This is a genomic window from Chryseobacterium phosphatilyticum (assembly GCF_002899825.2).
GTDB lineage: Bacteria > Bacteroidota > Bacteroidia > Flavobacteriales > Weeksellaceae > Chryseobacterium > Chryseobacterium phosphatilyticum.
The window spans coordinates 230,686-272,996 of the sequence record NZ_PPED02000006.1; the positions used below are offsets into that span (position 1 = coordinate 230,686).

General features: G+C 36.0%; 36 protein-coding genes and 1 rRNA gene (1 of these 37 running past the window's edge). 23 read left to right on the forward strand and 14 right to left on the reverse strand.

Annotated elements, in window-relative coordinates:
• The 3 genes from C1631_RS21170 to C1631_RS21180 form a co-directional block, all read left to right on the forward strand.
• Positions 1–749 carry the 3' portion of a D-alanine--D-alanine ligase gene (locus tag C1631_RS21170; protein WP_109714101.1) on the forward strand. It extends 235 nt beyond the left edge of the window, so the window shows 749 of its 984 coding nt (coding positions 236–984); its start codon lies beyond the left edge, outside the window; the stop codon is at positions 747–749.
• A 73-nt stretch (positions 750–822) separates the two neighbouring features.
• The gene (gene coaD / locus C1631_RS21175) at positions 823–1,287 is read left to right on the forward strand and encodes a pantetheine-phosphate adenylyltransferase (protein WP_027373487.1); all 465 of its coding nucleotides are present in this window, start codon (positions 823–825) and stop codon (positions 1,285–1,287) included.
• Positions 1,288–1,398: 111 nt separating this feature from the next.
• Positions 1,399–2,031, forward strand: coding sequence for a trimeric intracellular cation channel family protein (locus C1631_RS21180; RefSeq protein WP_103248486.1), 633 nt, complete (start codon positions 1,399–1,401; stop codon positions 2,029–2,031).
• Between the two features lie 72 nt (positions 2,032–2,103).
• Here the strand turns inward: C1631_RS21180 and C1631_RS21185 are convergent, their stop codons facing one another.
• Positions 2,104–2,673, reverse strand: coding sequence for a hypothetical protein (locus C1631_RS21185; RefSeq protein ID WP_109714046.1), 570 nt, complete (start codon positions 2,671–2,673; stop codon positions 2,104–2,106).
• Positions 2,674–2,748: 75 nt separating this feature from the next.
• The gene (locus C1631_RS21190; RefSeq protein ID WP_103248484.1) at positions 2,749–3,243 is read right to left on the reverse strand and encodes a dihydrofolate reductase; all 495 of its coding nucleotides are present in this window, start codon (positions 3,241–3,243) and stop codon (positions 2,749–2,751) included.
• Between the two features lie 75 nt (positions 3,244–3,318).
• On the opposite strand from C1631_RS21190, the gene C1631_RS21195 reads away from it, so the two are divergent.
• The 5 genes from C1631_RS21195 to C1631_RS21215 all read left to right on the forward strand — a co-directional run bounded on the left by C1631_RS21195 (position 3,319) and on the right by C1631_RS21215 (position 7,747).
• Positions 3,319–3,924 (forward strand): LemA family protein, encoded by a 606-nt coding sequence (locus C1631_RS21195; RefSeq protein WP_050019459.1) that lies wholly within the window; start codon positions 3,319–3,321, stop codon positions 3,922–3,924.
• A gap of 2 nt (positions 3,925–3,926) precedes the next feature.
• Positions 3,927–4,355 (forward strand): TPM domain-containing protein, encoded by a 429-nt coding sequence (locus C1631_RS21200; RefSeq protein ID WP_185144689.1) that lies wholly within the window; start codon positions 3,927–3,929, stop codon positions 4,353–4,355.
• Positions 4,336–5,136 (forward strand): TPM domain-containing protein, encoded by an 801-nt coding sequence (locus C1631_RS21205; protein WP_109714050.1) that lies wholly within the window; start codon positions 4,336–4,338, stop codon positions 5,134–5,136. The genes C1631_RS21200 and C1631_RS21205 overlap by 20 nt, the downstream gene beginning before the upstream one ends.
• Positions 5,137–5,334: 198 nt before the next feature.
• Complete coding sequence (locus tag C1631_RS21210; protein WP_103248202.1) at positions 5,335–5,856, forward strand: NAD(P)H-dependent oxidoreductase; 522 nt, start codon at positions 5,335–5,337, stop codon at positions 5,854–5,856.
• Between the two features lie 4 nt (positions 5,857–5,860).
• Positions 5,861–7,747 carry a monovalent cation:proton antiporter-2 (CPA2) family protein gene (locus C1631_RS21215; protein ID WP_109714052.1) on the forward strand — a complete coding sequence of 629 codons (1,887 nt, stop codon included), beginning with the start codon at positions 5,861–5,863 and terminating at the stop codon, positions 7,745–7,747.
• Position 7,748: 1 nt separating this feature from the next.
• Here the strand turns inward: C1631_RS21215 and C1631_RS21220 are convergent, their stop codons facing one another.
• Positions 7,749–8,564, reverse strand: a complete 816-nt coding sequence (locus C1631_RS21220; RefSeq protein WP_103248200.1) for a GIN domain-containing protein — start codon at positions 8,562–8,564, stop codon at positions 7,749–7,751.
• Between the two features lie 427 nt (positions 8,565–8,991).
• Here C1631_RS21220 and C1631_RS21225 point away from each other — a divergent pair, with 427 nt between their 5' ends.
• Both C1631_RS21225 and C1631_RS21230 read left to right on the forward strand, forming a co-directional pair.
• Complete coding sequence (locus C1631_RS21225) at positions 8,992–11,133, forward strand: M3 family metallopeptidase (protein ID WP_109714054.1); 2,142 nt, start codon at positions 8,992–8,994, stop codon at positions 11,131–11,133.
• A 224-nt stretch (positions 11,134–11,357) separates the two neighbouring features.
• Positions 11,358–11,738: a YchJ family protein gene (locus tag C1631_RS21230; protein ID WP_103248199.1), complete on the forward strand. Its 381-nt coding sequence runs from the start codon at positions 11,358–11,360 to the stop codon at positions 11,736–11,738.
• Positions 11,739–11,980: 242 nt separating this feature from the next.
• On the opposite strand, the gene C1631_RS21235 is transcribed toward C1631_RS21230, so the two are convergent.
• A complete protein-coding gene (locus C1631_RS21235) occupies positions 11,981–12,481 on the reverse strand; it encodes an FKBP-type peptidyl-prolyl cis-trans isomerase (RefSeq protein ID WP_103248206.1) in 501 nt (166 codons plus the stop codon).
• Positions 12,482–12,660: 179 nt separating this feature from the next.
• Positions 12,661–12,921: a VF530 family protein gene (locus tag C1631_RS21240; protein WP_109714056.1), complete on the reverse strand. Its 261-nt coding sequence runs from the start codon at positions 12,919–12,921 to the stop codon at positions 12,661–12,663.
• Between the two features lie 118 nt (positions 12,922–13,039).
• On the opposite strand from C1631_RS21240, the gene C1631_RS24240 reads away from it, so the two are divergent.
• From C1631_RS24240 to C1631_RS21255, 3 genes are all read left to right on the forward strand, one after another.
• Positions 13,040–13,192 (forward strand): hypothetical protein, encoded by a 153-nt coding sequence (locus C1631_RS24240; RefSeq protein ID WP_165828354.1) that lies wholly within the window; start codon positions 13,040–13,042, stop codon positions 13,190–13,192.
• A 186-nt stretch (positions 13,193–13,378) separates the two neighbouring features.
• Positions 13,379–14,584: a metallophosphoesterase family protein gene (locus tag C1631_RS21250; protein WP_103247676.1), complete on the forward strand. Its 1,206-nt coding sequence runs from the start codon at positions 13,379–13,381 to the stop codon at positions 14,582–14,584.
• A 3-nt stretch (positions 14,585–14,587) separates the two neighbouring features.
• On the forward strand, positions 14,588–17,623 hold the full coding sequence (locus C1631_RS21255; RefSeq protein WP_109714060.1) for an AAA family ATPase: 3,036 nt from the start codon (positions 14,588–14,590) through the stop codon (positions 17,621–17,623).
• 85 nt (positions 17,624–17,708) lie between these two features.
• Here the strand turns inward: C1631_RS21255 and C1631_RS21260 are convergent, their stop codons facing one another.
• Positions 17,709–18,734 (reverse strand): LLM class flavin-dependent oxidoreductase, encoded by a 1,026-nt coding sequence (locus tag C1631_RS21260; RefSeq protein WP_103247678.1) that lies wholly within the window; start codon positions 18,732–18,734, stop codon positions 17,709–17,711.
• A gap of 161 nt (positions 18,735–18,895) precedes the next feature.
• On the opposite strand from C1631_RS21260, the gene C1631_RS21265 reads away from it, so the two are divergent.
• Positions 18,896–19,702 carry a hypothetical protein gene (locus C1631_RS21265; RefSeq protein WP_109714102.1) on the forward strand — a complete coding sequence of 269 codons (807 nt, stop codon included), beginning with the start codon at positions 18,896–18,898 and terminating at the stop codon, positions 19,700–19,702.
• Between the two features lie 92 nt (positions 19,703–19,794).
• On the opposite strand, the gene C1631_RS21270 is transcribed toward C1631_RS21265, so the two are convergent.
• Positions 19,795–21,930 (reverse strand): S9 family peptidase, encoded by a 2,136-nt coding sequence (locus tag C1631_RS21270; RefSeq protein ID WP_109714062.1) that lies wholly within the window; start codon positions 21,928–21,930, stop codon positions 19,795–19,797.
• 289 nt (positions 21,931–22,219) lie between these two features.
• On the opposite strand from C1631_RS21270, the gene C1631_RS21275 reads away from it, so the two are divergent.
• Positions 22,220–22,732 carry a YceI family protein gene (locus tag C1631_RS21275; protein WP_103247681.1) on the forward strand — a complete coding sequence of 171 codons (513 nt, stop codon included), beginning with the start codon at positions 22,220–22,222 and terminating at the stop codon, positions 22,730–22,732.
• 83 nt (positions 22,733–22,815) lie between these two features.
• Positions 22,816–23,643: a 4,5-DOPA-extradiol-dioxygenase gene (gene ygiD, locus C1631_RS21280; RefSeq protein WP_103247682.1), complete on the forward strand. Its 828-nt coding sequence runs from the start codon at positions 22,816–22,818 to the stop codon at positions 23,641–23,643.
• An 84-nt stretch (positions 23,644–23,727) separates the two neighbouring features.
• Here the strand turns inward: ygiD and C1631_RS21285 are convergent, their stop codons facing one another.
• The 3 genes from C1631_RS21285 to hutH form a co-directional block, all read right to left on the reverse strand.
• A complete protein-coding gene (locus C1631_RS21285) occupies positions 23,728–25,209 on the reverse strand; it encodes a S8 family peptidase (RefSeq protein ID WP_103247683.1) in 1,482 nt (493 codons plus the stop codon).
• 154 nt (positions 25,210–25,363) lie between these two features.
• Complete coding sequence (locus C1631_RS21290) at positions 25,364–25,810, reverse strand: GNAT family N-acetyltransferase (RefSeq protein WP_109714064.1); 447 nt, start codon at positions 25,808–25,810, stop codon at positions 25,364–25,366.
• 62 nt (positions 25,811–25,872) lie between these two features.
• Positions 25,873–27,360 carry a histidine ammonia-lyase gene (gene hutH, locus C1631_RS21295; protein ID WP_109714066.1) on the reverse strand — a complete coding sequence of 496 codons (1,488 nt, stop codon included), beginning with the start codon at positions 27,358–27,360 and terminating at the stop codon, positions 25,873–25,875.
• 128 nt (positions 27,361–27,488) lie between these two features.
• Between hutH and C1631_RS21300 the strand changes: the two genes are divergently transcribed.
• The 3 genes from C1631_RS21300 (at position 27,489) to C1631_RS21310 (ending at position 31,160) form a co-directional block, all read left to right on the forward strand.
• Positions 27,489–28,250, forward strand: a complete 762-nt coding sequence (locus C1631_RS21300) for a hypothetical protein (RefSeq protein ID WP_109714068.1) — start codon at positions 27,489–27,491, stop codon at positions 28,248–28,250.
• A gap of 87 nt (positions 28,251–28,337) precedes the next feature.
• Positions 28,338–30,131 (forward strand): excinuclease ABC subunit UvrC, encoded by a 1,794-nt coding sequence (gene uvrC, locus C1631_RS21305; RefSeq protein WP_109714070.1) that lies wholly within the window; start codon positions 28,338–28,340, stop codon positions 30,129–30,131.
• 249 nt (positions 30,132–30,380) lie between these two features.
• A complete protein-coding gene (locus C1631_RS21310) occupies positions 30,381–31,160 on the forward strand; it encodes a T9SS type A sorting domain-containing protein (protein ID WP_109714072.1) in 780 nt (259 codons plus the stop codon).
• 406 nt (positions 31,161–31,566) lie between these two features.
• Here the strand turns inward: C1631_RS21310 and C1631_RS21315 are convergent, their stop codons facing one another.
• Genes C1631_RS21315 through C1631_RS21325 form a run of 3 tightly spaced genes read right to left on the reverse strand, consistent with a single transcriptional unit; the run spans position 31,567 to position 34,301 of the window.
• Positions 31,567–32,316 carry a hypothetical protein gene (locus C1631_RS21315; RefSeq protein WP_228441417.1) on the reverse strand — a complete coding sequence of 250 codons (750 nt, stop codon included), beginning with the start codon at positions 32,314–32,316 and terminating at the stop codon, positions 31,567–31,569.
• A 10-nt stretch (positions 32,317–32,326) separates the two neighbouring features.
• Entirely contained in the window at positions 32,327–33,409 is a 1,083-nt protein-coding gene (locus C1631_RS21320) for a putative type IX sorting system protein PorV2 (RefSeq protein ID WP_103248403.1), read from the reverse strand.
• 13 nt (positions 33,410–33,422) lie between these two features.
• On the reverse strand, positions 33,423–34,301 hold the full coding sequence (locus C1631_RS21325) for a DMT family transporter (protein WP_103248402.1): 879 nt from the start codon (positions 34,299–34,301) through the stop codon (positions 33,423–33,425).
• Positions 34,302–34,469: 168 nt separating this feature from the next.
• Between C1631_RS21325 and C1631_RS21330 the strand changes: the two genes are divergently transcribed.
• From C1631_RS21330 to C1631_RS21345, 4 genes are all read left to right on the forward strand, one after another.
• Complete coding sequence (locus C1631_RS21330; RefSeq protein ID WP_109714074.1) at positions 34,470–34,991, forward strand: GNAT family N-acetyltransferase; 522 nt, start codon at positions 34,470–34,472, stop codon at positions 34,989–34,991.
• A gap of 282 nt (positions 34,992–35,273) precedes the next feature.
• Positions 35,274–36,902, forward strand: a complete 1,629-nt coding sequence (locus tag C1631_RS21335; RefSeq protein ID WP_103248400.1) for an acyl-CoA carboxylase subunit beta — start codon at positions 35,274–35,276, stop codon at positions 36,900–36,902.
• 389 nt (positions 36,903–37,291) lie between these two features.
• Positions 37,292–40,438, forward strand: coding sequence for a SusC/RagA family TonB-linked outer membrane protein (locus C1631_RS21340; RefSeq protein ID WP_109714076.1), 3,147 nt, complete (start codon positions 37,292–37,294; stop codon positions 40,436–40,438).
• A 24-nt stretch (positions 40,439–40,462) separates the two neighbouring features.
• Positions 40,463–42,121 carry a SusD/RagB family nutrient-binding outer membrane lipoprotein gene (locus C1631_RS21345; RefSeq protein ID WP_109714078.1) on the forward strand — a complete coding sequence of 553 codons (1,659 nt, stop codon included), beginning with the start codon at positions 40,463–40,465 and terminating at the stop codon, positions 42,119–42,121.
• 118 nt (positions 42,122–42,239) lie between these two features.
• Here C1631_RS21345 and rrf read toward each other — a convergent pair.
• A 5S ribosomal RNA gene (gene rrf / locus C1631_RS25125) occupies positions 42,240–42,311 on the reverse strand; the annotation flags it as partial.

Genomic DNA, 42,311 nt, shown 5'->3' on the forward strand with positions numbered 1-42,311 from the left:
CATGCTTTAATATTATCCATGGTACCCCTGGTGAAAATGGGATATTACAGGCATATTGGGATGCTATAGGTCAGAAATACACAGGTTGCGATTTTTACCAAAGTGCTCTTACGTTCAACAAAAAAGATACTCTCGCAGTATTGTCCAAGTATGGAATTCCTTCGGCTAAAAGCATTTATTTAAGAAAAGGAGAAGACATTAATGTTGATGAAATTGTATCAGAGTTACAACTTCCTCTTTTTGTAAAGCCCAACCAATCCGGATCATCCCTGGGAATTTCAAAAGTAAAAGAAAAATCAGAATTGATTGCTGCAACAGAAATTGCTTTTAAAGAGGATAATGAAATTCTTATTGAAAGTTTCTTAGATGGTATGGAGGTTTCTGTAGGGGTTATTGATTTTAAAGGAGAAACCATCGTATTAGGAATTACGGAAATTGTTCCAACTAAAGAATTTTTCGATTATGAAGCAAAATATGAAGGAGCTTCCGAAGAAATTACTCCTGCAAGAATTGATGAAGAAACAACACAAAGAGTAGAAGAAATTGCTAAAAGAGCTTATAATTCCCTTGGAATGAGTGGATTTTCCAGAAGTGAGTTTATCTTAATGGATAATATTCCGTATATGCTTGAGATGAATACGAATCCGGGATTCTCTCCTGCAAGTATTCTTCCTCAACAAGCCAGACATTATGGAATTTCAATCACAGACCTTTGTGGAAATGAAGTTGAAAAAGCACTTAATAAATAATTAGAGATTTGAATTCAGAGATGGCCCCAACTCATCCTCATATTTCATAACTCAAAATCATAACTCGTACAACATGAAAATTGCTGTTTTCCCAGGGTCATTTGACCCGATTACACTAGGACATTACGATATTATAGAAAGAGCGGCACCGCTTTTTGACAAATTAATTATTGCTATCGGACAAAATTCTCAGAAAAAATATATGTTCCCGCTGGAAAAAAGAATGGAATTCATTCAAAACTCAGTGGCTGAGTTTCCCAATGTAGAAGTAGATTATTTTGAAGGACTCACTGTGGATTATTGTTTTGAAAAAAATGCTCAATACATTATCAGAGGACTTAGAAATCCTGCCGATTTTGAATTTGAAAAAGCAATCGCCCATACCAACAGAACTTTAGCTCATAAAAAACTGGAAACGGTATTCCTTCTGACTTCATCAGGAAAATCTTTCATCAGCAGCAGCATTGTAAGAGAGATCATTAATCATGGAGGCGAATATGAATTATTGGTTCCGGACTCGGTAAGAGTCGAAAGATAAATAAGATGTAATTGATAAGCGATAAATGATAATTGACAAAATGGCCAAGAATTTGCTTAAGCAGAAAATCACTCATCAATTATCATTTATCAACTATCATTTATGTAATCTATGCACGAACAGTTTAATTTCGCAATTGAAGTCCTCGGAACGATTGCTTTCTCCATGTCCGGAAGTTTTGCAGCCATGCAGAAACGACTTGACCCGTTTGGGGTACTTATCATTGCCTTTGTGACTTCTGTAGGCGGAGGAACTGTAAGAGATCTTCTACTTGACATCCCTGTATTCTGGATGCATGATCTCCTGATGTGCATCTTAATTCTGGTTACCAGTATCTTTTCAATGGTTTTTAAATCCCTGGAAAAAAACTTCAAAGTAACCTTATTTATTTTTGACAGTTTCGGATTAGGGCTCTTCACTATTATTGGGATTCAGAAAGGATTAAATGTAGGAATTCACCCTCTCATCTGTATTGGACTGGGAACAATCACCGGTTGTTTCGGAGGTATCATCCGGGATATTTTACTGAACAGAATTCCTTTAATTTTTAGAAAAGAAATCTATGCTACGGCATGTATTGTGGGAGGGGCGGCATTTTTATTAATGACTAAATACACCACTTTGTCCTATACTTTTATTCAAATTTTCACAATTTTATTAATTGTTGCTATAAGAACTTTAGCAGTAAAATACCACTGGCAGATGCCTAAATTTTATGGTTATGATCAAAATTCGGAAATGTAAATAATATTATTTTTACTTATAAAAAAAGCACCTGATTTAAATTAAACAGGTGCTTTTTTATTTATATTTTTATTACTTGAACTTCCCTCTTTGTCTCATATTAGGGTTGTGCATATGTTTTTGCATCGTAGGCATTTTCAACTGATCTTTCATCATTTTGATCTGATCCGTCATCATACCTGCACTGTCTAACCTTTTGGCTTCTTCTAATAGCTTTTGGCCTTCCTGTCTTCTCCCTTTAGATATAGCCGCCGCCGCAAGGTTTAAAGTAGCCATTGCTCTGTCGTGTTTCATATTCAACCCGTATTCCAGTGCTTTTTTCATCAAAGGCTCTACTTTTGTCGGATGATCCTGAGCTTGTGTCAACCCCAACAAATAATGGAAATATCCGTATTGAGATTGATGAAGCTGTGACTGATAATTCGTGATTTTTGTTAACCATTCTGCTGCCTTCTCCATATTCTGCTTTCTCAATTGCCAGAATGCCAGAAGGATATATTCATTTTTAAAGAAAAGCAAGATAGGAAATGCAGCCAAAAGAAACACAACAATCCCCCAACCAAGATTTCTTGTGAAAATCATCATATAAAGTCCTAATAGAATCAGAATTGCTGCGATAGCAATTTTTATGTACTTATTCATTTTTAAATTTTAGAAGTGCAAAGATAAATAAATTAGAGGTTAGAAGCTAGAAGTTCGAGGTCAGAATTCCCGCAACTATTCACTCTTTATTTTTTCAAACGTCTGGAAGCAGAAATCATATGAATTTTTTTCATCCTTTTCATGGCAGATTTCGTTTGTTTTTTTCCAGATTTTCCCATTTATTTCAGGAAAGAATGTATCCGCTTCAAGATCTGCTTTTACCAGGGTCACTTCCAGCTTATCTACAATATCAATAGTTTGCTCATAAATGTTTCCACCCCCAATAATAAAGATCTCTTCATCAATCTTTTTCGCAAATTTTACCGCTTCTTTGATGCTTCCCACAATAAGAATACCTTCCTCAAACCAATCTTTCTTTCTTGAAATAACAATATTCGTACGGTTGGGAAGAGGTTTTCCGATACTTTCATACGTTTTTCTGCCCATGATGATCGGATGTCCTGAAGTAATATCTTTAAAATGTTTTAAATCTTTAGGAAGATGCCAAAGCAACTGGTTTTCAAAACCAATTTCATTCTTCTCTCCCATTGCCACCACTATTGTTGTCATTCAAATATAATTTTTCACAAAATTAGCACATAATTTGTATATTTGATTAGCACAAAAAATTAAAAAAAATAAACTATGAAAAATAAAGGATGTCTGGGCGCCGGAACAATTGGTATAGCCCTCCTTATTATTGTTGCTGTTCTATTCTTCTGGGGAAAAAGCGGATACAATAATTTTGTAACCAAAGAACAAACAGTTAACACCAAATGGTCCAATGTAGAGACCGTGTATCAGAAAAGAGCCAACCTTATTCCTAATCTGGAAAGAACGGTAAAATCTTATTCAAAATTCGAACAGGAAACTTTAACACAAGTTGTTGAAGCACGTTCTAAAGCCACTTCCATCAACATCGACCCTACCAATATGACAGATGCTGATATTGCAAAATTCCAGGCTGCACAAGGAGAATTATCCGGAGCATTAAGTCGTTTAATGGCTGTAGTAGAATCATACCCAAATCTAAAAGCTGATCAGCAATATATTAATTTCCAAAGAGAATATACGGCAATTGAAAACAGCATCAGAACGGAAACCGTTTACTACAACGAAGCTGCTCAGGATTATAACACTTCGATTAAAACTTTCCCAAACAATATTTTGGCGAATTTCACCAACTTTAAAGAAAAACCTTATTTCAAAGCTGAAGCGGGAGCTCAAAAAGCCCCTGAAGTATTCAAATAATAATGAGTAAATTTCTTACAGATCAGCAAATCGCTTCCCTTGCGGAAGCGATTCAGTCAGCAGAAAACCATTCTACGGGAGAGGTTAGAGTCCATATTGACTCTAATACGGAAGATCATCATGCAAAAACAGCATTTGAAGTTTTCAAAGAACTCCGTATGGATAAAACGACTGATAAAAATGCAGTGCTCTTTCATGTTAATTTTGAAAAAAAATACCTGACCATCATTGGAGACGTTGGGATACATGAAAAAGTACATCAATCCTATTGGGATCATTTGCATGATTATATTACCGCTGAATTTGCAAAAGGAAATTATTATAAGGCATTGAAAAGTGCCATTCTTGAAACAGGTCTTGAACTCAAAAAATACTTTCCTGTTAAAGGAGAAAATCCAAACCAACTTCCGAATGAAATTACGTTCTCTTAAAATAGTATTTTCATTTTTACTGATCTGCTTTTACACGATTGTATCAGCACAATACACGGTACCTGAAAAACCGGCTGTACTTTATCCGGTTTTTGATGAAGCCAATCTTCTCACTCAGCAGGAAAAAAATGAGCTTAATAATAAGCTGATCAAATTTGCAGATACAACATCCACAGAAATTGAGGTAGTGATTATAAAATCTACCAAAGGGGAAGATGTAAATTTTCTGGCAACCATGTTTGGTCAAAAATGGAAAATCGGAAAAAAAGGCGTGGATAATGGTGTGGTTTTCCTGATCGCTACAGAGGACCGAACGATGTCGATCCAGCAAGGAAGAGCAGTAGAGCAATACCTTACAGCTTCAGTAGCCGGACAGATCCTGGATTATATTGTTACTCCTAATTTTAAAAAAGGACAATGGTATGACGGAATCAATGGAGGTACATCTGCTATTATGGAGGCTGTTCAGGGAAAATTCAAGCCTATAGCCACAACAGCACCATCCGGCAATGGAAGTGCATTTAAAGTACTTGTTATTGCTTTCATTATTTTCATCATCATTGCCATCCTGTTTGGTAACAAAGGTGGTGGACGTGGTGGTGGCGGAAATTATGATGACGATGATGTCATCATTAGCCGAAGAGGACGCAGAAATTATCCGGGTGGATTCTTCCCATTCCCTGGTGGATTTGGAGGTGGCAGTTCCGGTGGCGGAGGAGGTTTTGGCGGCTTCGGCGGAGGAGGTAGCTTTGGCGGCGGAGGTGCATCCGGTGGATGGTAATCTTATTAAAATTATAGCAATATATAAATACATCAGGTCTTTAGGACCTGATTTTTTATGCAAAAATCTAAAATATCTTATTTTCTTTGATTTATTCTAATATCAAACTGATATTTCCATATTAAAAAATTAATAAATCCACGTAAAACCAACCTTTTATTCATTTTTTTTTCATTATATTTACTGAAAACAGGATTTATGAAGAAGACATTAGTAGTATTTGCACACCCTTATTTGGAGCACTCAAATTCGAATGTAGAGCTCATTAATTTCTACGTTCGGCACCAGCATTATACCCTGCGCGATCTTTATGAAGAATATCCTGACTTTCATATTGCAGCCTTCAGAGAGAGAAAACATCTGGCCAACTACGACCGCTTTGTTTTCCAGTTTCCTTTAATATGGTTTGGAATGCCTCCCTTGTTACGACTATGGATTGATGAAGTATTTGACAGAGAATGGCTACAGCCGGGAAAAGATAATCCTTTGGAAAATAAAGAAGTTTATATTCTTGTTACCACAGGCGGAAAAGAAAGATCCTTCAGTAAAACAGGAACGTATCAATATACAGTTGATGAATTGATCAGTGGACTAATTGTCTCTTTAAAAGTTTTCAAAGCAGATATCAAGCGTATCAAAATTGTTTACGAAGCCAATAAGTTGTCTAAAAAAGAAATTATTCTACATAAAAAAGAATTTACAGAATTACTCAACCAATAAACCTATGGAGTCTAGCTTAGCAATGAATACATTAATTTTTCTGGGTGTAGCCATTATTATGGTTCCACTGGCCAGAAAGTTGGGTTTGAGTTCTGTAATCGGATATATTTTAGGAGGGATTATCATTGGGCCTTATGTCTTGAAACTGACCGGACATAATGTAAATGACATCATGCATGCCAGTGAATTTGGGGTAATTATGCTCCTGTTTCTGGTAGGTCTGGAGCTGGAACCCCGGAAATTCTGGGAAATGCGAAAAAAAATAATGGGATTAGGGCTTACACAAATGCTTCTTACTATTTCATTACTTTTCTTTATATTCATAGGGGTAGGCTGGAGAATTGACAAAGCAATTGCTGTGGCAATGTGCTTTGCATTGTCTTCTACCGCTATTGTTCTTCAAACATTACAGGAAAAAAACAACCTGAAAACCATGGCCGGAGAGGCTTCATTCTCTACCCTGTTATTTCAGGATATTTCGGTCATTCCTATTTTAGCTATACTTCCAATCATTGCTAATTACAAAGCAAAGCACCATGATAACGAAATTCAGATCCTGATCCAGAAACTTCCGGAATGGCTTCAGGCCGGTACCGTAATTTTTGGAGTAGTATTACTTATTTTACTAGGCAGATATGTATTCGTTCCTTTTTTACGATATGTTTCAAAGTCGGGAATGACAGAACTTTTGACAGCATCTTCCCTATTTCTGGTTATCGGAGTTTCTGAACTGATGATCGTGATCGGACTATCGCCTGCACTGGGAGCTTTCCTGGCAGGAGTAATGCTTGCCAACAGTGAATTCCGTCATGAGCTTGAAGCACAAATCGACCCTTTTAAAGGATTATTATTGGCTGTTTTTTTTGTTAGTGTAGGCTCTACCATCAATTTCAATATCATTCAGCAGGATCCTTTATTTATTTTCAGTACTGTTTTTGCTGTAGTGATGGTAAAGTTTGTGGTTTTGTTTGTAATTGGGAAATTTTTCAGGATGGATAATCCACAAAGTTTATTTTATGCATTTGCTCTTTCGCAGGTGGGAGAATTTGCTTTTGTCCTGATCAACTACGCTTCAGATCTTTATTTGTTGAGCCCCGAACTGAACGCTCAATTGATGGCTGTCACGGCTATTACTATGTGCATCACTCCTATCCTTCTTATTGTTAATGACCGATTGATTACTCCTAAATTTATTAAAGAAATCCCTGAAAAAGATCACGATTTTAATATCCTCGACAGTAATATAAGCCAAAAGAAGATTATCATTGTTGGATTTGGACATTTTGGAAGTACTGTGGGACGTCTTTTAAAAGCCAATAAAATTTCAGCAACAGTACTGGACAGAGATTCAGACCGTGTAAAATTGTTGAGAAGTTATGGCTTTAAAGTCTATTATGGAGATGCAACAAGAATTCCTATTTTAAGAGCAGCAGGTATTGAAGATGCCGAAATTCTTGTTCTGTGTCTTGATGATCCTGATGATAATATGTTCATTGCAGAGCTTGTTCGTGAACACTATCCGAAAGTAAAGATTTTTGTAAGGGCAAAAAACAGAATTGATGCCTATGAATATCTTAACAACGGAGTTAATCATATTTATCGTGAGACTTTAGGAACCGCCGTAGACATGGCTATTGATGTACTTCATGAAACAGGGATGAGAAAATATGCCGCAAGGCGTCTTGGCCAAAGATTTATGGCAATTGATAAAGCCTCCGTCAGAAAGCTGGCGAAAGCAAAAGAAGATGATGATATAAAGTTATTCACTACAAAAGAAATCCTCCAACGGGAGGAGGAATTACTGGCATATGATAATCTTAATTTTGACAATAAAAATTGGGAGGGATCCTCATCAACTGAAGAGGAAGATGAGGAAGATTCCCAGAGTTAGTTTATTGAATATTTACACTTCCGCCGCTGCTTTCTTCTTTGCTTACATTTTTCAGCTCGCCTTTTTTAGAAATATCTACGCTTCCACCGGATGATGCAGATGCCTTAACTGAAGTTGTAGCACCAATCTGCACACTTGCTCCACTGGACGCATCAGCTTCTACGCTTTCAGCAATAACTTGTTGTCCGGAAACACTACTGCCTGAAGATGCTGTCACATCAGCATGTTTTGCTTTTCCTGAAATATCAATACTTGATCCTGAAGAAGCCTCAACATCCAGGTTTACCGCCCAGATCTTCCCGGTGAAATTACTGCTGCTACTTGCATTAATATTGAAATCATTCGCTTCAAGATCTCCCGAAATACTTCCCGCACTTGAAATATCAAGATCTGTTTTTTCCTGAGTAAATTTATCTTTTACAGTAATTTTTGCTGCTGAATCTACACCAAGTTTTGAGAAATCTTTAGTATAAATTTTCGCGGTTACATTATTGATATTCATTACTCTGATTCCTCGCTTGTAATGAATATGAAGTTTTCCGCCTTCGTTATCTACAAGAACCTCATTGATGATACTTTGAGGAGCAGAAATAACAACCTTTTCAACTTCGGATTTTATCACCTCTGCATCAATAGCCTGCGAAACCTGAATCTCATCAAAATCTCCTGTAAATTCCTTTTGTTGTATCGGGCCACTTTCTTTATTGATCACTTTCTCTACCCAACCACTGTTTTCTCTGTTTTTCTTCTCATGTCTTTCATTGCATGAGGCCAATACCACTAAGGCTGAAAAAATAAAAAGAGTCCTTGTTTTCATGTTTATTTCTTTTATAGATTATTTTTTTGCTATTTTAATATTATAACAACGAATGTATGAAAAATATTACATCGTATTCTAAAATACTATGATTGTTCATTATCATTATTTAACCTGAGCTCGAGTTAAGGTAATTTTTTATTTTTTCGCCAGGAATACACAAAGGAGCTATACAATGAATGGATATTTTTCGTTCTCAAAAACATTTCATTCAGAATGGATGCTATGAAAGATCTCTGTTAAGTATCTACGCCTTTGTCAACATTGTTTTTCATTTTTTCAATCGAATTCTTGGTGAACTCTGCATTTAAATAATATAGTTATTAACAAACAATCTTATCCCCATTTCAGATTATTTAAAATATTCCGAAAATACATATGGTAAAGTAAGTTTTTAATATCTTTATGCTTTAATAACAACTATTTTATGAAGAATATTTCATCGGTATTATTAATTTCTGCTTTGGCGTTCAATCAATCTTGTACTACAATGAAACCAACCGATACTCAACAGGAACTTCCTGCACCTGACCCATCTTTATCTTCTAATCCTTTTATGAAGAAAAGCAAGCTTCAATATGAAGCTCCGGAATTTGACAAAATTAAAAACGAACATTTCAAACCGGCTTTTGATTTTGGTTTAAAACAGCATGCTGCTGAAATTGAAAAAATTGCCAATAATCCTGCAAGCCCTACTTTCGAAAATACAATTGTAGCATTGGAAAAAAGTGGTGAAGTACTAAGGAGAACACAAATTGTTTTTTCAAACCTTACAAGTGCAAATACCAATCCTACATTACAGGCATTAGATGAAGAATATGCACCTATTTTTGCAGCTCATTCTGATAAGATGTACCTGAATGAAAATCTTTATAAAAGAATAAAGTCAATCAAAGAGGACGGACTGGATCCGGAGAGCAAAAGACTTGTACAGTTTTACAAACAAAATTTTGAGATCGCAGGAGCGAGTCTTTCTGCGGCTGACAAGGAAAAATTGAAGCAATACAATCAGGAATTAGCCTCCCTTTCTACTCAATATGCTAATAAATTGCTGGAAGCAAGAAAACAAGGGGGTGTATTCTTTTCTGATGCGAAAGAGCTTGACGGGCTTTCAGCTGATGAAATTGCAGCAGCAGCAGCTGATGCTAAAACAGCAGGGCAACCTGGAAAATATCTTCTGGCTTTACAGAATACTACACAACAACCTCTTTTACAAAATTTAAAAAACAGGGCAACAAGAGAAAAACTTTTCAAAGCTTCATGGACGCGTGCTGAAAAAGGGGATGCAAATGATACCAGAGAAACCATCGAAAAACTGGCAAAGCTTAGATTGAAAAAAGCACAGATTTTAGGCAAAAAGAATTTCGCAGAATGGAAATTACAGGACCAGATGGCAAAAACGCCTGAAGCGGCGACTAAATTAATGAATCAGGTTGCTACTCCTGCAGTGGAGACGGCAAGACGGGAGGCAAAAGATATTCAGGATCTGATTGATCAGCAAAAAGGAGGTTTCAAAGTAGAACCATGGGACTGGAATTTCTATGCCGAGCAGGTAAGAAAAGCTAAATTTGATCTTGATGAAAGTGAAATAAAACCTTATTTTGAAATCACAACCGTGTTAGAAAAAGGAGTGTTCTTTGCAGCAGAAAAATTCTATGGGCTGACTTTCAAAAAAAGAACTGATCTTCCGGTTTATCATCCTGATGTAGTAACATACGAAGTTTTTGATCATGATGGTAAGTCGATCGCCATTTACTATCTGGATTTCTATACAAGAGATTCCAAAAATGGAGGTGCATGGATGAGTAATTTTGTTGAACAATCCTATTTAATGGGAACAAAACCTGTTATTGTTAATTGCTACAATTATCAGAAGCCAGCTCCCGGAAAGTCTTCATTAATTAGTTTTGATGATGTTTCTACAATTTTCCATGAGTTTGGACATTCTATCCACGGAATGTTTGCGAGTCAGAAATACCCATCACTTTCTGGAACTAATGTACCGAGAGATTTTGTGGAATTTCCTTCACAAATTAATGAGCACTGGGCGTTGGATCCTGCTGTACTGAAAAACTACGCAGTTCATTACGAAACAAAACAACCCATTCCACAGGCTTTGGTAGAAAAAATCAAAAAGGCTGCAACATTCAATCAAGGTTATATGACTACAGAATTGATTTCTGCCGCTGAACTGGATATGGATTGGCATACGGTAAGTGATGACAAACAATTTATTCCTGTTTTAGATTTTGAAAAGCAATCTTTAGCCAACCACGGATTCAACTTGGCAACTGTTCCTCCAAGATACCATACTCCTTATTTCGCCCATATCTGGGGCGGAGGATATTCAGCAGGATATTATGCTTATTTGTGGTCTGAAACATTGGATAATGATGCATGGGAATGGATCAAAAACAATGGTGGATTAACCCGAGAAAATGGAGACCGTTTCAGAAAACATATCCTTTCTGTAGGAAATTCTGTAGATCTTAATCAGGCATTCAGAGACTTTACAGGTCATGATCCGGACATTAAACCTCTATTAAGAAGCAGAGGATTTATCAAATAATACAATGAGAAGCATTCTTTTTAGAATGCTTCTTTTTTGTTAAAATATTAAATTCACAGGAAACACGTACATCACGCAGAGCTTTATACAAACTTCTCAATTGTTGAGAGAATATCATAAGTTTCGGCTAAAGCCGATGGATTTTGATCTATTATTCTAAATGGGCTAAAGCCCAATTCTATTGATATTTATTATTTTTGTGGTTCAAAATGAAAATACAACATATGAATTGTCCCTGCTGTTCAGGAAAAAGCTACGAAGAATGCTGCAAACCCTACCATACCGGAGAAAAGAATGCCCCCACGGCTGAAGCTTTAATGCGCTCCCGATTTTCTGCCTTTGCTATTCCGAATGGAGAATATTTAATGGAAACAACCCTTCCAGGCAAAAGAAAATACCACAACAAAAAGGATCTTCAGGAATGGGGAGAAATCAATGAGTGGACAAAATTGGAAATCATTCAAACTCCGGCATTAAATCAGGTAGAGTTTAAGGCTTACTACACAGATCAGGACGGTCATCCTCAGGTTCATCATGAATTTTCTATTTTTCAAAAAATGCATGAACGCTGGTATTATGTTTCAGGTGAATTTTTAGATGAGTAATAAAAAAGAATAATTTTAGTTGACTATTGTTTCTGGTACTTTTCGGCTTTGACCTTTTCAGTATTCAAACGGCTAATGATAAGGTGTTCTGCAAACCACCCTGTCAAATCTTTGATTTGACACCTCTCCACTGGAGGGGAATACCAAGCACTCTATGACATGATCATCATAAAAAATACGCCACAGCTTGAGCTGTGGCGTATTTTTATAAAATATCCGAAAAATCCGGACATTTTTATTTTTTAGTGACCTTCAGTTCCGTCAATTCCGTGAGCATGACCGTGAGCCAACTCTTCTTCTGTTGCCGGACGAGTACTTAACACTTCTACCTGGAAATCTAATACTTTACCTGCCATTGGGTGGTTAAGATCTGCTACTACAACTTCCGGAGTTACTTCTACTACAAATGCCTGAAAGTTATTTCCCTGATTATCAGATAAAGGTAAAATAGCTCCGATTGGAGGAGTTCCTGATTCTTTAAACATCTCGATTGGCAATTGAGCGATAGCATCAGGTTGTTTTTCACCATAAGCTTCTTCCGGTTGAATTACAAAAGCAGCTTTATCACCAGCTTTCAATCCTAAAATATTTTGCTCAAATTTTGGAATCATCATTCCTACACCATACAAAAATGTAAGTGGATTTTCTGTTGTTGTTTCTTCTACAAGAACTTTACTTCCATCCTCTTCGATGGTGTGAAGGATGTATTTTACAGCTACAACGTGATTGTTTTCAATTGTCATATTTTTCTTTTTTGTCGTGAGTTCTTTCACGATTAATGGTACAAATATACTGTTTTTGAAATGATTCAGGGAGTCTCGAAGATGGGAGATCGAAGCTGGAAGTTATGAGTGGCATAAAGAATACCACATTTCTTCTTTTATTAAAGAACTGTCAGAAGTTACAAACCCGGCAATATCTTCTAACCTTTCTGTTTCTTATTTCTCGCTTCGTCTCTTTTTTGCTGTCTAAGTACAAACAGATATAAACTTTCCACCTTTGTTCTTGCCCACGGTGTTTTTCGTAAAAACTTCAGAGAAGAGTTGATGCTCGGATTATCTGTAAAACATTTGATGTTGATCTGCTCCCCCAATTTCTCAAAACCTTCGTAGTACTCTACCAATTCATCAAGAATAGCATCGAGTCTTTTTCCATGTAAAGGATCCTTTGATTTTTCTTCCATAACGCGGTAAAATTAAAACATTTTATCAGACTTACCGACTAAAATTGTTTCGACTCTTAATCTTTAGTATTTTTGATGAAGCGATCGCTTAGCCATAGAGTTATTCGTTACCAAAAATATGAGCAAAAACAACGAAGCAAACAGGAAAAAAAATAAAAAGATGATTGACCAGAAAAAACGGAAAACACAAAATGCAGAAGCAGAAAGGAAAGCCCGTTTAAAACAAATTCTGGAAGATTTTAAAGCAAAAGATGGTGATCAAAAACAATAAAATAGTTCATAACTTTACATCTTAGCTTTGCAAACTATTCGTTTTGAAACTATAAAATTGTCTAAGGGTTTCAAACAGATTCTTATGATATAGATCCAGATACCGATGAAGTAAGGCAAACCGTAATAAAAAAAATACTGCTTCATTTATCTTTGGGTATTTACTTTTAACAATGATAATCTTTTTATGAAAATTCTGCATACTGCCGACTGGCATTTAGGAAAACGACTGGACCGCTTTTCCAGACTGGAAGAGCAAATATTGGTGATGGAAGAAATCATCGGAATTGCTGATGAAGAAAATGTGGATCTTATTCTGGTTGCCGGGGATCTTTTTGATGCCTTCAATCCTGGTGTGGAAGCGGTGGAACTTTTCTACAAAACCCTGAAACGTTTATCCAAAAACGGGCAGCGCCCTGTCATTGCAATTTCAGGAAATCATGATTCTCCGAACCTCATCAATGCACCGGATCCATTGGCCAGAGAATGTGGAATTATTTTAATTGGTCACCCTAAAGCCCTGATTCAACCTTTCGGAACAGAGCATTTTAAAATCCTGAATTCCAAAGAGGGTTTCATAGAAATAAAAATTAATACTGTTGATTTTCCGGTGAGAATCCTTCACACGCCTTATGCTAATGAAATCCGCTTAAAGGAATATTTTGGTGAAAATAAGGAAGAAGAAATCAATAAAGTACTTGCTCACACCTGGAGTGAGCTGGCCGATCAGTTTTGCGATGACGAAGGAGTCAATCTGCTGACTGCTCATTTATACATGAATAAAAAAGGAAATGAGATTCTGGTGGAACCTGAAGGAGAAAAACCTATTAAAATCGGAAATGCTGATCTTATTTTCTCGGACAGTATTCCTGAACAGATTCAATATACAGCATTAGGGCACCTTCATGGGTTCCAGAATATAGGAACGGTAGAAAAACCGGTGATTTATTCGTCTTCTCCATTATGTTATAGTTTTAGTGAAGCAGGACAGATAAAATACGTATCAATCATTAATGCAGAACCGCTAAAATCTGTTACCTATGAAAAGAAAGCCTTGAAAAGCGGAAGAATTTTGGTGCGAAAAACATTCACCTCCGTAGAAGACACCATTCAGTGGCTTAAAGAAAATCCTAATACATTCATTGAGCTTACCCTGGAAAGTGAGACTTTCCTGACAGCCAATGAAAGAAGACTCATCTATCAATCCCACAATGGAATTGTGTATTTGATTCCAAAAATAAAAAGCAGAGAACTCATAGAACAGGAGAGTCACGAAATTAATCTCAATCAAAATATAGAAGCATTATTTAAAGATTATTTTAAATCTAAAAACGGAGGCCAGGAGGCTAATGATGAGTTGATGAATTTGTTTAATGAAATTTTAAATTCCTGATCTATGATTCCAGTAAAATTAACGGTTGAAGGTTTATATTCTTACCAGGAACGGCAGACTATTGACTTTAAAAATCTCACCGAAGGTGGCTTATTCGGTATTTTCGGGGCAGTAGGTTCCGGAAAGTCTTCCATTCTTGAGGCAATTTCATTTGTCTTATATGGCGAGACAGAACGTCTGAATATGCGTGATAAGAGAGCCTATAATATGATGAATTTAAAATCTAACAACTCTTATATAGAATTTGACTTCATCAATTTTGAAAATAAGCTGTTCCGCGCAACGAGAGATTTCAGACGTAATTCTAAGAAATTTGATGATGTAAAACCTTACTCCGTCACGTTCTATGAACATATTAATAATAAGTGGATTCCACTGGATCATTCCAACGCAGAGACCGTTATCGGGCTAAGTTATCCTAACTTCAAGCGTACCATTATCATTCCCCAGGGCCAGTTTAAAGAGTTTCTTGAACTGGGTGCAGCGGAAAGAACCAATATGATGAAGGAGATCTTCAGCCTTCAGCGATTTGATCTCCAGAATAATGTTTCTTCCCTGAACGTCAGAAACAGGTCTGAACTGGATCAACTTGAAGGACAACTGAAAGGTTTTGAAGAAATTAATGAGGAAAAGATTCAACAGCAAAAGGAACTTTTAACTGAAGAGCAGAAAAAGCTAGCCCATGCCAATGAAAAGCTGGAACAGATTTCCCATACTTATCAGCAGTTAAAAAATTTAAAAACTGATTTTGAAAGTCTGCAACAGAACAGAGAAAATTTCAATCAGCTCTCTGTTCAAAAGCCTGAGATTGATGCTCTGGAAATTAAGACAGATCTGTACGATCGTGTTTTCAGGGTTTTTAATCCTTTGATCATTGAAAAAAATAAGCTTTCAAAAGAAATAAAAGATCAACAAACTGAAAAAGAAAACCATGTAAAGGTTGTACAGGAAACTGAGAAAAAATTCAATGCTGTCAGGGAACAGCTGGTTATTCTTGAGCCAAAGTTTAAAGCATTGGAACAATCCAGAATACAGGAAAACGATCTGAATCTTATTGTCAATATTCTCAAATTTTCTGAAGAGATCAAAGTACTCAATCAGCGTACTCTGAAAGGTTCAGAAAAAGTAACAGAAGTAGAGGCAAAAAGAGAGATTATCCTTAAAAAAGTTGCAGAGCTTACCAAAAGTATCGGGATTTTAAAAGAGCAAAAGCTTGATACTGCTCTTCTTTCTCAAATTAGCAACTGGTTTATTCAACATAAAAATTCACAAAAATCCCTGCGTGAGCAAACTGAGAAAATCGAAAAACAGCAAAAGCAGGTGTATGCGATCCATGAAGAATTGAAGGCTTTTCTTTACCATGAAAATTATACGGAAAATTTCAGAACGCAGAAAGAAATCCTTGAAGCCCAAAAAAAAGAATGGTCTCAAAAGCTGGATCATTTAAAAATTCAGAAGGAACTATCCCGCTTTGCCAGTGAGCTTCACAATGGAGAATCCTGCCCTCTTTGTGGTTCTAAGGAACATCCAAGTATTGTGCAGTTTCATGATGTGAATGCTGAGCTGCTGGAAATTCAGGAGAAGATAACCAATCTTGACCAGGAGCTTTTAAAACTTCAGAAACAGGAAGCGGAAATTGAAAAAATTCTCGACAGGAAAAAGATCTTTGAAGAGCAGTTCGCCACCGAACAAAAGGCATTACAGTCCATTCAAAAAGATATGGAAAACCATCTCCGGCTTTTTATCTGGAAAGAGTTTAGTCCTCAGCGTGAAGAGGAATTTGATAAAAAACGTCAGGATTCTTTTGCCATAGAAAAAAAGATAGAAGAAACCGAACGGAATATTACTGCAGAACGTGAGGAAGCTGAAAAAGAGAATAAGCTGTTGGAAAAATATAAGTCGGCGCTGGAAGCCTTCAAACTCGAAGAAGCAACGAAACAGGAGCAAATCAATATCAGCCGCTCCGGACTTAAAACTCTGGATTGGAATATGTATAAGCAAAAAACGATTTCTGAAGTTGAAGAAACCTACCAAAAGCTGGTTCAGACTAACCTCGAAACGGAACAGAATTATCAGAAAGCTACTGAGCAGGAAAAGGTACTTGCTCCTCAACTGGCTGAACAAAAAGCAATCGTTAATCAAACTGAAAAACTGATCATTACTCTTGAAAAAGAAATCTTCGATCATCAGGAAACCATTGCCAATGCTTTAAGCAAAAATCATTTTACAGATTTTAAAGAAGTTGAAAATATTCTGATTCAGGAAATCAATATTGAGCAATCCAGAGCTCAGATCCAGAAATTCAAAATCGATTTTGAAACCCTGAAAAAGGTAATTGAAGGATTAGAACTCAAACTCAAAGATCTTTCTTTTGACAACGAGCAGTTTTCTCTGGCAGACAAGCAATATAATGAGGTGAAAACCGAAGTTCAGCAAGTCAATGATTCTGTGGTAAAAATGGCATCAGAAATTCAGCGTCTGGAAAAGGAATATGCCAAAAAAGAACAACTTTTAAAAGACCTTGCAGCTCTTCAGAAACGTGCTGAAAACTTAAAACTGATGGTCAACCTGTTCAAAGGAGCCGGTTTTGTACAATATGTTTCTTCCATTTATCTGAGGCAGCTATGTGATCATGCTAATGTACGTTTTCACAGAATGACCCGGAATCAGCTGAGTCTGCAACTCAATGAAAATAATGATTTCGAAATCATCGATTACCTCAACGAAGGCCGCAGTAGAAGTGTAAAAACCCTATCGGGAGGTCAGGCATTCCAGGTATCACTGAGCCTTGCGCTGGCATTGGCAGAGAGTGTACAGTCTAATGCACAGGCTGAGAAGAATTTCTTCTTTATCGATGAAGGTTTCGGAACGCAGGATACGGAATCCGTCAATATTGTATTTGAAACCCTTACCAATCTGATCAGGGAAAACAGAATTGTGGGAATCATCTCGCACGTGGAAGAGCTTAAAGAAAAAATTCCTACAGCACTTACCGTTATTAAAGATGAAGAAAGAGGAAGCCTGATTCGAATTGAATAAACTATATATTTTAAAAATACAAAAGTCACAAAAGTTTTATCTGAAAAATACTTTTGTGACTTTTGTGGTTAAACAATGCCTTTAATTATAAGTGCTGAACCAATGGTTTTACCTCTTTTCCGAATAACTCGATGGATTTCATCATCAGATTATGGGCAGGATCACCAATATCCATATGCCCGATAAACCTTGTGATCCCGAAAAGCTCTTTCATATAAACAATTTTATCAGCAACTTCTTTCGGACTTCCAATAAATAAAGCTCCGTCTTTACTTCTTCCTCCGTCATACTGCATTTTAGTATAAGGAGCCCAACCTCTGGAAGCCCCCACTCTGTCCATCTGGGATTTATAATTGTGGAAATACCCGTCTACAACATTGGGATCATCACTTACAAAAGTGTGTGAATGAACTGCAATCTGCATTTTAGACATATCATGTCCGGCTTTTTGATATTCCTGCTTATAAAACTCAATTAAATTTTTAAACTGAACAGGCATTCCTCCAATGATGGCTACCACTAAAGGCATTCCTAATTGAGCAGCATTTAAAACAGACTGTGGTGTTCCTCCTACCGCTCTCCAGATCGGAAGCTTCCCTTCATTTTTTGCTCTCGGATAAACGGTCTGATTTTGCATGGGTGCACGAAGCTTTCCTGACCAGCTTACATTTTCTTCAGAATTGATTTTTAGTAACAATTCCAGTTTCTCATCAAAAAGCTCTTCATAGTCATTCAATGAATATCCATATAGCGGAAATGATTCAATAAAGCTTCCTCGTCCTACGAATATTTCAGCTCTTCCATTTGAAATAAGATCCAACGTGGAAAAGTCTTCATATACTTTTACAGGTTCGGAAGAGCTTAAAACAGTAACTCCACTAGCTAATTTTATATTTTTTGTGATACTTGCCGCTGCAGCCAATATTATTTCCGGAGAAGAAACGGCATAGTCCGGGCGGTGATGTTCTCCCATTGCGAAAACGTCAATTCCCACCTCATCCATTAATTTTACCTGATCCAATATTTCATGAATCTTAGTCCCGGCATCTCTATATTTTCCGGTTGACTGGTCCAGAGCCAGATCACCAAACATTCCTATTCCTAATTCCATATTGTTGATTTTAGTTACACAAAAATACTGCTATGAGCTATCATACGCATTGATGTTTGATAAGATCATACCATGTTCAGATGTATTGCTTATTAAATCAAGGAATCTGTTTTTCTCCCTTATATAAACTCATTATATTTGAGAACTATAACTTTATGAAAATGAGATATCCACTAACATTTTTTCTTTTACTATTTATCAACTCATACTTTTCACAAACCAGGACAGAAATATATGTGATAGGAAATATACACGACAGTGTTCCGAATTATCATCCAAAAATATTGTTTGATATCCTTGAAAAAATAAAACCTGACATTATCCTTCATGAAGTTGATGCGAATGGGATGAAAGAGTATGAGGCTGATAAAAACCCCAGGGGAAATGAAATTGTAGCCAGTAATCAATACGTACAGAAATTTCCCCAAACCCTAAGACTTCCTTTTGATTTTGACAACAGAAATCAATACAGAAAAGATAAAGGTATGGTTCCAACAGATAATCTATCTGTAAAATTAATTGACAGTTTATATAAGGCTAAAAAACTATCACAATATGAGACCCAACAATATGAGGTTTTCCTGAATACAACGAAAGAACTTATGAAAAAAGCTGAATTATCTCCGGAAAACTTCAATAATAAAACAACCGATGAAATTTCAGAAAAAAGACAAAACGCTCAATACTCCGGATTACTGAAAATCACAGAAAAAAGAAAAGAATTTGCAGCAAGGTTTGTGATCAAACCTGATGGAGACAAAATCACCTATAGAAATGGCTTCAAATTAATGTCCGGATTCTGGGATCTTAGAAATCAAACCATGGCTCAGAATATCTATAATACAGCAACAAAATATCCTTATAAAAAGATTGTTGTTTTAACTGGATTTTTACACAGGTATTATCTATTGAAGGAGCTTAATAGATTGAATAAAGGGCAGTTTGTGATCAAAGAGTTTTATGATTAATCTGTCTTTCTGTATATTACCATTTGCAAGAGTGAAATTATTTTGAAAATAATCAAAACGAAAAAATCCAGCCCTGTGGACTGGATTTTTTGTTATTTTTTAAGATAAAGATCAAAATAATCTGTGATTTTCTGCATCAGATGTACTCTGTCTTTTCCGATCACATTGTGCGGATGTCCCGGATAGGCAAAGTAATCTAATTGAACTCCATTATCCACAGCAGACTTGATGAACTTTATGGAATGTTGCCATACCACTACATCATCCTGAGCACCATGGATCATTAATAACTTTCCTTTCAGATTTTGAACTTTATCTAAAAGATTAGCTGCAGCATATCCCTGAGGATTTTCCTGTGGGGTATCCATATATCTTTCACCATACATGATTTCATACATACTCCAGTCAATCACTGGTCCTCCCGCAACACCTACTTTAAATACATCCGGCTTGCGAAGCATAAAGCTTGTTGTCATAAACCCTCCGAAGCTCCATCCATGGATTCCCATTTTTTCAGCATCTACATAAGGAAGAGATTTTAAGTAGTCAACTCCTTTCATCTGGTCATTCATTTCTGTTGTTCCCAGGTTTCTGAAAACAGCCTGCTCGAATTTCATTCCACGGTTTGAAGATCCTCTACCATCCATTGTGAAAATGATATATCCGTTTTGAGCCATGTATTCATACCATAGATTTCCGGAAGCCGGGAAGCTGTTGGTGATCAGTTGTAAGTGCGGTCCGTTGTACAGATATACAATCGTCGGGTATTTCTTGTTAGGATCAAAGTTTGTTGGAAGAATGATTTTCCCATACAAAGGAGTACCGTCATCCGCCTTCAATTCTACGTTTTTAATTTCAGGTCTCTGATAGTTCTTTAGCGGATTTTCAGAAGTAAGAATATTAGTAGATTTCAGATTCGCAGTATTAATAATATTAGCTACTCTTGGTGAGTTGGCATTGCTGTATGCATCATATAAATAATTCCCATCACTACTTAATGTTCCGATATGGATTCCCGGAGCATCGTCCAGTCTTTGCATCTTGAAGTTAGTCCAGTTGATCTTATATAAATGTCTTTCTAAAGGTGTTTCTTTTGTTGAAGTAAAATAGATTTCCTTTTTCTTTTCATTAAATCCAAGGATATCGGTTACCAGCCAGTCTCCCTTTGTAATTTGTGCAACCAGCCCCTTTTCCAGACTATAGTGGAACAAGTGATTGTATCCTGTTCTCTGGCTTTGCCAGATAAAATCTGTATTAGAATTCGGGAAGAAAGTAAGCGGATGTTGTGGCTCAACATATTTACTGTCTGTTTCTTCAAACAAAGTTTTTATCAATTCTCCTGTAGCAGCATCATATTGGTTCATTTTCATATGATTCTGTCCTCTGTTCAGAACAGCAATGAAGATATATTTAGAATCCGGGCTCCAGGTAACGGCTGTTAAATATTGATCTTTTTCACCGTCTACTTTTAAAAAAGTAGTCGATTGAGTCTTGGTGTTGTATACTCCTAAAGTTACCTGATGAGAAGTCTGGCCGGCCATCGGATATTTGATGTTGTGATTCACAGCAGGCGTTACAGACCAGTCTATGATCGGATAATCTGCTACCATACTCTGATCCATTCTATAGAAAGCTACACTTTCAGAATTAGGAGCAGGGAAAATTCCTGTATCAATTCCGAATTCATTTCGGTGAACCGCCTGACCACTGATGATATTTTCATTAGCTTCATTCGTTACTGCAGTCGTTTTCCCGTTTTTGCTCACAAATAAATTATTCTTTACTGTAAATGCAAAAGTTTGCCCATCATTGAACATTTTCACATTGGCAGCGTCCTGATCCATTGTTGCCGTATTTTTCACCTTCCAGTCATTTCCTGATTTTTCAATCCAGAACATTTTACCACCGGTATTGAAATATCCTTGTGAATGATTTGCAAATCTGATCTGTGGAACAGCCTTCAGCTTATCGCTTGAAAATTTGTTCATCTGGGTCAAAGAGACCAGGGTATCCTGTTTATTGGTTTTCAAATCTGTAATCAGGTATCCTCCTTTTACAGACTGGATATAAGATTTCCCGTCTGCAGACCATGAAAATTGGGAAATATTTTTCACGGCAAGGTTTGTTCTCATCCCATTTACAGCCTCCGCCATCGTAAATTTCTGTGTCTGGGCAAATGTTGTACTCCCCAAAACAAGCATCAATAAAGAAAATTTATTTAATTTCATTGTATAGAATTGAATCCATCAAAAATAAGAAATAAAAATCATCCGTTAAGAAATGTTAAAATAAAACATTCATAAAATAGAATTCATTTATTGATTGAAAATTATTTCTTAACTTAATAGTAGAATTTTTAAAGTTGAAAATGGAGAATTGAAATTTGAAAATTATTGCTCTTTAAAAATTAAAATTGGTAATTGTAGGGGTAAAACTTCATTTCTTATCCTATATCAATGACTCATATATGTCTCCTGTTCTAAATTTGCAGTATCAATAACAATAAAAAACAACACAATGGCAACAAAATGGAACCTAGACCCAACGCATAGTGAAATTACTTTCAAAGTTAAACACATGATGATTTCTAATGTAAAAGGAAGCTTTAGAACTTTCACTGCAGAAATTGACGCTGAAGACGAATTTTTCGCTAATGCTAAAACAACAGCTACTATTCAGACTGATTCTGTCTTCACTAATAATACTGACAGAGATAATCATTTAAAATCTGCAGAGTTCTTCAATGCTGAAACGTACCCTACTATTACTTTTGAATCTCAGCAACTGAATAATCAGATTGTTGGAAACCTTACCATCAACGGCATTACAAAGCCTGTAGAATTGGATGTAGATTTCGGAGGAATCAACGTTGACCCGTGGGGAAATACAAAAGCAGGTTTTTCTTTTGAAGGAAAAATCAGCAGAAAAGATTTTGGACTTAACTGGAATGCAGCTCTTGAAGCAGGAGGTGTAATGGTAAGTGATGATGTAAAAATAGCAGGAGAATTACAGTTTGTAAAACAAGTGTAATTTGATAACATATCATATAAAAAGGTTCAGGGATTTTACTAAAAAACCTTGAACCTTTTATTTTTAATAAATCTTTATTACTTATGAACTTACGTGATCTTCAAAGCATAAGCGAAAACTTCAACCCTACGCAAAGGATGCCGGTTTTATTTCTCGGACATGGGTCTCCTATGAATGCCATTGAAGAAAATCAGTTTGTACAGGGATTCCGAAAAGCAGCTACAGAAATACCTAAGCCTAATGCTATATTGTGTATTTCTGCCCACTGGTATACGGACGGAACTTTTGTAACAGCCATGGAAATGCCCAAAACGATTCATGACTTTTACGGTTTTCCCAAAGCATTATTTGATGTGCAATATCCTGCTCCGGGCAGCCCGGAACTGGCTAAAGAGACTGCAGAACTTCTATTACCAACCATCGTGGAAGAAGACCACAACTGGGGGCTTGACCATGGTGCCTGGTCTGTCATTAAACATATGTATCCTGAAGCTGATATTCCTGTCATACAGCTAAGCATTGATCACACAAAACCTCCGCAATATCATTATGATCTGGCCAAACAGCTGAATAAACTTCGTGAAAAAGGTATCCTGATCATCGGGAGTGGAAACATTGTTCATAATTTACGTCTGATAGACTGGAAAAACATCAATACGGTAGGTGCCGGCTGGGATTGGGCTATCGAAGCCCGTGAAAAGACTAACAACTGGCTTCTGGAAGGTAATTTTCAAAATATTATCGATTATCATAAACAGGGAACATTCTTACAATATGCAGTACCTACTCCCGATCATTACCTCCCTTTAATTTATACTTTAGGATTAAAGGACAGATCTGAAGAACTGACATTATTTAATGATGAACTCATTGGAGGCTCATTAAGTATGACGAGTGTAAGAATCGGATAAAAGAAATATAGTTACCTGTTTAAAAATAAAAAAGGAAATACCTCAGCTGAAGTATTTCCTTTTTTTATCTATCGTTATGAGTTTTTATTGAACAGCTTGCAATACATTAATATTGCCATACCCGTAGCTGGAATTAACATTTGAATAGTAGGTGGAAGACTGTCTCATTTTATTCAGTACCTGATCTCTTGTCCAGGAAGGATTTTTCGCCCATACCAAAGCAGCAATTCCTGCTGTAGCTGCTGTAGCGACTGAAGAACCTCCAACATAGTCAGACTGTCCATTGTAATAACTTAACACAGGAACTGTACTTCCCGAAGCTCTTTCCATCTGGAAAGTGAAGTCAATCTGGCTCCCTGAATGGCATACATCACATTTCTGATTCGATGTTCCTTCCTTAACTCCTGTTATCGCCTGCGTTTCTGGCATCCAAGCAGGGAAAATAACGCCAACAAAACTAGTGAAGCTTGTAGATGTTCCTCCTGCACAGAAAATTAACTTTCCTTTGCTATACGCATATTTTACTGCGTCTTCAATTTTTCCTACTGAAAAGATATGCCCCATTGACATAGAAATAATCTTTACATTTGCATTATTACCCAATTCTGTGAATGCAGTTTTTACCCCATTCTGCTCAGCAGAAGTTTCCAATACTACATTTTCCGCTGCTCTGTAAGCAATCAGGTTAGCATTATATGCAACTCCTACAGGGAGTCCTGTATTATTTCTTGGTGCAGTCATTACTGAAGCCATTTTGGTTCCATGCCCGCATTGGTCAGCTGAACCGTCTGAATTGAATGCTCCGAATTTAGTGATGGTTCTTCCTGAAGAAGCTCCATTATTAAAACTATTCCCCAACAACGTCTGTTCTGGAGAAACTCCCGTATCTACAAGACCGATTGTCACTCCCGCACCTGTACTGTAGTTCCAGGCCTCAGGGATATTATGTTTGGCAAAAGCCCAGGGAATTTTTGCGCCTGGCGTGGTTGAAGTGTAATCTGCCGCATTTAATGTTGTAGAAGAGAAACCACATCCCGAAGAACCGCTGCCTGAAGATTTTGAAGCTAAATTGTATTTATCTTCGATTTCAAAATAATGGTAATCTGCAGGTTCTACATATCTGATAGTCTTCATCTGGCGAAGAGCTGTTAAGGTCTCTTCTTTTTCGATTATAACGTCCATCTGATTCAGATATTTGTCAGAAGTAAGAAGAAATCGTGTAGGTTCTATCCCTTCATTTTTTTTAATGACGGATAAAATCTCATCCTCTATGGCCTTATTCTCCGGTGATTTACTTCTGTCGAAATCATCCTTTGAGGAACCAAATCCAATAGATACCATTCTGTTTCCCCTAGAAACGGCACTCCACAAAAAGTGATCTGATTCATTACTCCAATTAAAAGCACCTTCGGTTTTGATAGACTGATTGATTCTCTCATTGATCTGCTTTTCCGTCAACGGATCTTTCTGAGACATTTCAATCTTTGGATTTTCATTTTGAAGTTCATCCCTGGTACAGGAATTTAAAGCAATACATAATGCCAATAGGAATACGCTTTTTTTCATATGTTATAATTTTGGTTGTGAACCACAATATAACACTTTACCGGGAATTACAGAATCTAAAAAAGTGAATTTAGCATTAAATAAACATTAAAACACATTAAATAAACATTATTAAACATAAAATATTAACAAAAACATAACACTAAGAAGAAAATCACAATACTTTCTCATAACAGACACTCTTCTCTACTCCAATATATGGATCATAATTAGAAATCCTGTAAAACCCACTTTTCTCATATACAGAAATAGCATTATGCAGTTCTGATGAAGTTTCTAAAACTGCTTTTTCAAATCCCAATTCCTTACCCCAGCCCTCCAATGCCGTTACAATTGCGGAAGCTAATCCTCTTTTCCTGAATTTGGGATCTGTATACATTCTTTTAATTTCAACGGTGTCTCCTGAAAAAGGTTTAAATGCACCGCATGCTGCCGGAATTCCATCAATATAAATAACAATACAGTTTTTAAGAGTATCAATTCTATTAAATTGGTTAAAGAAATCATGATCATCACCGTTGTGTTCTGCTAAAGTGGCATCAAGATTTTTTACTAAATTTTGAAAGTCTGAATGAGTAGAATCAAGTCTTTTTATCGTCATATAATTTAGATTAAATAAGTAAAACAAAAAAAGCTCCTTTTGGAAGCTTTTTTTATATAAAATTAGTTTACAATAAATTTTCTATCGTTGATCAGTTCTGCTATGGCCAGCATATCTTTACCGATAAGCCTGTCATCTTCAAGCTTGGTCACCTTAGAACGAAGAATCGCAAAATTATCTTCAATCACTTTGGAGCATTTTGAAGGTCTTCTGAATTCTAATCCCTGAGCTGCAAACATCAACTCAACAGCTAAAATATTGACTAAATTCCCCAGAACCTGGTTAAATTTCCTTCCAGAAATACTTCCCATAGAAACATGGTCTTCCTGCCCCAAACTTGTAGGGATAGAATCTGCTGATGCAGGGAAACATAATGTTTTGTTCTCTGTAACCAATGCTGCTGAAGTATATTGAGGAATCATAAAGCCAGAATTCAAACCTGAGCTTTCCGTTAATAGTCTAGGAAGTCCGTATTTACCTTCCAACAGCAGGTAACTTCTTCTGTCTGAAATATTTCCTAACTCAGCTGCTGCCAATGTTGCATAGTCTAAAGGCAAAGCCATTAATTGCCCGTGGAAATTACCTCCGGAAATAGATTCTTCAGCACTTAATACAATTGGATTGTCTGTCACTGAATTTAACTCTGTTTCCGCCATATTTTTAAGATGTTCAAAAGCATTTCTGCTTGCTCCATGAACTTGCGGTACACATCTCATAGAATATGGATCCTGAACTCTTTCGCAATCTTCGTGCGCTTTCATATTCTGTGATCCTTTTAAAAATTTAAGCATTCTCGCCGCTACTTTTTTACTTCCTTCAAAAGGTCTGATGTCGTGCAACTCTTTTTTGAAAGGACTTTCGGAGCCTCTGTACGCTTCAATACTCATGGCTGCTGTCATGTCTGCAAGATCCAGTAAATATTCAAATTTTTCTAACCCTTTGATTGCATGAGCCAAAATAAACTGGGTACCATTAATTAGTCCCAATCCTTCTTTTGGTCCTAAAGCCAGGGGTTCAAGATGATGTTTTTCCAGCACTGCCATTGTTTCAGAAATCTGATCACCATCCCAAACCTGTCCGAGCCCTAGCAATGGTAATACAAGGTGAGCTAACGGAGCAAGGTCTCCTGAAGCTCCTACAGATCCTTGTTCCGGGACTACAGGGATGATATCTTTTTCAAGCATCAGGATCAGTCTCTCAATTACATCCAGAGAAACCCCTGAAAATCCTTTTGATAAAGCATGAACTTTAGCGATCATCATGATCTTGGAAAATTCTTTATTAATGGGTTTCCCTACTCCTACAGCATGAGAAATGATTAAGTTGTACTGTAACTGTGCTGTTTCATCGGCAGATATTTTCGTATCGCACAGTGGTCCAAACCCTGTATTGATACCATATACACATCTGTCGGATTCAACTATTTTCTGTACGTTTTTCTGAGATTTTAAAATTTGTTCTTTTGCTGCTTTATTCAGCTTGGCTTTATTAGGTTTTTTACATATTTCCAGAACATCATGGAAAGTAAAAACATCTACTCCGTATATCATTTCTAAAAAATTTCCTTAAAATTAAGCATTTAACAATAATTGGAAAAACTTATTTTCAATCTTATATATTTTTTAGAATGATATAATTAATTGATTATTTTTATTGCCTAAATAAAAAACAATAATACATGAGACCCAAAACTTTACTGCTGGCTCTATGCGTTGCAGGAACTTCTACCTTCGCGCAGAAAGTAAAATATTCTAAAGAGGATATTAAAAAGATGGAGACTTACCTTTTTAATGAAGGTTTTAACACGCCATCTCCTAAGAAAACATCAACCATCATTTTAAAAGACGGAAATACTTACAAAGGATTCTGCAATAAAATTGAAACCAAAAAAGGACAGGTTTACGAAGTCGCTATTAAAGATAGTGTGACCAAAAAGAGCAGTACTTTTAATGCGGATCAAATCAGTGAAATGTATGTATACCCAAGCAATGCAGAAAAAGTGGCAAAGGTTGCAAAATACATGGGAAATATCAGAAATTTCGGAACAAAAAAACTCACAAAAAACACCAACAACGACCGTATCTATTTTGTGAATCAAACCGTTTCTTTAAAGAATAAAAAAGATGATAAAGAATTCCTGATGCAGGTTATCAACCCTGGATTCGACGATATTATTGCGGTATACCATGATCCGAGAGCTAAAGAAACCGGTGGGTTTTCTGTGATGGGTTCTCCACAGCTTGGAGGTGGTGTTATCAAATCCTATTATGTAAAAAAGGGCGATAAGGTGATGTGGCTTCACAAAGATGATTTTGAAGACAATTATGACTTTCTTTTCGGAGATAATCAGGAATTCATGAAAAAATATCCAAAAAATTCGGTGGAATGGGATTATTTTAGTTTCCTTGTGAGTGAATATACAGCGATGAACAACCGATAAAATTACTTTAAACAAATAATTTTAAACCTGTGGAATGATCTGCAGGTTTTCTTTTTTAAATCTGGAAAGTTTCCTTAATTTTGTTATATGAATCCTTCTTTAGAGTTACAGCTCAAAACATTACCATCCGAACCGGGCGTTTATCGTTATTATGATAAAAATGATCAGCTATTGTATGTGGGTAAAGCTAAACATTTAAAAAAGAGGGTACTCTCCTATTTCAATAAAAATCTGTCAGGGTACAGGATTAAAATAATGGTCAGTAAAATCCAACGTCTGGAAACGACCATTGTCAACAGTGAGTATGATGCGCTTCTTTTGGAAAACAATCTGATTAAAGAGCATCAGCCATTTTACAATGTCATGTTGAAAGATGACAAAACCTATCCCTGGATCTGCATCAAAAATGAAGATTTCCCAAGGATTTTTCTCACCAGAAATAAAATTAAAGACGGCTCGGAATATTATGGTCCGTATGCAAAAGTACGTCCGGCCAAAATTTTACTGGACACCATTAAGCATATTTACAAGCTAAGAACCTGTAATCTGAATCTTTCTCCCGCAAAAATAGCGGATGGAAAATACAAAGTCTGCCTGGAATATCATATCAAAAACTGCGAGGGCCCCTGTGAAGATCTTGAAAGTAAGGAAGACTATGATGAAAAGATAGATGCCATCCGAGGAATCATTAAAGGAGATTTCCGTAAAGCAAAAGATTATCTGGTGAATCAAATGATGAAGCTGGCTTCTAATCTTCAGTTCGAGGAAGCCCAGGTCATTAAAGAAAGACTCGATATCCTTGAAGATTATCAGGCAAAAAACACAGTGGTTAATCCTAATATTGACGATGTAGACGTATTCGGAATGACCAGTGATGAAACGGCGGCTTATGTCAATTTCTTTAAAATCAGAAATGGTAATATCATCCAGAGTTTCACGACAGAAATTAAAAAAATTCTTGAAGAAAGTGATGAGGATATTATGGAGGAGGCTTTGATCGAGATCAGACAAAAATTTGGATCCGATTCAAAAGAGGTTCTGCTTCCCTTCCATCTTTCTGTAGAAATTCCCAATGTAAAGCTGATTGTTCCTAAAGTAGGAGATAAAAAAAGAATTGTAGAGCTTTCGGAAAAAAATGCAAAAGAATACCGTCTGGAAAAATTAAAACAGGTTCAGATTGTAGACCCTGAAAGGCATACCAACAGAATTATGGCAGAAATGCAGAAATTGTTGAGAATGCCTGTAGAACCAAGGCATATTGAAGGTTTTGATAATTCCAATATTCAGGGAACGAATCCTGTATCCGCTTGTGTAGTTTTTAAAGACGGAAAACCAAGCAAAGCCGATTACAGAATCTTTCATCCCAAGACAGTAGAAGGTCCTAATGATTTTGCCACCATGGAAGAGGTCATATATCGACGCTATAAAAGGATGCTTGACGAAGGAGAAAGTTTGCCCCAACTGATTCTTATTGATGGAGGGAAAGGTCAGTTATCCTCTTCAGTAAAAAGCTTGAAACTATTGGGCCTGTATGGCAAAATTACTATTGTAGGAATTGCAAAACGACTGGAAGAAATTTTCTTCCCAGAAGATCCTATTCCTCTATATCTTGATAAAAAGTCCGAAACCTTAAAGATTCTTCAAAGGGTGAGAGATGAAGCACACCGTTTTGGGGTAAAACATCACAGAACCCGAAGAAAAAATTCTACCATCAAATCCGAATTGGAAGAAATTCCGGGAGTTGGCGAAAAAACAATAGAATTACTGTTATCAAAACTTAAATCTGTGAAAAGGATTAAAGAATCCAATCTGGAAACATTAGAAGAAATTCTCGGTAAAACTAAAGCTAAAATGATCTGGACATTTTTCAATGCAAACTAATATTTTCTTTAATTTCACCTATCATTTTACTCTTGCATCCATTTTTTGGACATTTTTCATATAAAAATAGGTTAAAGTCCTAAAAAAAATATCTTTAAAAATTAGCATTACTAAAAAAGTCCTGAGTAATTCTATTGTATTTTTTTAAAAAAAATCATACAAAATGTAAATATCTATCAATATTTTCCCATAATAGTGAATTATTATTTTTTTTCTTACTTTACTGCTGTTAATTTAAAAATCACAATTATGAGAACACATTTCTACTTTGCAAATTTATTTGCCCTTTTAATTTCGCTGACTTTCGTTTCTTTTGCCCATGGACAAACCTACTGCAATCCTACATATCCCATGGGATGCAGTAATTGGAGAATGACTAAGGTAGCAATACCTCAGGCCAATTTTACTGATTCATCCTTTAGCTCATCAAATTGCTCACAGCCTGATAAGACCTCCACTATTATCAATATGAGTGCCAGTTCTACTTATGATATCAGTGTGACCACTACAGGATGGATTTCTTGTGGTGTTGCTATAGATTTTAACCAGAACGGAAACTTTAATGATGCAGGTGAAACTTTGTATATGCCGAACTATGCAGCGAACAATCCTAACACCTATTCCGGAAATTTTACAATTCCTTCGTCTGTAAACCCTGGAAGCTATAGAATGAGAATCTGGAACCGTGAAGCAAATTCAGGCTCCGGTCAATCAGCTTGTGGTAGTTATAACTATGGTACCTGGGTAGACTACACTGTAAATATTACTACTCTGCTCTCTACTTCAGAAGCTTTGTTGGCGAAAACTAAAGTGTATCCAAATCCTGTATCTGACATTCTCAATATTGAAGATAGTAATACAATACAGTCTGTTGAAATTTATGATTTTAATGGTAAACTAGTAAGAAACGACTTGTCTCTCAATAAAAAGAAAATATCTGTCAGCCTTTCTAATTTAGTTTCTGGTGCTTACACCGCAAAAATAAAAAGTGCTAAGGGAGCTAAAACTCTTAAGTTCATCAAAAAATAATCGCTTTGTATACGATGTATTAACCGCCTTACTGTATAGGCGGTTTTTATATTTTTCTCAAGGTTGAGTTTCAAAATTGAATTTTATTTCTTATTGTATCAAAAAAAGACAAAAACACACAAATACTGATAAACAACATTAATACAATAATAATAAATGCATTAAAGTAAAAAATTATCTTAAAATTAACAATATTTATATTTTTTATCGTAAATTAGTAATATCATTAAACAATATAAACTGTAGATGATACACTATCATTGAAATAATAATGAACACTAATAAATACAATTACAACAAATAAGGATGAAGAGGTCGTAATCAGCTTCTAAAAAACACATCATCATATTAAAAACGAATAAGCTCTTTTTCAAGAGCTTATTTTATATTGTATATATTCTAAAATCTATTTTCCTATAAAAACCTCTTTAGAGTATCTGCCATCAGTCTGAGGAGTGTCAATCACAATATTTCCATTGTCAAAATAACCTACAGTAGTATTACCATCAGCCAGTTTTACGATGAAAACATCTTTTTTTGAAGACGTTTTGAAAACAGCAAACGGTACAGAAGTTCCAGATTGAGCCAAAATAAATTGATTGCTGTCAATCTGTATTTTCTGCACATTTACTTTTCCATTAGAATAATTATTTGTTGTTGGAGCAGCTGAAGATGATTGAGGTAAAGGTTCAGAAACAGAAGTCACGTTAGATGTTTTTGTCTGTACAGCTGGTAAGATATCAACAGGAGCAGAGCTTCCGACCTTTGTTAAGGCATCCTTTAATGCATCCGGATACCCTGTCTCAAATTCTTTAATATCAGAACGACCTTTGGATTCAAGCAGTATTTTTTTATTACAATCTTTAAATTGTACTATCACTTTATTAGTAAACAAACTCTTATCATTAATCACTTCTGCGTTAAGAATATTACATGAATTATCCTTAGCTTCTGTCGGCCATTGATCAATACTGGCAGGTAAAACAACATATTTTTTTGCTTTCAGGGCATTTGCCAAAAAAGATTCCAGACCAAAACTATCTCCTTTAAATGTCTCAAATTTTTGTGGGATTGATACATATTTATAATCCGAAACTTTTTGTCCGAAAATAGCAGCTGAACATCCAGCAAGTACCAATATTAATATCTTCTTCATTTTTATCGTTTTAATCATTTCTGAATGCTCCCATATCAAGTTTAAGGGAGAAGAAGTTTGAATAAAAATTAGAACCTCCAATTCCTGAATTTGTAATTGCATAATCCAGTGTAAGCCCTCTATATCGTATTCCAATACCAGCACTTGGCTGGAAAGAAACTTTTCTCTTAAGATCTTCTATATCTGTGATAGATTGGAACCTATTGATCCCTAAACGTACAAATATCATTTTCTGATATCCCAATTCAGCTCCAGCATACGGACTGATACTTGCAAAATCAGTGGAAATCAGTGACGCTGTTTTTGCGAAGTCAACATTCAAACCCGCTTCAGGTAAAACGTAAACGCTACTGTTGATCTCAAACAATTTACTTGCTCCTACGTTAAGTTTGGGCATCGTAAGCTCCATTTTATCTTTTGGAGCCGGGTTAAATTCTTCACCATTCACAACCGTTGAAAGCTCTTTCTGATTAATACTCCAGAAGTTGACCGTAGTCGTAATATCTCTGATCATCCCTCCAAATTTCCAACCATTATCTGCTTTATAGATAGCTCCCACATCAAACCCAAATCCATATCCATTTGCAAATTTACCTACATTTCTATATACAATCTTAGCATTTACCCCAACATCCAATTTCGGATTTCCACCGGGTCTGAAGGCATATGAAAGAATAGCAGCATAATCGGACTGTGAAAATTTGGTAATCTTATCATAATCAATATTTCCTTCAGAATCGATCATTTGAGTTGTATTCAAAATATTATCTACTCCAAGCCTTACGACTGAAACACCAAAAACACCTTCTTCCAACACCTTTGCATATGCCAGATAATCATATTTTGCAATGGATTCAAAATATTCAGCGTGCATGGCAGCTCCCTGCCAGTCTCTTTCAATCGACATTAAACCTGCGGGATTCCACATAGGGGCATACACATCATCCTGATTAGTGATTACTGCTCCTCCCATCGCCAATCCTCTGGCACCGGCTCCGATATTGAGAAATTCATTGGAATATTTCCTGATAATCTGTGATTGAGATAGCCCAAACAGCAGTGAAAATGCAAGTAAAAAATATTTTTTCATCATATAAAATTGATGCTTAGTTAAAGTTTTTAGTTTTTCTGGCTTTTATTAATCCATTCACAATGATTGCCAGTATCATAACAGCTGATGCAATATAAAATATAGGGCTCATATGTTCTGATTCTCCAAAGATAAAAAAAGCTAGTATAATTCCGTAAACCGGTTCTAAATTAACTGTTAAAATTAGAGTAAATGGTGATATGTACTTCATTAATTTTACTGATTCCAGCATCGGAAAAGCGGTAAAAACACTTGCCAACAAGCATATTAACGCCAAATCGGTATAATTTATTTCGTTCATTTGAGTAATTTGCCCCGAAAGCAGATAAAATACCCCTAATATAAACCAGCCACAGAAAATTTCGTAAAATATAATATTCCCGGAACTTGTTTTTCCAAACATTTTTCCGTTAAACACCGAGAAAATAGTTCCAAAAACAGCACAAAGAATTCCGTATATAATCCCCTCTTTAAAGTGAAATTCTGTTTTAAAAATTAACAGAATGCAAGCTACAATGACCGTTCCCATCACCACTTCAGACACATCTATCTTCCGTTTAAAAATTACAGGCTCCAGTATGGAAGCAAAAAGAGTTGATAATGAGAGACAACTTAATGCAATAGAAACGTTTGAAACTTTAATAGAATAAAAAAAGCAGTACCAGTGTAAAGCCATTGCCAAACCAATAGCTGCCAGTTGAAAAAATATTTTTCTGGAAACCTTTATGCTTTCTTTTTTATATATTCTGATAAATACAAAAAGGAAAATGGCGGCAAATAACATTCTGTAAAACACCAGGATTTGCGCGTTGGCATGAATCAGCTTTCCTAGAATTGCAGTAAATCCCCATAAAAATACTATTAAATGTAATCTGAAAAGCGCTAATTTATGCATATCCTACCCTCTTTGAAATTTTAACGTGCAAATTTACAAATAGCCTTTTACAAATCTCACAAAAAATATAAATTTATATTAACAAAAATGATCAATAAAGTTTTTTACCCATTTTACTTTCTAATTCAGGATCTATTTTATTAATTTTTCTTTATTAAACAATGCAATATGGTATTAAACTCAGATATTATAATCAAAACAAAGCACCTCACCTTACGACCAGTTGAAGACATTTACACCAATGATATTTTTGAATATTTCACAGATGAGGTTACCAGATATATGCCCTTTAATCCGCAGGGCAACAGAGACGATATCATTAATTTTATTAAAGAATCAAAAAGAAACTTATCCCAAAATACGGATCTGGTAATGGTTATCCTGGATTCATCTGGAAACTTTCTCGGATGTTGCGGTATTCATAATATAACAGAGGAATCTGCTGAGCTTGGACTATGGTTAAAAAAGAGTTCCCAAGGTAAAGGATTGGGAACTGAAATCATTACAAAACTCGTCGAATTTCTGGAACAAAATTTTACGTTTAACTATATTCTGTATCCTGTAGACGAAGAAAATATAGCCAGTAAAAGAATTCCGGAAAAACTTGGATTCATTCCAGCTAAAAAATACAAGAAATATAAAAACCCCACCACTGACCTTACCATCGTAGAATACAGAAAATATTATTAATATAATTAAGGAACAGGAACAAAAAACCCTGAAAATTTGTTAAACTTTCAGGGCCTTCAAATAATAAACTATTAAAAAAATAAACTAGGAACAGAGTATTTTCAGAGGATATCACCCCCTGTTACTCTTATGTAAAGTTAGAAAAAATATAAAACATTTAAAAGTTTTTTTCTGTTAAAAAATTCACAATTTACTAAGAACCAAACTATTAAACACTTGTTTTACTTCATATTCGTATTCCTCATAAAAATAGTATCTTTAAGCGTAAAAAATTGAAATCTTATGGACATCGAATTCAACAAACGAGAAGATCAGAACAGATTAAAACTATCAGAACTCAATCGCTTGCTCACCGAAATTAAAAAAGGAGGCGGGGAAAAGAGGCTTCAAAAGCTTCGTGAAGAAGGAAAGATGACTGCAAGAGAGAGAATAGACTATCTTCTCGATAAAGATTCAGATTCCATAGAAGTAGGAGCATTTGCCGGATATGAGATGTACCCCGAGCATGGGGGGTGTCCTGGTGGTGGAGTTGTAGTTGTGATAGGCTACGTTTCGGGACGACAATGTATTGTAGTAGCCAATGATGCCTCTGTAAAAGCTGGAGCATGGTTTCCGATCACAGGAAAGAAAAACCTGAGAGCACAGGAAATTGCCATGGAAAATAAACTTCCTATTATCTACTTGGTAGACTCTGCAGGGGTTTACCTTCCTATGCAGGATGAAATATTTCCCGATAAGGAGCACTTCGGTAGAATATTCAGAAATAATGCTAAAATGAGTTCTATGGGGATTATCCAGATCTCTGCAGTGATGGGAAGTTGTGTAGCCGGAGGAGCTTATTTGCCTATTATGAGTGATGAAGCCATGATTGTTGATAAGACAGGTTCAATTTTCCTCGCAGGAAGCTATCTTGTAAAAGCAGCAATCGGAGAAAGCATCGATAATGAAACATTAGGTGGAGCTACCACACACTGTTCTATTTCAGGAGTTACCGATTATAAGGCAAAAGATGATAAAGATGCTCTGAATAGAATTAAAAATATTATGAAGTCTCTTGGAAGTACTGAAAAAGCAGGCTTTGACAGAATTGAAAGTTTCCCTCCAAAAGAAAACCCTGAAAATATTTTTGGTATTATGCCAATCTCGAGAGCAGAACAATATGATACTTCTGATATTATCAAATGTATTGTGGACAACTCCGAGTATGAAGAATATAAACCAGATTACGGTAAAAGTATTATCTGTGCCACTGCCAGAGTTGATGGATGGTCTGTAGGAATAGTGGCTAATCAGAGAAAACTGGTAAAGAGTGGAAAAGGTGAAATGCAGTTTGGTGGAGTCATTTATTCGGACTCTGCAGATAAAGCGACCCGATTTATCGCCAACTGTAATCAAAGAAAGATCCCATTAATCTTTTTGCAGGACGTTACAGGATTTATGGTAGGATCTAAGTCTGAACATGGAGGAATCATTAAAGACGGAGCCAAGATGGTAAATGCTGTTTCAAATTCTGTTGTCCCTAAATTTACTATTATTACCGGAAATTCTTATGGTGCAGGAAATTATGCGATGTGTGGAAAAGCATATGATCCAAGACTGATCGTTGCATGGCCGTGGGCAGACCTGGCAGTAATGGGAGGTGCTCAGGCTGCAAAGGTGCTTGCGCAGATTCAGGAATCTACCCTAAAAAAACAAGGAAAAGAAATTTCCGAAGAAGAACATAATGAAATTCTGGATACCATTTCAAAAAGGTATCAGAAACAAACAGAATCCACTTATGCAGCAGCCAGATTATGGACAGATGCTATCATTAATCCGGTAGATACCAGAAAATGGATTTCTATGGGAATTGAGGCTGCTAATCATTCTCCTATTACAGAAAAGTTTAATTTGGGAGTTATTCAGGTCTGATAAAAACGTTCGGATTTAAAATTTAAAAAATCCCTCTGTCAAGCATTGACAGAGGGATTTTTCATTGATCACATCTATTAAATTTAAAAAGTGAAATCACAACAATCAATAATATACAGATATTGCTAATACTCAGTATTTTAAGCAAAATAAGCAGAAATAATTGTATTACATTGAATAAAAAATAAATTTTACTAAAAAAACAAATTACTCCACTTTTATTTTGATAATATTTCCATTAAAAGAATTTTATACATTAAAAAAACAATTTTACGATCTCATTTACATTATTACTACCTGTAAATCAATTTATTACATTTAAACAAATCACTTTCCAATCAATTATTTTTTTAATATTGTAGTATTAACAAAAATGATGAAATCAAAATATGAAACTACTAGGTATAAGCCCTTTTCATACAGCAGCTGTACTTTGCTTTTTACTTGGTGCCACAAATCATACAAAAGCACAAAAAGTAAAAAAAGACACAACAGTAAAAAATAAACAAATTGAAGAAGTTGTTGTTACTGCCCTTGGTATTAAAAGAGATCAGAGAAAATTAGGGTATGCCATTACTAAAGTTGAAAACAAGGACATTACCCAGGCTGGAGTAGTTAATCCAATGGAAGCCCTTCAAGGAAAACTTCCTGGTGTAGAAATTACCGCAGGTTCCGGAGGGCCACAATCCAGTGCCAGAATCCAGATAAGGGGAAATACTTCATTAGGAGGTAATAATCAGCCATTGATTGTTGTTGACGGAGTTATTATTGATAATAGTGTAACCGGGGCAGATTCCTGGGGTTCCGGATATGATTTTGGTAATGAAATGAAAAACCTTAATACAGATGTCTTTGAATCGGTTACAGTATTAAGAGGAGCAGCAGCTTCAGCGCTCTATGGTTCCCGTGCAGCTAACGGAGTCATTGTCATTACCACCAAAAAAGGAAAAAGTAGAAACGGACTGGGAATCAAAATTAATTCTTCTCTTACCACCCAGCACGTGTACAGCGGGCCAAAACTTCAAAATGAATTTGGAGCTGGAGTGACCCCCACTTTCTCAACCGATGCCAATGGAAATCGTTTTATTGATCCAAACAGATATTATTATAGCTACGGCCCAAAATTTGATGGCCAGCCAGTGAGAGATATTGATGGGAGAACAATATTATGGAATTCACAACCAAACAATTACAAAGATATTTATCAGGTAGGGTTGGACAGGAAAAATGCATTTGAGCTCTCCGGTGGGAGTGATAAATCTACATTCTTATTAAGTTACACCAATCAGGAAGTTGAAGGCATTCTTCCCCGTAATAAATTTACTAAAAATGCTTATTTCCTTCGTGCCACTTATGATTTCAGTAAATATCTTCAGGTCGATGCCAGCATTAACTATAATAGATCTTTTGGGCGAAACCCTGTGCCTCAGGGCGGGGGTGAAAGCCCACTCTTCAGTTATGTATATGGTATTCCAAGAAGCTTCGATGCAGTTTATTGGAGAAATAATTATTTAGATCCGGTAAATGGAGGCGTGAAAAAAGAAACTGCCGATCCTTATGACATGGCCTATAAGTACTTTAATATTTTTCAAAACACAAGAACCCAAACTGAAAATAATTACATTGGTCGACTGGAACTTAAATCTCAATTAACAGATTGGCTCAACTTGATGGTAAGTGGTAATTTCAATAACTACAGCTTCATTAACGAATCTAAAATAATGGGAGAAAACCCTGGTTTTACAGGAGGGGGCTATAGTATTCTGGATGGCACCAAAGAGCAGTACAATCTTAAGTTTTTACTGAGTGGAAATTTCAAACTAACAGATAATTTAACACTCAATGCCTCTATTGGTGGTGAAGACTTCAGATCCAGGTATACAGCACATAGACAATGGACGAATGGAGGGTTAAATACCCCGGGAGTTTTTCAAATCCAAAATTCAATAGATCCAATAGGAAGTGAAACCTCTTATACTGACGGTAATCAGTCTCCGAAAAGAATTCAGGGCATATATGCATTTGCTAATTTTGCATGGAAAAATCAACTCTTCATTGATATTACAGGCCGTAATGACTGGTCTTCAACACTAGCCTATCCGAATGGCAATGGAAGTTTAAGCTATTTCTATCCTTCTTTTGTGGGGAACTGGTCATTTTCCAATTCATTTAAACTTCCAAAGTGGATTAGTTTTGGAAGCCTGAGAGCGAGTCTTGCCTGGGTAGGCAGAGATACTTCACCTTATAATACAAGTTCTGGTCTCTATTACAGACGTGATCCTTCCGCCTATAACACCCCTAATGGATCCCGTATCCCCTTAACAGGCTTTAACAGTAACTCACTTGCCAATCGTAATTTAAAAAATGAGTTGAGTAGATCTATTGAATTTGGATTGAATATGGCTTTTTTCAATAACCGTTTAGATTTCGATGTTTCTTTTTACAGGACCAACACAACTAATCAATTGCTGACGTTGTCCTTACCACCGGAATCGGGAGTAAGCCAACAGCAAATTAACGCCGGAAATTTACAAAATCAAGGGATAGAAGTAATTGTTAATGCAATTCCTGTTAAATCTTCAAATTTCACGTGGAATACAACATTTACCTTTTCTCAGAACAGAGATAAAATTCTGGAACTGTACCCGGGAGTTACTGAGTATGTTTTAAATTGGGGAATGGGAACTGATGTCAAGAGTATAGCCATACCAGGGCAACAATATGGTTTAATACAGACCAAATATGCCTATGCGAGATATCAGGCCCTGGATGCTAACGGAAATAAAATTGACGATCCAAGAAATGGGATGAAGGTATTGAAATCCGATGGTTCCTATTTACGATCAGATTCATATCAAAATCAGGGATATACAACTGTAGGAAAATTGACCCCTGATTTTTTAACCAGTTTCAGAAACACTTTCAAATATAAAAACTTATCCTTAAGTGTCTTAATAGACGCAAGAGTAGGAGGAGATCTTCTTTCTGCCACCTACAATTACGGAGTTCAATTCGGAAATTTACCTTCTACATTACAATACAGAGACGAAGAAAGAGGAGGAATAAAATATATTGATGCCAATGGTAACACCCAATTTGGAGTAATCCCTGAAGGGGTGTTTGGCCAAAATACAACAATCAAAGATAAGCAAGGGATTACCAGAGATGTAAGCGGCATGACTTATCAGGAAGTTTACAACAATGGATGGATAAATCCAGTGCGAACAGTGGCATACTATAATAATTTATCATCCTGGGGTGGAGGTATTCGCGAACAGGCTATATTTGAGAACACCTGGGTAGCTCTCCGGGAACTAAGGCTGACCTATTCTTTTAAAACGGATCTTATCAAACCTATCGGATTAAACAGTCTAAATGCTTCTTTAATAGGCAGAAATTTATTTTACATCTATAATAAACTTCCAGATGGAATTAATCCGGAAGGAAAATACTCCAACAGTGCAGGAAGTTTTGCAGAATACGGAGGAGCACCTATGTCCAGATATATTGGATTTAATCTGGATTTTTCTTTCTAATCACTCATTAAAAATTTACTTTAAATGAAAAAAATAATTATACTCATTCTGTCGCTTTATATTTTTAGCTCCTGTACCAATGATTTTGCTGAAATTAATACCAACCCTTTGGATCAGGTAACAGCGACACCGGAAGAACTTCTGCCTACAGCAATTATAAAAGGATATAATGGCAGTTATGAATACTATTATGATTATTATCGCAGAATTATGCCATGGACACAGACTTTGGTTCCCGGTACGGGTAATTCCGGACAATTCATGGATGATGCTTCAAATATGAATCACAGATACTATAATTTTTATGGTGATCATGGGGGATTATTATCTGATATCATCTATAAAATCAACCAAATGACACCGGATCAGCAAGCAAAATATATTAATATTAAAAGTATTGCTACTATTTTAAAGGTCTATTACGCATGGTATGTAACAGATACAAATGGAAGTTTGGCTTATACTGAAGCGTTTCAGGCTCGGTATGGAGGTACGCAAACTCCTAAGTATGAAACACAGGAACAACTTTATGATATATTTGATAAACAGTTAAGTGATGTATATACAGCTATTGAAGAAGCAGAGCAATCTATACAAATAAAACCAGGTAACAAGGATTTGTTCTTTGAAGGTGATATGGGTAAGTGGAAAAAAGTTGCGAATTCACTGAGATTAAAAATAGCCTCAAGATTAATGAAAAGAAATCCTGATAAACTAATTTCTATTGCCACACAGGTGTTGTCCAGAGATGAGATCAGTAATATGACAGAAGACTTTTCACTACGCTCAAGAAGACTTACAGAACATGGTAATTTTAATCCAACAGGAATGTCTGCTACCAAACCTATGGTTGATTTTATGAATGACACCCAGGACCCGAGAAGACGTGTCTTTTTCGAAAAAAATGATTATTCTGCAGAAAGTATTAATAAACTTGTTGCGGCAGGGTTAATGAAACCAACGGATACCACACAAAGATATGTTGGAGGCCCTGTAAGCCCCGACATGACTCCAGCCAATAAAAGTCGTTATTATACTGCTGCAAAAAGGTTATTAAATGGAATAAACTATGACACAATATCAAGATTGCAATATAGAATATGGAGACCCGAAAACTCCGTAGGTACAAATATAGGTACCGGAAACGCGATATTTCCACTCTTAACTTATGCGGATTACTCCTTGTTAAAAGCAGAGTTGGCTACCAGAAATATCATCTCCGGTAATGCTCAGACTTTTTATATAGAAGGTATAAAAGCTTCTTTTAAAACTTATGATTATATAGCAAAAGAGGCAGCAGTAGATAAATATTATTCGATTAAAGATCATGAAATAAATAATTATCTTGCTAATTCCCAGATTCTGTTTGATCCTTCCAAGGCCCTTGAGCAAATTATTATACAAGAATACTTAAATTATTTCAAACAACCCAATGAAGTATGGGCACTTATCAAGAGAACCGGTATGCCTAATATAAATACCATTCTCAAATTTGAGATTCCCACACGTGACGGAGGAATCACTCTCTCAATGCCCAGGAGAATTGCTATTCCCACCCCATCAAAAGATAATCTGAATTTTCAAAATCAACAAGCTGCACTTAATCAAATGAAGCAAGACCCCGATTTCGGGGGGAATGAAAGTAATATCTTTGGTCGTATATGGTGGGATAAGAATAATTGAAAGTTGAGAATTGAAAATGGATAATGCCGTGTGATTCATTATTCATTTCTTAGGGGTAGGGATAAAACAAAAAAAGTCCTTTATCATTCGATAAAGGACTTTTTAAAAATAAAATAAAAACTGGCGGCGGCCTACTCTCCCGCGTTAGCAGTACCATCGGCGCTGGTGGGCTTAACTTCTGTGTTCGGAA

What these genes read in the sequence shown, in the direction of transcription:
- coaD (WP_027373487.1), top strand. Translation starts at nt 823, where the DNA reads ATGAAAATTGCTGTTTTCCCAGGGTCATTTGACCCGATTACACTAGGA.
- C1631_RS21180 (WP_103248486.1), top strand. Translation starts at nt 1,399, where the DNA reads ATGCACGAACAGTTTAATTTCGCAATTGAAGTCCTCGGAACGATTGCT.
- C1631_RS21185 (WP_109714046.1), bottom strand. Translation starts at nt 2,673, where the DNA reads ATGAATAAGTACATAAAAATTGCTATCGCAGCAATTCTGATTCTATTA.
- C1631_RS21190 (WP_103248484.1), bottom strand. Translation starts at nt 3,243, where the DNA reads ATGACAACAATAGTGGTGGCAATGGGAGAGAAGAATGAAATTGGTTTT.
- C1631_RS21195 (WP_050019459.1), top strand. Translation starts at nt 3,319, where the DNA reads ATGAAAAATAAAGGATGTCTGGGCGCCGGAACAATTGGTATAGCCCTC.
- C1631_RS21200 (WP_185144689.1), top strand. Translation starts at nt 3,927, where the DNA reads ATGAGTAAATTTCTTACAGATCAGCAAATCGCTTCCCTTGCGGAAGCG.
- C1631_RS21205 (WP_109714050.1), top strand. Translation starts at nt 4,336, where the DNA reads ATGAAATTACGTTCTCTTAAAATAGTATTTTCATTTTTACTGATCTGC.
- C1631_RS21210 (WP_103248202.1), top strand. Translation starts at nt 5,335, where the DNA reads ATGAAGAAGACATTAGTAGTATTTGCACACCCTTATTTGGAGCACTCA.
- C1631_RS21215 (WP_109714052.1), top strand. Translation starts at nt 5,861, where the DNA reads ATGGAGTCTAGCTTAGCAATGAATACATTAATTTTTCTGGGTGTAGCC.
- C1631_RS21220 (WP_103248200.1), bottom strand. Translation starts at nt 8,564, where the DNA reads ATGAAAACAAGGACTCTTTTTATTTTTTCAGCCTTAGTGGTATTGGCC.
- C1631_RS21225 (WP_109714054.1), top strand. Translation starts at nt 8,992, where the DNA reads ATGAAGAATATTTCATCGGTATTATTAATTTCTGCTTTGGCGTTCAAT.
- C1631_RS21230 (WP_103248199.1), top strand. Translation starts at nt 11,358, where the DNA reads ATGAATTGTCCCTGCTGTTCAGGAAAAAGCTACGAAGAATGCTGCAAA.
- C1631_RS21235 (WP_103248206.1), bottom strand. Translation starts at nt 12,481, where the DNA reads ATGACAATTGAAAACAATCACGTTGTAGCTGTAAAATACATCCTTCAC.
- C1631_RS21240 (WP_109714056.1), bottom strand. Translation starts at nt 12,921, where the DNA reads ATGGAAGAAAAATCAAAGGATCCTTTACATGGAAAAAGACTCGATGCT.
- C1631_RS24240 (WP_165828354.1), top strand. Translation starts at nt 13,040, where the DNA reads ATGAGCAAAAACAACGAAGCAAACAGGAAAAAAAATAAAAAGATGATT.
- C1631_RS21250 (WP_103247676.1), top strand. Translation starts at nt 13,379, where the DNA reads ATGAAAATTCTGCATACTGCCGACTGGCATTTAGGAAAACGACTGGAC.
- C1631_RS21255 (WP_109714060.1), top strand. Translation starts at nt 14,588, where the DNA reads ATGATTCCAGTAAAATTAACGGTTGAAGGTTTATATTCTTACCAGGAA.
- C1631_RS21260 (WP_103247678.1), bottom strand. Translation starts at nt 18,734, where the DNA reads ATGGAATTAGGAATAGGAATGTTTGGTGATCTGGCTCTGGACCAGTCA.
- C1631_RS21265 (WP_109714102.1), top strand. Translation starts at nt 18,896, where the DNA reads ATGAGATATCCACTAACATTTTTTCTTTTACTATTTATCAACTCATAC.
- C1631_RS21270 (WP_109714062.1), bottom strand. Translation starts at nt 21,930, where the DNA reads ATGAAATTAAATAAATTTTCTTTATTGATGCTTGTTTTGGGGAGTACA.
- C1631_RS21275 (WP_103247681.1), top strand. Translation starts at nt 22,220, where the DNA reads ATGGCAACAAAATGGAACCTAGACCCAACGCATAGTGAAATTACTTTC.
- ygiD (WP_103247682.1), top strand. Translation starts at nt 22,816, where the DNA reads ATGAACTTACGTGATCTTCAAAGCATAAGCGAAAACTTCAACCCTACG.
- C1631_RS21285 (WP_103247683.1), bottom strand. Translation starts at nt 25,209, where the DNA reads ATGAAAAAAAGCGTATTCCTATTGGCATTATGTATTGCTTTAAATTCC.
- C1631_RS21290 (WP_109714064.1), bottom strand. Translation starts at nt 25,810, where the DNA reads ATGACGATAAAAAGACTTGATTCTACTCATTCAGACTTTCAAAATTTA.
- hutH (WP_109714066.1), bottom strand. Translation starts at nt 27,360, where the DNA reads ATGATATACGGAGTAGATGTTTTTACTTTCCATGATGTTCTGGAAATA.
- C1631_RS21300 (WP_109714068.1), top strand. Translation starts at nt 27,489, where the DNA reads ATGAGACCCAAAACTTTACTGCTGGCTCTATGCGTTGCAGGAACTTCT.
- uvrC (WP_109714070.1), top strand. Translation starts at nt 28,338, where the DNA reads ATGAATCCTTCTTTAGAGTTACAGCTCAAAACATTACCATCCGAACCG.
- C1631_RS21310 (WP_109714072.1), top strand. Translation starts at nt 30,381, where the DNA reads ATGAGAACACATTTCTACTTTGCAAATTTATTTGCCCTTTTAATTTCG.
- C1631_RS21315 (WP_228441417.1), bottom strand. Translation starts at nt 32,316, where the DNA reads ATGAAGAAGATATTAATATTGGTACTTGCTGGATGTTCAGCTGCTATT.
- C1631_RS21320 (WP_103248403.1), bottom strand. Translation starts at nt 33,409, where the DNA reads ATGATGAAAAAATATTTTTTACTTGCATTTTCACTGCTGTTTGGGCTA.
- C1631_RS21325 (WP_103248402.1), bottom strand. Translation starts at nt 34,301, where the DNA reads ATGCATAAATTAGCGCTTTTCAGATTACATTTAATAGTATTTTTATGG.
- C1631_RS21330 (WP_109714074.1), top strand. Translation starts at nt 34,470, where the DNA reads ATGGTATTAAACTCAGATATTATAATCAAAACAAAGCACCTCACCTTA.
- C1631_RS21335 (WP_103248400.1), top strand. Translation starts at nt 35,274, where the DNA reads ATGGACATCGAATTCAACAAACGAGAAGATCAGAACAGATTAAAACTA.
- C1631_RS21340 (WP_109714076.1), top strand. Translation starts at nt 37,292, where the DNA reads ATGAAACTACTAGGTATAAGCCCTTTTCATACAGCAGCTGTACTTTGC.
- C1631_RS21345 (WP_109714078.1), top strand. Translation starts at nt 40,463, where the DNA reads ATGAAAAAAATAATTATACTCATTCTGTCGCTTTATATTTTTAGCTCC.